We start from the raw sequence: 57,671 nt of genomic DNA, 5'->3' as shown, positions 1-57,671 counted from the left end.
AGGTTCTAATAACAGCGATTATCTTGATTTTATTGTGAGAAAAGGTTATGAAAATCAATTTTATATGAGTTTAGTGAATTTTTTAGAAAGATATATAGATGCTTTTACAGTTTTGGATTTGGAACATATTCCTGAAAAGAGTGAGTTTTTTCCCTATCTAATGGGAAGTGACCTTTATTATGATTATGATGTGCAAGATGTATGTCCCTATGTGGAGTTACCTCAAAGTTGGGAAGAATATTTAAATAATTTAGATGGAAAATTTAGACGAAATCTCAATTATGAAACGAGAAGATTTTTTAAGGAATACGATGGAAGTTTTTCAATTGTGAAGAATATAGAATCAATAGATAGAGCAATGGATAATTTAATAATTCTTCATCAAAGGCAATGGAGGCAAAAGCACATGCCTGGTGTTTTTTATTCTAAGAGGATAAGGGAGTTCCACAAAGATATGGCAAAAGACATGCTATTAAAAGGAGAATTGAGTCTTTTTGAATTAAAAGACGGAGGAAAAACCGTTGCTAGTCTTTTAAGTTATCATGTAGGGGATAAAAGGTATTATTATATAAGCGGTTATGATTTGGATTATAGCAAAAGAAGTGTTGGTACTATAATTTTAGGTCTTGCTATAAAGCAATCCATTGAAGAAGGAGATAGAATATTTGATTTTTTAAGAGGAGATGAAAAGTACAAAAAAAACTGGACTTCTTTAAAAAAGCGAAATATACGATTTGTGGCGGCAAGGCCTACAATGGCAGGTAAATTTTTTTGCTACTACATAATTGCGGAAAACAAAATTATGAAAAAAATTAAAGACAGGTTTAGTGAATAAAACCTGTCTTTAATATATTAAGTAGGTAAGAGGGTTTAAGGAGTCACAGGTTTAGCGTAAAAGAATTTAATAGGGTCACTGTATTTAGGCACTACTATTTTATCAGAAGTTTGTATATCTACTTTGATACCATAAAATCTTAAAGTATCTACTATTCCGCCTTTTAGATTAAGGGCTGCTTGTAATGTGTCAGGGTCTCCTATTGCTTTTATTACGTAAGGAGGAGCGTACCTCGTAGAGTTTATGTTTATTGTGGGACCTACACATCGTATTTCAGATGTTGCAATTATTCTTTGGTCATTTATAGCTATTGCTTCAGCTCCACCCGCTTTCAATTCATTTACAATACTTAATAAATCTTCATCATGGACTAAGTACAAATTAGGGTCTTCACCGTTTCGAGGCTGTAAGTCGCTATCATTTACCGTTACTATAACTCCAGGGCCTATCATATCTGTAAGGCCTGCTAAAATTTTATATTTTTCAACATCCTGCTGTAGATTTTTTAAAGCAGCATCATTTTTTGATGCAGCATCTTCGTACTCTTTAAATCTTTTAGTGAGCTCTTCTAATTGCTGTTCTAGATTATCCTTTTCTTCTTGAGCTTTTTTGAGCTGCTGAGTAAGTTCTTCTGATCTTGCATAATTTGTAGCTGAAATAGAGGTAAGAGGTCTATTACCGCCTTGTACAGTTTTAAATTGCATAGAAATCATGAGCCCCATTGCAATAAATACAAGCATCAAAGATAAAGTTTGCAATGTTTTTCCTTTCAATTTCTCCACATCCTTTCTCTATATAAAAAGACGCATTCATCTTTCTTTTGGTTTCACCTTATATACATTTCTATAAATAACTGTAACACTCTATAAATACTATAACACGGAAAATATTAAAATTTATTAAGAAATTATTAAGTTTTTATTACAAAAAGGTTACAAAAAACTCTGATACTTTTTTATATCAGAGTTTCAGGGGAGTCTTCTTTTATTGCGTTTTCTATGGAGTTTTTAAGAAATAATATTTCCTCTAATTCTTTATTGTATTTATCTATTTTAAACATGGTGCTTTTGTATATGCGTATATCTTCTTCGTTTTTTTGTATACATTTTTTAAGAGAGCTTTTTACGGTTTCAAAAAGCGCATCATAAGTGATGTAATTATGTATTTCAAGGTCGGAGATTGGAACTGCGATTAATTCTTCACTTTCTATTTTATAGTGATAAAAAATGTTGTCGGGCTTTAAAACTATTTTTTCATCTATGCTTTTATCGTAGATTATTATACCTTCTCCTATTTCAAAGGTTTTTCCGCTATAACTTCTAAATTTTATATTTTCGACTCCTATGTATTTTTTTATTGCCAAAAGTATACTCTTTATTTCTGATATAGACTTTTCAAGCACTTCTTGCATTTTTTTGCTTGCTATTTCTTTATCTTTTTCGCTTTTTATGAGTTCTTCCATCAAAGATTTTATTTCTTGTATATCTCCCATAGAATATCACCTCTTTCTTAATATTCCACAGAGAACTTATTTTAAACGTTGAATACATTAAATTATTAGAGGGAAAAATAGACTTGACTATTTTTTGAAATTTGATAAACTTTTATTAACAGATAATTAATATTGAAAAGGAGAAGATATTATGAGCAAAATATCTGTAATAGGCTCTGGATTTGTCGGTGCTACTACTGCGTACACACTGGCTTTGAGTGGGATTGCCAAAACTATTGTATTAATAGATATTAATAAAGACAAAGCGGAAGGTGATGCTCTTGATATAAGCCACGGGGTACCATTTATTAGTCCAGTTGAAGTGTATGCGGGTGATTATGGTGATGCTGCAGGTTCTGACATAATAATTATTACAGCGGGAGCAGCACAAAAGCCTGGAGAAACCAGACTTGACTTAGTGAAGAGAAATACGATGATTTTTAAAGATATAGTGGCAAAACTTATTAAAGTAAATGACACAGCAATATATCTTATAGTTACAAATCCTGTAGATATTCTTACATACGTTACCTATAAAATATCTGGATTGCCATACGGAAGAGTATTGGGGTCTGGCACAGTTCTCGACAGTGCGAGATTTAGATATCTTTTAAGCAAACATTGTAACATAGATCCGAGAAATATACACGGATATATAATTGGGGAACATGGTGATTCTGAGCTTGCAGCTTGGAGCATTACGAACATAGCAGGTATACCAATTGATAATTATTGCAATTTATGTGGAAAAGCATGTGAAAAAAATTTTAGAGAGGAGATTTTTAATAATGTTGTAAGAGCTGCCTATACGATAATAGAAAAAAAGGGTGCGACATATTATGCGGTTGCTCTCGCAGTAAGAAGAATCGTAGAAGCTATTTTCAGAGATGAAAATTCCATTTTAACTGTGTCATCTCCGCTAACCGGCCAATATGGTGTTACAAATGTGGCTTTGAGCCTTCCCACCGTTGTTGGACGAAATGGAATTGTTAATATACTTGAATTACCACTTTCACAGGAAGAAATTACTGCTTTTAGACGATCAGCCGAAATTATCAAAAGTGTAATACAAGAGCTTGATATATAAGAGGGGAAACCCTCTTTTTTTGTATATAAAAAGTTACAGCGTGAAAATATATAATTAAATAATAATTTTTTAGGGTGTGATAGTTGTGCAGAAAATAACTCAGCAGGAAATCATTTTAAGTTCCTTTGTTGAAGCACAAAATTTAGAAAAGATACTGTTGGATAAAGTAAGAGAATATGGGAAACAATCAGTGGACAATCAAAAAAAAGCATTGCTAAAGCAAATTGAAATAATGATAAAAAATCATAAAGAAGACATACAAAAGGCACAAAAGGCTATGCATATTAGTTCTCTTGTCAAAAAAAATATTTCTCAAGAACCTTTAGACATGCTTCAAGATTTATTAAAAAATTTAGTTAATATTCAGGCCTTCTATAATGAAACTGTTGTGAATATTACTAATCCTTACGTTAGGCAGTTGTTTACTCAAATGAGGGATGATGTTATGAGATTTATTTCTATTCTTCAAATGGAAATTGAAAGTCTGGAGTCGAAACCTTCTATTCCAAATAACACAGTTTTAAATACACCGGAGATGAGTTAACATGAAAGTGGCCATTATCGGGGCTGGAGTTTCAGGGCTGACTGCGGCAATTACTTTTCAAAGGTATGGCATCACACCGGATATTTTTGAAAAAAAGTGCAAAATAGGCGAATTATTTAACCATGTTGCCGGATTGTTGAAAGTAATAAATAGGCCTATAAAGGATCCACTTCATCATCTTAAAAATGTTTATGGAATAGAGGTTAAACCAATTAACATAATTGACAAAATAGTTATGAATGGGCCAACTGTAACAGCTTCTGTTACAGGAAGTAATCTTGGGTACATGATTTTAAGAGGGCAGGATGCAGACTCTCTTGAAAATCAATTGTATAATAAATTAGAAATACCAGTTAATTTCAATATAGAAGCTGATTACAAAAAGTTAAAAAATGATTACGATTACATTATTATTGCTACGGGAAATTCGCAAATTCCAAAAGAATTGGGTTGCTGTCAAGAGTTGGTGACAGCTTGGGTGAGGGTAGCAAATGTTTTAGGGAATTTTGACCCGAAAACTCTTATAATGTGGATAAATACTCTTTATACTAAAAGTGGTTATGTATATCTCATGCCTTATAATGAAAAAAGAGCTGTCTTAGCTATGGTATTGCCTTATATTTCAAAAGAAGAGTTGCAGTATTATTGGGATACATTTCTAAAAGTAGAAAAGATGAATGTGGATATTGTAAATATGGTGGATTTAGAGAAAACTTCGGGTAATTGTTTTCCACATCAATATGAAAATCTGTTTTTTGTTGGGAATGCAGGAGGAGCTATAGAGCCTTTTTTAGGTTTTGGGACTTTTAACTCTATTGTAAGTGGAGCTATAGCAGCAAAAAGTATAGCTGAAGGAGTCGATTTTAAAAAAGAAATAAGCTTTTTGTCTGAGGCAAATATAAAGATGTTAGAATTTAGAAAAGCTTTAGACCTTATGGACAATGATAAGTTGGATAAGTTTATAAAAATTCTTACTTTTCCTCCTGTGAAAAAACTTATTTACAATACTAATTTCAATGCTATAAAATATGGCTCTATTTTTATGAAATATACAATAAATAAAATGAACAATAAACCTTATGAACATAGAAAGAAGGTATAAAAATGAAAGTGGCAATAATTGGAGCAGGAGTGGCAGGTCTATGTTGTGCATATACTCTTGAGAAATTAGGTATACCTTGTGATATTTACGAAAGAAAACATACAATTGGAAGCCTGTATTCTTACGGAGAATTGTTATTGCAGATTGTACATAGACCTTATAAGGATCCTCTTAAGTTTATAGCTAAAGAGTTTGGAATTTTAGTTGAGCCTTTGACTGAAGTAAAAAAGATAGTTATCAAATCTCCAAAGAGGGAAGCTTTCATTGAAGGTAAAAAACTTGGATATATTGTAAAAAAAGGGCAAGAACAGGAGAGCATAGAAAACCAATTAGCAAAAAGAATAAATGCAAAGATAAATTTTAATGTTAATGCGGATTATAGGGAATTAGCCAAATCTTATAATTATGTGGTAGTTGCTACAGGAAATAGTATGATAGCAAAACAACTTACAAAAGTTAAAAATGTAGTTTCTTCAAGGATTAAAGGAGGAATTGCTTTAGGAGATTTTGAGCCTCATACTGTGTACTTATGGCTTAACACTCTATATGCAAGGTCAGGTTTTGGCTATCTTGTACCTCTTAGTAAAAATAAAGCCTCAATAATTCTTGTGGCTACTTATACACAAAAAGAAGAGATTGAAAATATGTGGCATACATTTTTGTATCAAGAAAAATTAAATTATGAGATGATAGAAACTTTTGAAACGCAATTGGACATCAGTATAACAGATAAACATCAAATAGACAATATGTATCTAATAGGAAATGCAGGGGGATTTTTAGACCCTTTTTTAGGATTTGGACTTTTAAACGCAGTGGAGAGTGCAGTCTATGCGGGAGAATCAATAAAACATGGTGAAGATTATGAGAAAAAAGTAAAAAAAATAACAGATAGAGTTGATAAACTTGTAGATTTTAGGAAGATGATGGATAGGATAAAAAATGAAGACTATGATAGGGTAGTAAAAGTGATTGGGAATCCTATAGTTAAAAGAGTGATGTACAAAACTAATTTAGATGTCATAAAATATTTATATTTTCTTATGAAAATAACAAACAGGACCCAGTGATTAAACTGGGCCTTAAATATTCCACAATTGAAGTCCTGTTGTTTCATCATAAAATCTTTCCAAATTATTGTCACCGTAATCTGTTATTACGAATTCTGCAGCAAATATTATTGTCCCTTCCATTAAATGACCGCCAAAAGCGTTTCCGTTTTTATCTGCTAATGTTATGTGGACATGAGCAAAGGGTTTGCCATCTTTTACTGAAATATTTCCTGTGGCATTTAGTATTTCCATGTGCTCGTCTTTTGATATGTATATGTAGTTTTTGCTTTGTACATCATAGTAGCCAAATACTGCTTTTGATACAGCACCTATTATGCGTATTTCACCAGAACGTATATTTTCACTGGCGATGACTTTATTAATTTCTTCTAAAAGGTCTTTACCATATGGAAATCTTCCCATGAACCTTCTTTCAATTAATACACTTTTATATCCCATAAAACCACATCCTTTTAATTTTCATTTTTTACACTATAATTATATCACAAAAAACTTGTTTCAACATGGCATTTGCATAGTACAAAATTTTGACCCATGACTGGTTGTTACAAAAAGTTGTAATATGAACTTAAGAATAGTATAATTAATTATTAAGAAGGAAAGATTGGTAAGGTAAGTTAAGGCATAGAAATTAAAACTTGTAAGGAGAAAGATGTATGAGACCTTATGAAAAAGAAATACAAAGCATAAAAAATCAGATAATTCAAAAATATAAGCCAGAGGATATATACCTTTTTGGTTCATGTGCGAGAGGTATAATAACTAAAAGAAGTGACATAGATATATGTGTGATTATTGCTACGGATAATAAAAGAAAACTCATTCAGCAAATGCTCATAGAACTTGATTACACCGTTGACATAGATATAATAGTTTATACTCCGGAAGAATGGAAAAAGTACAAAAATGACCCTTCAACTTTTGCTTATTTGATTAAATCAAAAGGAGTGAGTTTGCTTGGTTGATTCTAAAAAAATTGAAGACTGGTTTAATATGGCTAAGAAAGATTTTAATGGTGCAAAAATTTTGTATGAACATGGTGGCGATTATTATCTTATATGCTTTCACTGTCAACAAACTATAGAAAAATATTTAAAGGGTTATTTAATATCAAAAACGGGTGTAATTAATGAAGGACATAGTTTGGTAAAACTTTGTAAAGAAGCACAAAAATATAATGAGAATTTCAAAAATTTTCTTAAGGATTGTGCATTAGTAAACTCATATTACATTGAAACAAGATATCCTGCTGAAGAACCTCTTTATGTGGAGGAAGAAGAGGTTTTGGAATGCATGAGAATAACAGAAGAAATTATGAATTTTATAGATAAATTAGTACAAGAAAAGAACTAAAAAGGCGGTTTTCCCGCCTTTTTTATCATCTAAATAGAGCCACAAAGACAAGGGTTATTGTGCTTATGAGCTTTATGAGAACGTGCAGTGAAGGACCAGCTGTATCTTTAAATGGATCACCTACAGTGTCTCCTACCACTCCAGCTTTATGAGCTTCAGACTTTTTACCACCGTAATTGCCAAGTTCTATAAATTTCTTTGCATTATCCCAAGCACCGCCGCCGTTGTTTAAGAATAAAGCCAGTATTACACCAGAAATAGTACCTATCATTAAGAAAGCTGCTGCAGCTTCCTTACCAAGGATTACACCTACTAATATCGGTGTTACTACTACGATAAGTCCTGGAATTACCATTTCTTTTAAAGCACCTTTAGTTACAATATCTACTGTTTTAGCATAGTCTGGCTTTGTTGTACCTTCCATGATGCCGGGAATTTCCCTAAACTGTCTCCTAACTTCCAGAATAACATATTGTGCAGCTCTACCAACAGCTCTTATTGCAGTTGAACTAAAGAGATATACAATCATTGCTCCTATAAATGCTCCTATGAAAACTTCGGGTTTTCCTATATCTACAGCAAACCAAGAATCAATAGGTTTACCCAGTATCTTTTTGACTTCGTCCAAATATGCAGAGAAAAGCAAGAAAGTTGCAAGAGCGGCTGAACCTACTGCGTATCCTTTTGTTAAAGCTTTTGTAGTGTTCCCACAAGCGTCTAACCTGTCTGTCACATGTCTTACTGACTCTGGTGCTCCTGACATTTCAGTAATTCCACCAGCATTATCAGTAATAGGTCCAAATGTATCCATTGCAAGTATATAGGCGGTTGTAGACAGCATGCCCATTGTTGCAATAGCTGTGCCGTAAAGTCCAGAAGTCCCTATATGAGGAAGTGCTAATTCACCAAGTTTATAAGCTATAAATATTGCTGCAGATATAAATATAACTGGAAGGGCAGTAGATTCCATACCGACAGAAATACCTGTAATTATGTTTGTAGCAGCTCCCGTTGTTGAAGCTTTAGCAATTTCCTGTACAGGACGTTTATTTACAGAAGTATAATAGTCTGTCAAGAATACAAAGATGTAACTTAGTACAACACCTGTTACTACTGCACCATACAGTAACCAATAATTAACTTCACTGCCATTAGGCAAATGTCCAGAAAGCATTATTTTTACTGCAAAGAAAAGAGCGATTAAATTTACAACGGTAGTGACAAAGTAACCTTTATTTAAAGCTATCATTGGGTCTTTTGATTCATCTTTTGTATTGACGAAAAAAATACCTATGATAGAGGCAATTATACCTATTGCACGGGCTACTAATGGGAATAGTATTCCTTTCCAACCAAAAACGGGATAAAGGCCTACTCCTAATATCATAGCGCCAATATTTTCAGCAGCAGTTGATTCGAAGAGGTCAGCTCCTCTTCCTGCACAGTCTCCTACATTATCTCCCACAAGGTCAGCTATAACTGCGGGATTTCTTGGGTCATCTTCTGGAATTCCCGCTTCTACTTTACCCACAAGGTCGGCCCCTACATCAGCAGCTTTGGTATATATACCACCGCCTAGCTGGGCAAACAATGCTACGAAAGAAGCACCAAAACCAAAACCGACGATTAGAGAGGGAGCTTCTTTTATCAAGTCTTCTTGACCTGACAAACCACCATATGCCAAAAACAAGGTAGCAACCCCAAAGAGGGACAAGGCGGTTACAGCCAAACCTGTCACAGCTCCTCCTTTTAAAGCAATTTGCAGAGCCCTGTTAAGGCCAGATTTTGCACCAGCCGCGGCTCTTACGTTCGAATTTACTGCCATATACATTCCAATGTAACCCGACAGTGCTGAACAAAAGGCACCTGTAATAAAGGCGAGTCCTACATGCCATGCAAAACTTAACGCAGTACTTGTTCCTTCAGATAAATGTCCATAATAATTAGCTACAATAATTATTACAGCTACAATTAATGCTAAAAATGCAATTGTTTTATATTGTCTGTTTAAAAAAGCCATAGCTCCTTCTTTTATAGCGTCTGAAATTTGTTGCATTTTTTCATTGCCTTTATTTTGTGCAAATATAAATTTAACTAAACCAATTATAACGAGGGCTGCAATAATTATAACCCCGTAAATTAAAACAAGATAGGAACCCAATTTGTATCATCCCTTTCTTTGTATTTTTACTACTATTCATTAACTATTTCGACAAACTTTTAAAAATTCCTTCAATTATTTTTGAAATGTTTCTAAATTGAACGATATAACTGAAATTAATTGAAAGTACAAAAATCGCAAATAAATAAAACATGTTATTGAAAAAATATATATAATAATTTAAAATATAAGCATAATTAGTATAACATTATTAATAAAATATATTATACTAATCCAAAAAAAGGAGGAATTAATTTGTCAAAAATAACTTTAACTGTGATTAAAGCAGATGTTGGTGGTTTTGTAGGGCATACAGATGTACATCCCGAGCTTCTTGAGATTGCTAAGAAACATTTAAAAGAAAAAGGAAAAATGCTCATTGACTTTCATGTGACTAGAGTAGGAGATGACATTGAACTTATAATGACCCATAGAGAAGGAGTAGATAACGAGGAAGTTCATAAACTTGCATGGGATGCACTTTGGAGATGCAGTGAGAAAGCTAAAGAACTTAAATTGTACGGTGCAGGACAAGATTTGTTGAAAGATTCATTTTCAGGTAATATAAAGGGGTTAGGACCGGGAATTGCAGAAATGGAATTTGAAGAAAGAAAAAGTGAGCCTGTCATAATTTTTATGGCTGATAAAACAGAGCCAGGAGCATGGAATTTACCCCTTTACAAGATGTTTGCAGATCCTTTTAATACAGTAGGACTTGTGATTGACCCTAATATGCATCAAGGATTTAAATTTGAGGTTTATGATATGATTGGGCACAAAAAAATAATATTTGAAACTCCTCATGAAATTTATGATATGCTGGTCTTTATTGGAGCGACAGGACGATATTGCATACGAAAAGTGTATACAAAAAACAATGAAATTGCAGCAGTGTCTTCTACTCAAAGAATGAATTTTATGGCGGGAAAGTATATAGGAAAGGATGACCCTGTACTTATTGTGAGATGCCAGAATGGTCTTCCAGCAGTAGGTGAAGCGTTGGAACCTTTTGCTAATTCCTATCTTGTTGCTGGTTGGATGAGGGGGTCTCATAATGGCCCTATGATACCTGTTTCATTGGAAGATGCTGTGCCTACCAGATTTGATGGGCCTCCAAGAGTATGCGCACTTGGCTTTCAATTAGCAGAGGGTAAGCTTATTGGCCCACAGGACTTCTTTAAAGATGTTGCTTTTGACAATGCAAGGGAAAAAGCGTTAGAAATGGCCGATTATATAAGAAAGATGGGACCCTTTGAGCCTCACAGGTTGCCTTTAGAGGAGTTGGAATACACTACCCTCCCTCATGTTGTTGAAAAACTTCAAGGGAGATGGGAGGAAGAATGAGGTGCAAATTGCGCCTCATTCTTCCATTTTTTCAAGAAAAGATTTTTGAAAAGTTTATCGAATAAATATAAAAGATTGGACAATTTTTATGTGACAACTATTTAATAATTTTGAATTGATATATACTTGTTAATGTTTTATTATTATTGTAAGGGATATGGAGGGAGGTAGTAGTGATTTTTATGAAAACGTTAAATGAGAAGTTTTTTAAGTTAATGGACAAGGTCATTTTAATTTTGGTCATTTTGATAGCAGCATTAAGCATTTTTTTATATAAGCTTCAAAAGGTAGAAGAGCCCATTTTTGCAAAAACGCCTCAATATCACTTTTATATGGTAGCTCAAAATTCTGTAGATCCTTTTTGGAAAGAAGTAAAAATTGGTGCCATGGATGCTGCAAAACGTTACAATGTTGCAATTGAATTTAATGCTCCTAAATTTAATAACATCCAAGAGGAACTTCAGTATTTGGATATTTCTATACTCTCTAAAGTTGATGGCATAATAACTCATGTTTCAAACAGTAAAGAATTTGTAGACTTGATTGAAGAGGCCTATAAAGAAGGGATACCAGTAGTTACTATAGAAAATGACGCAAAAGATAGCAAAAGACAGGCTTTTATAGGTACTAACAGTTTTCAGCTAGGTGAAGAAGCCGGAAAGCTTATGATTAAAGCCACCAAGGGAAAAGCCAACATTGCTATAATTGTTAGCAATGATTATCAATTGGACACTGTAAATCAAAATTTGAAAATCAATGGTTTTTTAGATGCCATAAAAGATTATCCTCAAATGAAAGTAGTAAAAGTTTACACTTCAAAATTAGGTACTTTAAGTGCAGAAGAAATTACTCAGTCAATTATAAGCAGTAAGCAAAACATAGATGCAATTTATACTACAGATTCTGTGGATACTATTGGTACTGCACAAGTAATAGTTGATTTTAACAAGGTGGGAGACATAGCGATTGTAGGATATGGAGATACAGCGGATATTTTAAGGTATATCGACAAGGGAATAATATACGGTACAGTTATGAGTGACCCTTACAGAATAGGATATGAAAGTGTAAAATCTATGGTGGAAATTAAAGAAAAAAATAATGTTTCTACATTTGTTGATATAGGAGTAAATGTTATTACCAAGGACAATGTCAAAGAATATTTCAAAAGAATACAATCAATAGAATAAGGTGATGGCATGAAAAAAGATATGTGGAGATTTACGGGCATAAGGCGAAAATTGATAGTTTATTACCTCATAATTACTATTTTAATGGGTATCACAAGTTTTTATTCGTATTATAATGCAAAGTCAGTTATAAATCGTTTAAAATCAATTTTTGTGGATTATATATACCTTAACAATTTAAATACAGATGTAAACATGTTGGAAACAGAAGTGGAGAAGTACTTATCTACCAAATCGTCAGACGCCCTTTTAAATTATTATACCCTCTATAACAAACTTCAAGAGCAAGCCTCCGCTATTTTAAATGAAAAAAACTATGACCAGGATGGTTTAATGTTAAAGGATATAGGGAATATGATTGAAAGCCTTTTGAATGAAACTGACGCAGCAATAAATGCTAAAAGAGGCAGGATAAGCAGCGAGTACATTGCACATTTTACGAGGTCCAATAAAATAAGTGAATATATAAAACTTTACATTAATAATCTTCTTAACAGTAAATTGCAAGAGGGTTCTTTAAAATATGCATCTATAACAAAAAACATGGAGTTTATAAGTTATTTGAATATGTTTTTGATAATAGGTTCTATTCTTTTTAACATATTTTTTGCAATATTTTTTACCTATCGAATTACAAAACCTCTTATAGACCTTTCCCATTTGGCAGTGAGAGTTTCAAAAGGAGATTTTGATGTAAGACCGCTTTCTATAAAGACAAACGATGAGATAAATATACTTGCAGAAGCTTTTAATAAGATGGTAGTAAGCATAAAAAATTATATAGGAGAAATCAAAAATCAGGCAGAAGTAGAGAAAAAATTAAAAGAACAAGAGATGCAAAATCTCAAAATGAGAAATATTTTAAAAGAGGCAGAACTTAAGGCTTTGCAGTCCCAAATAAATCCACATTTTCTCTTTAATACCCTAAATGCAGCTGCACAATTAGCGATGATGGAAGGGGCAGATAAATCTTCGGAGTTTATAGAAAACGTTGCAAACCTATTTAGATATAATCTAAAAAAATTGGATACTACAGTTACTTTGCAGGACGAGATAAACAATGTAAAGACATATATGTACATTTTGAAAACGAGATTTGGCGACAGAGTAGATTTTAAAGTAGATGTAGACGAAGGGGTTTTAGATGTAGAAATGCCTTGTACAATAATTCAGCCTGTAGTTGAAAATGCATTTATTCACGGATTAGAAGATATAGAAAAAAGAGGTTTTATTAAACTTACGGTAAAGAAGGATAATGATAAAGTTTTAATAGAGGTTATTGACAATGGGATAGGAATGAGTGAAGAAAAAGTAAGGGCAATATTATCAGCAGACAATGAGGATTTATCTAAAAGGCATGTTACGGGAATTGGCATGCACAATATCATAAACAGACTAAGACTTTTTTATAACACTTCTGCTATAGAAGATGTAATTGAGATAGATAGCAAAATAGGAGAAGGAACAAAAGTTACTTTAAAAATTCCTTTAATGAAGGGTGATAAAGAAAATGATTAAATTGTTTATTGCGGATGATGAGCAAATAGTTATAGATTCAATTAAATTTATCATAGAAAAGAATGATGTAAAAGCTGATATAATTGGTTTTGCCAAATCTGGAAGAGAAGCCATTGAAAAAGTGGAAATTTTAAAGCCTGATGTAGTTTTTATGGATATAAAGATGCCAGGAATAGATGGAATTGAAGCCATAAAGCAAATTAAAGAAAGGCATAAGGATATAATTTTTGTTATTATTACCGCTTATGAGTATTTTAATTATGCGAAAGAGGCAATAGACCTTGGAGTGTTAGATTATCTTTTAAAGCCTCTTAATAGAAATAAAGTCGTAGAAACTATAAAGAAAGCTATTGAGGTGATTGAAAAAAGAAGAGAGGCAATGTTAAAAGAGTTAGAGTTAAAGGAAAAACTCAATAAGATTATTCCTTATTTGGAAGGGCAATTTTTGTATACTACTCTTTTTAGTGGTATAACCTATGATGACTTACCCCTTTATGAAGATATATTTGGAATAGAATTAAAGCGTGGTTATGCGATGATAGTGACAGTGGAGGATTTTGGTAAAAATATCAAAGATCAAAGTCTAAAATTGAGCATAGAAAAACAAAATTTTTATGATTATTTTAAACCAATTGTAAAGAATATTAAAAAATGTTTGGTAGGGCCATACTTTATTGACAAATTGTTTGTGTATTTTCCTGTGGAGGGGGGAAATTCATTTGAGATTAAAAATAATTCTATAGAAACAGCGCAGAAAATAATAGAGGCTATAAACCAAAAAGTGAAAATTCCTTACAGAATTGGAATAGGTAGAGTTTACAGTTTCGATAATATTTTAAAGTCTTATTATGAAGCAGAAATGGCATTAAAAATGGCAAAAAATGAACTGATTGTACATTTTGATGATATTGCAATGCCACAAAATAAATTTAAGCCTTATCCTATTAATAAAGAAAGACTTTTTATTGATAGACTTATGACTGGAGACCTTCAAGGTTCTTTTAGCATATTTAATGAAATTTACGAGTGGATGGTTTTAGAATACCAAGAGGATGTAGATAAAATAAAGTCAAAACTTATAGAAATAATCGGTGTTATTAAAAGAAATCTTTCTTATTATTCTGAGGAGGAAAACTTTATTGAAAACCGAGAGTTGGAAGAAATTTTGAAAATAAACGATGTTGACAAAATAAAGTTTATATTTATCAATACTCTGAAAAATCTATTCGACAGCATAAAAACTATCAACAAAGAAAAAATGGATACCTTTATGGCCAAAATAATTAGATTTATAGAGGACAATTTCAATAAAGACATTACACTGGATGATGTTGCAAAAGAAGTAAATATGAGTTACCACTATTTTAGTAAATTTTTCAAAGATCAAACTGGAAAAAATTTTATCGATTACTTGACAAATTTGAGAGTAACTAAAGCTAAAGAACTATTAGAGGATGAAACTGTAAGCATAAAAGAAGTGTGCTATAAGGTTGGCTACAGCGATCCAAATTATTTTAGCAAGATATTTAAAAAAGCTACAGGGATGACGCCTACAGAGTACAGATTGGCTATTTACAAAAAAGGGGGTGTGATTGGTGGAGAGTAAAAATGTAATCAAAGTGATAGTAGCAATTGTCCTTATGATTATTTTAGGTGTTTTAGTTTTTTTGACTGTTAAGCATGTAGTAGCATATAGAGAGGTAAAGAATCTACACTCTAACCTAGATAAAAAAGAACATAAAATTAAAATTGGTTTTTCTCTTGGTACCTTAAAAGAAGAAAGATGGATTAAAGATCGAGATATAGTAATGGCAAAGTTGCGGGAATTGGGGGCAGAGGTTTTAGTGCAAAACGCTAATAATGATGACCAAGACCAATTAAAACAGGTGAGATACCTTTTGGACCAAAAAATTGACGTACTTATCATTGTTCCAAATGACCTTGAAAAAGCCTCTTATGCGGTATCATTGGCACAAAAAGAAGGAGTAAAAGTGATATCCTATGACAGGCTTGTTACAAAATCAAATGTAGACCTTTATATATCCTTTGACAACGTAAAAGTTGGGAAACTGATGGCGGAATATTTAGTGAAAAAAGTGCCAAGAGGGAATTATCTTATAATAAACGGTGCTACGACGGATAACAACACAAAAATGATAAAAGAAGGATATGACAGTGTTCTAAAGCCCAGAATTGAAAGTGGAGACATAAAAATTGTAAAAGAAGACTGGGCACCTAATTGGATGACGGAATATGCTTTTAATTCTACTGATGAACTGCTGCAAAAGGGTGTGAAAATTGATGCCGTAATAGCAGGGGATGATGCTTTAGCGGGAGGAATTATAGAGGCTTTATCAGAGCACAGATTAGCGGGAAAAGTATTGGTTGCAGCTCAGGATGCTGACCTTGCTGCATGTCAAAGGATAGTGGAAGGAACTCAGGCTATGACAGTGTACAAACCAATTGATAAATTGGCAGAAGCCACCGCAAAAATGGCTATGAAACTTGCAAAGGGAGAAAAATTAAACGTGAAAAATACCATATATGACGGGAAATATTACGTTCCTTATTATGTTCTTGAACCAATTGCTGTTGATAAAACTAATATAGATGATACTGTAATAAAAGACGGTTTTCACAATCGCGATGAAGTATACAGAAATGTATCTAAATGATTATTCAGGCTTTAAGCCTGTATTTTTTTGTCTTAAAAAAATACAGATTGATAAGTTAAAAAATTTAAATCGCCAAAAAAGTAAAGGATAACAAAAAAAGTTCCAGAGGCATTTTGGGTGTGAAGGTAGAATTAATATTATTGTTAAAAAATAAATTGCTAAAATAAAATTTTAGAAAGGAGAGATAATGTACAATGAGTAACAAACGCAGACTTGTAGTGGTAGTAATAGCATTACTGTTGTTAGTATCTGCTTTTCTTGGTGGTTGTGGTTCTTCAAAGCAAACTTCTAATTCGTCTTCTTCACCTTCCTCAAAGCAGACTTCTGAAAAAAAATTAGCTGTTGGTATTGTGTTACCAACAAAAGATGAGCCAAGATGGATTCAGGACGAGACTCGTTTTCAGGATGCATTAAAAAATACTCCTTATTCTGCTGAAATTCTTTTCAGCCAAGGCGATCCTGCTAAGGAGAAGGCCAATGTAGAAACTTTGATAAGTAAAGGTATAAAGGTACTTATCCTATGTCCTCAAGATGCAAATGCAGCAGCAGCTTCTGCAGAGGAGGCTAAAAAAGCAGGTGTAAAGGTTATATCTTATGACAGATTAATACTTAACACAGATGCAGTAGATTATTATGTCACTTTTGATAGTGTACAGGTAGGTAAAGAACAAGGACAATATTTAGTTGATCATGCAACAGGTAAAGGCAATCCTTTATATCTCTATGCTGGTGCTTTATCTGATAACAACTCTTTCTTATTCTTCCAAGGAGCATGGGAAGTTTTACAGCCAAAGATCGCTGATGGCACTTTTGTAATTGCAAATTCTGACAAAGCAGTTGCATTAAAAGATAAAAAAGATTTAACTCGTGATGAAATGGCAAGTATTATAGGACAAATTACTACAAATTGGGATTTCAATACTGCTAAAAACCTTGCTCAAGCAAACCTTGCTAAGGCGCCAAAAAATTTAAAGGGTAATGTATTTATACTTGCTCCTAATGACGGTACCGCAAGGTCAATAGCAGATACTTTTAAAGCAGATCCGGAAATTAAAAGTTATGTAATTACTGGACAAGATGCTGAAAAACCATCTATTCAATACATTATTGATGGCAAACAATCTATGACTGTCTTCAAAGATGTTAGGATTCTTGTCAAGGATGCAATAAATGCTGCTTTGACATATTTAGACGGGAAAACACCAGAATCTACAAAAACTTATAATAATGGTGTAAAAGAGGTTCCTTCTAAACCATCTCCTGTACAAGTAGTAGATAAGAATAATGTAAAACAAGCCTTAATAGATTCTGGATATTACAAAGAAAGCGATTTTACTTGGCCTAAATAATTGTTGGAGGTGTAAAGAATGGGTACCCCGCTTATAGAGCTTGTAAACGTGAGTAAAAGTTTTTCAGGTGTACAGGTATTATTTGGTGTAAATTTTAAAGTTCAACCAGGGGAGATACATTGTTTAGTTGGAGAAAATGGAGCCGGCAAAAGCACTTTAATGAAAATCTTAAGCGGGGTATACCCTTATGGTGAATACGAAGGAGAGATAAGACTTGAGGGATACCCTGTAAGATTTTTTAGCATAAAAGACAGTGAAAAAGCCGGAATTTCCATTATCCATCAAGAACTTTCTTTAGTTCCAGAGATGACAGTATATGAGAATATCTTTTTAGGAAATGAAATTAAAAAGGGAAGTATAGTAGATACTTTTGAGGAAATAGAAAGAGCACGACAACTTTTATTAAAAGTCAAAGGTGAAAATATTAATCCTACTGCAAAGGCTAAGGACCTTAGTGTAAGTATGCAGCAGCTTGTTGAAATAGCAAAAGCGCTTTCAAAAAATCCCAAAATGTTAATTCTGGATGAGCCAACTTCTGCTTTAAGCGAAACTGAAAGTGAAAATCTCCTTATTCTTTTGAAAGAACTTAAAGAACAAGGAGTTACAATTATTCTTATAAGTCATAGATTAAAAGAAGTTTTGAAAGTGGCGGATTCTATAACTGTTTTACGAGATGGGCAAACAGTAGCTTATTTTAATTGCAAAACTGAAGAAGTAGATGAAAAAAAGATAATAAAGCATATGGTTGGAAGAGAGATTACAAATCTTTATCCAATGCCTATAGCCAAACCTCTAGATGAACCTATAATGGAAATTAAAAAATGGAATGTAGTTGAACCCAGTACAGGCCGCTATTTAGTAAAAGATGCAAACATTGTATTAAAAAAAGGAGAAATAGTAGGGTTATTTGGATTAGTTGGTGCTGGACGTACAGAATTTGGACTTAGCCTTTTTGGGAATCCATATGGCTACATTGTTTCTGGAGATATAATATTAAAAGGCAGAAAAGTAAAATTTAAAACTCCGGAAGACGCAATTAAGCAGGGAGTGCTTTATTTAACGGAGGATCGAAAAGAAAAAGGGCTGATTTTGATAAACAGCATAAAGGAAAATATAAGTTTGGCGAATTTAAAAGCTTTGAAAAAAGGAATTACAGTTGATGAATCAAAAGAGATAGAAATAGCCCAAGGTTTTCAGAAAAGACTTAATATAAAAGCTCGTAATGTTGAAGTTAATGTTTCTACTTTGAGCGGAGGGACTCAGCAAAAAGTTTTGGTAGCTAAAGGCCTTTTTGCTGAACCAGATGTCATTATTTTGGATGAACCTACAAGAGGTATAGATGTTGGCGCAAAATATGAAATATACACCTTAATAAGAGAATTAGCAAGTGAAGGCAAAGCCATTCTCCTTATATCCTCTGAATTACCGGAAATATTGGGAATGAGTGATAGAATATATATAATGAGCAAAGGTAAAATTACAGGGGAACTGAAATCAGAAGAAGCCAATCAAGAAATCGTAATGGCTTATGCCGTGAGCTAAAGGAGGGTTTAAGATTGAAGGAATTTATTCGCCATTTAAAGGAATTTTTGAGAGAGCATGTAAGAGACTATGCTATGTTTATAGCACTTCTTGCAATAATGGCTGTTTTTGCGGCCCTCTCTGGCGGCGATTTTTTATCACCTGTAAATATTAGTAATCTTGTGGACCAGACGGGATATATAGCTGTTCTTGCAATTGGAGAAACTTTAATTATTGTTATACGACATATTGACCTTTCTGTAGGATTTTTGTCTGGATTTTTAGGAGCAATTGCAGCTATATTGATGCAATTTTATCACTTTTCTGCTTTATCAGCTATTATAATAGTGTTAGTATTGGGAACATTGGCTGGATTACTAAACGGTTCACTAGTTGCTTACTTAAGGATCCCAGCTTTTGTTGCTACTTTAGCAGGTTGGCTAGTATATCGTGGTGCTCTTTTGCTGGCTACAAAATCGTCTGGAACCATTATAATTACCAATAAAACTTTTAATGCTATAGGCAACGGTTTTATTCCAGACTTGCCTTTTATAAATAATATTTTACCTAATTATCATAAACTTACCTTGCTAGTGGGTATTGTAACAGCAGTGCTAATTGTTTATTTTTCTCTTAAGAATAGAGCACAACAAATTAAAAGAGGATTCGATGTACTTCCAATCGATATTTTTCTTATCGAATTGCTTTTTATTGATGCTTTATTGTTATATATAACTTTTACTTTAGCAGCTCATCACAGAGGAATTTCATGGACCTTTGTAATTATGATAATTACCACAATTATTTATAGTTTTATTACTAATAGAACCGTTTTGGGAAGACATATTTATGCGGTAGGTGGTAATCCAGAAGCGGCTGCTTTAAGTGGAATTAATGTAAAAAAAATTACGCTTATTGTCTTTGCTTCGATGGGTTTTCTTTCAGGTTTATCAGGAATATTGTTTGCTTCCAGACTTCAATCAGCTACAACTACTGCTGGTACTCTTTTTGAACTTTATGCTATTGCTGGAGCTTTCATAGGTGGAGTATCTGCGGGAGGCGGAGTGGGGAAAGTAATCAACTCATTGATTGGAGCATTTGTTATGTCAACTTTGACTAATGGAATGAATCTTCTAGGAGTGGATATTTCGCTTCAGTATATAATTCTTGGAATAGTTTTGGCTGGCGCTGTCATATTTGATGTGGCAACTCGCAGCAAGGGAAGATAAAAAAGACGGGTAAAACCCGTCTTTTTTATCCCCCGTTTTTTCAATGGTTCCCCTCTATTTGCTCCACTTTAAAACAGGATTTCTTGCAGCTAGTACCTCATCAACCCTTCTTACAGGCGTGTTGTGTGGAGCTTCTTTTAAAAGTTGTGGATTTTCTTTTGCTTCCTCTGATATTTTAATCATCGCTTCAATAAAAGCGTCTAATGTTTCTTTACTTTCTGTTTCAGTAGGCTCTATCATTATAGCTTCATCAACAATTAATGGGAAATATATTGTAGGCGGATGGAAACCGTAGTCTATAAGTCTTTTAGCTACATCTAATGTTCTGATATCATTGACTTTTTCTAAGAGACCAGCTAAAACAAATTCATGCATGCATACTTTGTCAACAGCTACTTTATAGTGATTTTTAAGTTTTTCTTTAAGATAATTAGCATTTAAGACGGCCATTTCGCTGGCTCTCTTAAGTCCTTCAGCTCCCATGGTCAAAATATAGGAATAAGCCTTTATAAGCACGTTGAAATTACCATAAAAGCTTCTCACTTTTCCAATAGAAAGCGGCCTATCATAGTTTAAGCTATATATGCCTTCCTTAAACTCTATTACGGGCACTGGCAAAAAGTCGGCAAGCTCTTTTTTGACACCTACAGGTCCTGCGCCAGGTCCTCCACCACCATGAGGTGTAGAAAATGTTTTATGAAGATTTAAATGCACAACGTCAAATCCCATGTCTCCAGGACGTGTAATTCCCATTATAGCATTTAGATTTGCACCGTCGTAATATAGAAGTCCTCCTGCTTCATGTACTAGTCTTGCGATTTCTACTATATTTTCTTCAAAAAGCCCCAAAGTACTAGGGTTTGTCAGCATAAGTCCTGCTACTTCATCATTTAAAACAGCCTTTAAGGCTTCTAAATCTATAGCCCCTTCTTTGTTGGATTTAATTTCAATAACGTCAAAACCTGCAACTGTTGCACTGGCGGGGTTAGTACCATGAGCAGAGTCTGGCACGATTATTTTTTTACGTTTTTTGTCATTTCTGTGCTCGTGATAGGCCTTAATTATCATGAGTCCCGTCAATTCTCCGTGGGCACCTGCAGCAGGCTGTAATGAAAATTTGTCCATTCCAGTTATTTCAGAGAGCATATTTTCTAATTCATACATGAGTTTCAAAGCGCCCTGTACAGTTTCTACTGGTTGATAGGGATGTAGAGCTGTAAAACTGACAAGGGATGCCATGTCTTCATTTATTTTAGGATTGTACTTCATAGTACAAGAACCTAATGGATAAAAACCCGTATCGACGCCGTAGTTTTTATTTGATAAAAGGGTATAATGCCTTATTATGTCTACTTCACTTACTTCGGGAAGCTCTATTTCTTCTTTTCTCATCATTTGTTGCGGAAGTATGTCTTCTAAAGGTTTTTCTTCTACATCCAACTTGGGGAGGGTGTAGGCTTTTCTTCCTTTATTTGACAATTCAAATATCAATTTATTGTACTCTTTCATTCTATCACCTCCAGCAGAGCTTTTAACTCATCAATTTCTTCTTTCGTCCTTTTTTCTGTAAAGGCTAGTAACATTGTATTTTTGTATTTGTCGTAATCTCTGTGGAGGTTGTATCCGCCTAATATGCCCTTTTCTAAAAGTTTTTTGTTAATTAAGTCTACATCTACATCAGTCTTTAATGCAAATTCCATAAAGAAGGGCTTGTTAAAAGCAGGTTTATATTTTCCTGATGCGGTAAGCACTGAAAAAGCATAATGAGCTTTTTGAGTACATTGATAAGCCACTTCTTTTATACCTTTTTTGCCCATAGTTGCTAGATATACTGCAGCAGTCAAAGCATTTAATGAGTGATTGGAGCAAATATTTGAAGTTGCCTTTTCTCTTCTTATGTGTTGTTCTCTTGCTTGCAAAGTAAGCACAAAAGCACGTCTACCATCTACATCTTTTGTCTGGCCTACTATTCTTCCTGGCATTTTCCGCACAAGCTTTTGCGTTGTAGCTAAAAAACCAAGATAAGGACCACCAAAATTTAATCCATTGCCAAGAGACTGACCGTCTCCTACAGCTATATCTGCGCTAATTTCTCCTGGCGATTTAAGTATGCCGAGAGGTATTGGATGTACGTAAGTAATGAGCATTGCTTTATTTTCATGTGTTATTTTCTCAATTTCTTGCAGATCTTCGATGATTCCCATGAAATTAGGATACTGTACAATTACTGCCGCGGTGTTAGTCCCAATTTCCGCTTTTAATTTTTCTAAATCTGTTACTCCTTCATTATCGTCTATTTCAATTACTTGTATATCTCTAAAATGCATATAAGTTTTTAAAACTTTTCGCGTTTCTGGATTTACAGTTTTTGAAACTAATATGGTTTTTCTTTTTGTATTTTCACATGCCATAATTGCAGCTTCTGCACAGGCAGTTGCACCATCATACATTGAAGCATTTGTGACTCCCATTCCTGTGAGGTTTGTAATCATTGTCTGGTACTCAAATATAGCCTGTAAAGTTCCTTGACTTATTTCTGGCTGGTAAGGAGTATATGCCGTGTAAAATTCAGAACGGGATATTATATGCTTTACAACAGAAGGAATATAATGGTCATATACTCCAGCGCCTAAAAAACTTGTCAGCTCTTCAAGGCTTTTATTTTCTTTGGCGTATTTCTTTATGTGAGCTGTAAGTTCTATTTCTGACATTGGAGTTCCAAGATTTAAAGGCTTTTTTAAGAGAACTTCTTGAGGTATGTTTTCAAATAGCTCTTCTATAGAATTTTTTCCTATTGTTTTAAGCATTTCTTTTTCGTCATTGGAGGAGGTGGGAAGGTAGGGAAACATATTCTCACTCCTCATCTAAAAATTTTTTATATTCTTCGGCTGTCATCAAATTATCAAGCTGTGACTTGTCTTTGAGTTCTACTAATGCCATCCAACTGCCATAGGGGTCATTGTTTACTAAAGAGGGGTCATCAACAATAGCATTGTTTACTTCAAGCACTTTTCCATCTACAGGTGTGTAAACATCGGAAGCAGCTTTTACAGATTCTACAACTCCAAGTACATCGCCAGCAGAGAGTTCTGCGCCTACTTCTGGAAGCTCAACGTATACTATGTTTCCTAAGGAATGCTGTGCATAGTCAGTTATTCCTATGTATGCTTTATCTCCTTCTACTTTGACCCATTCATGGTCTTTTGAATAATACAAGCCTTCTAAAACTTCCATACCAAATACCTCCTATTTTTTATAATTTTTCTTGTAAAAGTTTTTGCTTATGATTAAAGCCTTAAGTGGCTTATTTCTTATCACAATTTCAATTTGATTCCCTAATTGTGCATGTTTAGAATCAATCAATGCAAGGCCTATATTTTTCTTTAGTGTAGGAGAGAAATACCCTGTTGTTACATAACCTATTTTTTGATTGTCAGCGCGAACTTCATAGCCGTGTCTTGGGATTCCATTGTCTATCATTTCAAATCCCACGATTTTACGCTTAAGCCCTTCTTCTTTTTGCTTTAATAGAGCATCTTTTCCGATAAAGTTGCCCTTGTCAAATTTGACGAAAAACTCAAAACCTGCTTCTAAAGGAGTTATTTCTTCTGAAAGTTCATTTCCGTATAGAGGCAAACCTGCTTCAAATCTCAAAGTATCTCTTGCACCTAATCCTGCCGGTTTAAGTCCATATTCTTTTCCAACTTCAATTATTTTTTCCCACAATTCTACTGCGTATTTATTAGGCATGTAAATTTCAAAGCCATCTTCACCGGTATATCCTGTTCTTGATACTAGGCATTCAATCCCAGCTATTTTTACATTGTCTTTAAAGTAGAAAAATTTAATTTCTGAAAGATCAGTATCTGTAAGTTTTTGAAGTATTTCTTCTGCTTTTGGACCTTGTATTGCAAGCTCCGAAATTTCATCTGAAATGTTATTTATCTCTACCTCATATACTCCTTTGTTATCCTTCATCCATTTATAATCCTTTTCTATATTAGCCGCATTTACAACCAAGTAGAAGTGTTCATCAGAATATTTGTAGACTAATAAGTCATCTACAACGCCACCATTGTAATTGCACATAAAAGTATAAAGGACTTGATTGTCTTTTAGTTTTGACAGATCATTTGTTATGAGATTTTGCAAAAAGTTAAAAGCTTCTCTTCCTTTTACAGTAATTTCTCCCATGTGAGAAACATCAAAGAGCCCTGCCGCATTTCTCACTGCTTCGTGTTCAGAGATTATACTTTCAAATTGAACAGGGAGAGCCCATCCTGCAAAGTCAATGATTTTTCCATTATATTTTTTGTAAAGGTCAAAAAGAGGTGTTTTTTTGAGGTTATCCAAACATACCACACCCTTTCATAAAATTTAAAAGAGGAGTTATGATGAGCACAATTAAAACACAACAAGAGAATATGCCATGCCATCACAACTCCTCTGTTTTTTAACCTGAGAGCTTCTACTTAAAGTATTGCTCCTTCGGTGCTCTTCCGAGCTTTCCAGAGGTCTATCCGATAGCGATACTTTTGCCTGAGAGCTTCTATAAAGGCTTGGCGGGCCTTTATATTTCCCCTTCGGCTATCTTTTTACAAAGATATCTCTCGCTATCATCATCTAGAACAGTATTAAATTTTTTTAAAATATGCTATACTTTTATTATATTATATTCCATTAAATAGTCAATAATCAAAACGAGGAGAGGTGGTTATGTTATATATTTACAATAAGAACACAAATCCCTATTTTAATTTAGCAGCTGAAGAATACGTTTTAAAAGAATTTCAAGAAGAATGTTTCATGCTGTGGAGGAATGAACCTAGCATTATAGTAGGAAAAAATCAAAATACATTAGCGGAAATAAATTTAGATTATGTGAGACAACATAAAATTCCGGTTGTCAGAAGATTATCAGGAGGAGGAGCGGTTTTTCACGACCTCGGCAATTTAAATTTTACTTTTATAGTAAATGAGGATGTCAGTAGTTTCAGCGATTTTAAAAGATTTACACAGCCAATTATAGATGTGCTTAGAAAACTTTCTGTTAATGCTGAGTTTTCAGGGAGAAATGACATAACAATTGACGGCAAAAAAATTTCAGGAAATGCGCAATATTATTACAAAACTAGAATATTACACCATGGAACACTTTTGTTTTCTTCCAGCATTACAGATTTGTCAGCGGCACTGAAAGTACGACCTGTAAAATTTGAAGATAAAGGTGTAAAATCTGTGTCTAAAAGAGTCACAAACATAAGTGAGCATTTGAAAGAGCCTTTTACGATAGAACAATTTATAGACCTCATTATGAATCACATTAGAGAACAAACCGCTGAAAGTGAAATGTATGAATTTACATCGGAAGACATACAAAAAATAGAGAAATTGGTCAGGGAAAAATATAGCACATGGGAATGGAATTTTGGAACATCGCCAGATTACAGTTTTAAAAATGAGAAAAAATTTACTGGTGGCACTGTAGAGGTAAATTTAAATGTAGAAAAAGGAATAATAAAAGATATAAAAATTTACGGAGACTTTTTTGGGAAATACGATGTTTCAGAGGTAGAAAACCTTTTAAAAGGAGTAAAGCATTCAGAAGAGGAAATAAAAAAAGTACTTTCAAATATTGATATAAACGATTATTTTGCCAACATAACTGTTGACAATTTAATAGAAGTGATGTTTTGATAAAAAATACTTTTAAATTGTTGAATTTTTAACTAAAAAGTGATAAGATATATGTAAAAGAAATTGTTAAATAATTATCGTTTTTATTTTATCAAAATTACCCCTTCCCTAATGGGGAGGCTCATACAGAAAATATGATTTATAAATGATTGATGAAATAGAAAGAATTGGAGGCATATTTAGATGGATATAGAAATAAAAGTACCTGCTTTCTCAGATACGATGAAAAGTGGGCGAATTACAAAATGGTACGTAGAAGAAGGACAATACGTGGAGAAAGACTCTTGTCTATGTGATATAGCAGTAAATAAAGTAAATTTTGAAGTGTACAGTAATTATGAAGGCATTATTTCAAAAATTGTTTGTCCTGCTGGAACTACAGTTGAACCAGGAGATGTCATTGCAATTATTGCACACTCTGAAGAAGTAAAGCCTTCTTCTACACAAAAAGAAATTAAACAGGAATACGGATACAAAGAATATGATTTAGCTGTCATAGGGGCAGGTCCTGGAGGATATGTTGCTGCTATTAAAGCTGCTAAAAAAGGTGCAAAAGTAGCCTTATTTGAAAAAGATAAATTAGGTGGTACCTGTTTAAATAGAGGCTGTATACCAACAAAAGCCTATGCAAGAATTGCCGAAGTGTATGACATTTTAAACAGAGCTTTTGAATTTGGATTTGACATAAAAATAAACTCTTTTGATTACACTCAAGTTGTAAAGAGAAAAGATGGTATTGTAGGAGAGCTTGTTGAAGGCATTAATGCTTTGCTTAAAGCTAATGGAGTAGATGTTTTTAATGCTGAAGCAAAAGTTGACAAAGAAAAGAATGTACTATTTGGAGAAAACAAAATCAAAGCGAAAAACATTATTATTGCAACTGGGTCATCACCGGCTGAACTTCCTATTGAAGGCATTAATTCTAAAAATGTCATGAATAGTGATACTATTCTTGAAATGACCTCTTTGCCACAAAGTTTATGCATTATAGGCGGCGGAGTAATAGGCATGGAATTTGCCTTTATAATGAATCAATTTGGAGTGAAAGTGTCAGTTGTTGAAATGATGCCTAATATACTTCCTACACTTGATAAAAAGATAAGCTCATCTATAAAATTCGCTGCACAAAAAAGAGGAATCAAGATATATACTTCTTCAACGGTTGAGAGAATAGACGAAGAAGAAGGCGGCGGAAGTATAGTAACAATAAAGAGTGGAGAGAATATAAAACGCATATACGCAGACAAAGTATTTGTGTCAATAGGAAGAAAATTAAACACAGATATTGGACCGATTGCAGAACTATTAGAATTTGAAGGAAAAGCTATTAAAATTGATGAGCACATGAAGACAAATATAGAAGGAGTTTATGCAGTAGGTGATGTCACAGGCAAGATGATGTTAGCCCATGTGGCTTCTGCACAAGGGGAAGTAGCAGTTGACAACATTTTTGGCGAATCAAACACATTAGATTATATGAAAATACCTGCTGCAGTATTTACAGAGCCAGAGATTGGATATTTTGGATACACAGAAGACCAAGCAAAAGAAAAATTTAAAGAAATAAAGGTAGGAAGATTTGATTTTAAGTTTAATGGAAGAGCAAAAACTTATGGAGAAACGGATGGATTTGCAAAGATAATCTCAAATGAAAATGACGAAGTAGTTGGCGCATGGGTAATAGGCAGTGGAGCTTCTGAACTTATACACATACTTTCGACTGCTTGTCAGGCGGGAGCAAAAGTAGAAGACCTGAAAAAAGCAGTTTATGCTCATCCCACTAAAAGTGAAACCATTATGGAAGCTGTGAAGGACATCTTTGGTGAGTCTGTACACAAAGTGTAATTTTAACGTCATTTATCTATATGCTTTTGAAGCTCTTATAGAGCTTTCGAAATACATAAAATTTGAAAAATAAAAGGAGGAGTTTAAAATGGCAGTTGAAACTTTTAAAGCGGTTTCAAGAAAATTACCAGAAGGTTTAGCAGTTGAAAGCGAGGTAAGAGGCTTTAAAATAATCTTAGATGAACCTAAAGAGCTAGGTGGCACGAATAAAGGGATGAATCCTGTAGAGGCTTTACTTTGCGCTTTAGGTTCTTGCCAGACAATTGTGGCATCAGCTTTTGCAAAAGCGAAAGGTATAGACCTACAAGGCTTTTGGGTAGAATTAGAAGGAGACCTTGATACAGACGGATTTATGGGAAAAGCTGATGTAAGGCCGGGTTTCCAAGAAATAAGATTTAAAATGCATATAAAGACAGATGCTCCAAAAGAAAAAGTAGAAGAATTTGCAAAGTTTATAGAAAATACCTGCCCAGTAGGAGATTCTTTAGCAAATCCAGTAAAATTAGTTTTGTCAGATGTGATTGTTGAATAATAATAAAAAACACTCCACCTTTTTGCGGTGGAGTGTTTTTTATATAGAGGATTTTTAAGATTTTTGTAGAACTATAATAATAAAACTATTGTTTTAGGGGGATTAGAGATGAACTTTGAAGACAGAGTGGCAAAAAGAGCGAAGTCCATAGAAATATCTACCATAAGATATTTCTTTAACATGGCACGAGAGGTGCCGGGAGCAATATCCCTTGCTATTGGAGAACCAGATTTTGTAACGCCATTCCACATAAGAGAGGCAGCAAAAAAAGCCCTCGATGAAGGCAAAACAGGATATACTGTAAATCCTGGACTTATTGAATTGAGGCAAGAAATTTCGAATTATCTTAAGAGGAGGTATAACCTTTCTTACAATCCGGAAACTGAAATTTTAGTTACAATTGGGGCTACAGAAGCTATATACGTCGCTTTAAATACTTTGGTAGAAGAAGGAGACGAAGTATTAATTCCAGAACCTTCATTTGTGGCATACCATCCTTGTACAATTCTTGCAGGTGCTAAATCTGTTTTTGTGCCAACATATGAAGAGGATGATTTTGTATTAAGGGCAGATGTTTTAGAAAAGTACATTACGGACAAATCAAAAGTGTTAATTCTTCCTTATCCTAATAATCCAACTGGCGCGGTAATGCCAAAAGAAGCGATGGAAAAGATAGCTGAAGTGGTTAAAAAATATGACCTTATTGTGGTTACTGATGAAATTTATGCTGAGCTAATATATAGTGGTTTTGAACACGTAAGCTTTGCTTCTTTAAAAGACATGTGGGAAAGAACAGTTACTATAAATGGTTTCTCGAAGTCATATGCGATGACAGGATGGCGTCTCGGATATATAGCTGCACCGGAATATTTTGTGAAACACATGACCAAAATACACCAATACGGCGTGACAGCAGCAGCTACAATGTGCCAGTATGCCGGAGTTGAGGCTATAAAAAATGGGGATGAAGATATTTTAAGAATGAGAGAAGAGTATGACAGGAGAAGAAAGTATTTACTTCAAAGTGTGAGAGAAATGGGACTTTCCTGTTTTGAACCTAAAGGTGCTTTTTATATATTCCCATCAATAAAAAAGACAGGTCTTACGTCGACAGAATTTGCTAGAAGACTCCTTTACGAAGCAAAAGTTGCGGTTGTTCCGGGAAATGCTTTTGGAGAAAATGGTGAAGGATATGTTCGTATGGCTTATGCAACCTCTATGGAAAACCTAGAAGAAGCAGTAAAAAGAATGAAAGAATTTATGTCAAAGTTTTAAAAATAAACTGCGGAAGATGAATAACTTACCTTCCGCAGTTTATTTTTTTGTTATTTTATTAGTTTATTTTTGCCACATTTACATTGCAAAATGTTAAGCTTTTCATTATCATATAAATAGAATATAATTTAAATTGAAAGAGGTGATAATTATCACACTCAATGAAAGAAGTAAACAAATTCTTATGAAACTTATTAATTCTAATGAGCCTATTAAAATTTCTGACCTCGCAAAAATATTCAATGTAAGCAGCAGAACTATAAGATATGACCTTGATACAATTGATGAATTTTTAAAATACAACAGTTTGCCACAATTGATACGCAAACCAAATGTAGGTGTGAAATTTTCTGAACTATTGGAATACAAAAACAAGGTTTTATCTCTCTTTGATAATCTTACACCCTATTACTACAACTTATCGCAACAAGAAAGGGTAAATATTATCTTAAGTGAACTTATACAGCAAAGAGATTATATAACTATAAATAACCTGGCGGATAAACTAATGGTTTCAAGAAGTACCGTTATAAATGACCTAAAAAACGTAAGAAAGTGGCTTATAGAACATGGACTTCAGTTGAAGTCTGCACCGAAATATGGAATCAAAGTTGTGGGGGATGAAAAACAATTACGACGAGCTGCTATAGAACTTCTGACAGAGGCAATTGACATTGATAAGGCGCTGGATATTGTAAAATCTCCAATTTATATCCGTTCTAGTGTGGGAATTGACAAACAAATTACTAAGCTATTTGAAGATATAGACATACCTTATATCGAGAATTGCATACAAATAGCAGAGAAGGAACTGGAAACGGTTTTTTCTGATGCTGCATTTTCTGGCCTTGTAATCCACATAGCAATAGCAATTAAAAGGATACAACTTGGGAAAGACATAATTATGCCAAAAGAAGAATTAAAAGCTTTGGAAATTACAAAGGAATTTGCTGTGGCATCAAATATTGCAAAAATGTTGGAAGACCATTTTAAAGTTTCTATTCCTCTTGATGAAATCGGGTATATTACTGTTCATCTTCTTGGAAGTAATGTTTCAAAAACACGTCCTTATCCTAATGAAAACTGGGTTGAGTACCAGTTATTGACTGAAAAAATTATTATAAATGTCACCAACAAAATACACCAAGATTTGTCAGAAGATAGGCAGCTTTTTGAAGGGCTTTTAGACCATTTAAGGCCTACAGTATACCGGTTAAAACACGGACTTAAATTAAAAAATCCTATTTTAGATGAGATTAAAGCAAATTATAAAGAATTGTTTGAGATAGTCAAGGAAAGTTTAAAACCTTTAGAAGATTATACAGGCAAAGCATTAAACGACGAAGAAATAGGTTATTTTACAATACATTTTGGTGCTGCAATTGAAAGATTAAAAGTAACATCAGCCACTAAGCCTAATATCCTCGTGGTATGTGGTACAGGAATAGGTACAGCGAAACTTCTTTCTTCTAGATTACAATCAGTTTTTGATGTAAATATAGTAGATACTGTTGCATACCATCAGGTAAAAGAAATTTTAAGAGAAAAAGATGTAGATTTAATAGTGTCTACTGTTCCAATCCAATATGAAGGAATTAAAACTATTGAAGTGAATCCCCTTCTTACAGAAAAAGACATAGAATTATTAAAAGACCTTGTTATTAAACCTAAGGTGCAAGGGACAGTTATTGATGATTTAATAAAAATAATAGAAAAACATTGTGTGATAGAAAGTCGTGAAAAATTAATAGAAGATTTATCAAAATTTTTAAATGTAGCATCATATGAAAATACGAGAGGAGTTGCAAAACCCGTGTTAAAAGACCTTTTGACTAAGGATACTATAAAACTAAATGTTGAGGCAAAAGATTGGGAGGAAGCAGTGAAGATAGGAGGTGAGTTGCTAGTTAAAAATGGTTTTGTTGAGCCTCAATACGTTGAGGCAATGATAAAAACTGTAAAAGAAATGGGACCTTACATTGTAATTGCACCAGGTATAGCAATGCCCCATGCAAGACCTGAAGCAGGAGCAAGAAAAATAGGTATGAGTTTAATCACACTAAAAAATCCTGTTAACTTTGGGAACAAAGAAAATGATCCAGTAAAAATTGTAGTTTCTCTCTGTGCAATTGATCATTCTTCACACCTTAAAGCATTATCCGAACTGGTAGAACTTTTGGGGGATGAGGAATTTGTGTCTATCTTAACAAAAGCCCAGAGAAAGGAGGAGGTTTTGGGATATATTGAGGAATATAGAAAAGGAGGAGAGAAAATTGTTTGATGCAAGAGAGGCTATAAAAAAGAGAATAAAAGTCTTAAATTATATGGACGATGAAATGATAGCTAAGATACATTTAATTAGCTCGGAAATAGTAGAATGTATTAAAAATGGAAACAAAGTTTTAACATGTGGCAATGGCGGAAGTGCTGCTAATGCACAACATATTATAGGAGACATAGTTGGTAGATTTAAGAGAGAGAGGAGGGGATTTGCGGGGATAGCTTTAACTGTAGATACAAGTACTTTAACAGCAATAGGGAATGATTATGATTATAGTGTAGTTTTTGAAAGACAAGTAGAAGGAATAGGTAAAGGAGGAGATATACTTATTGCGCTTAGTTCAAGTGGAAATTCACTAAATGTTATAAAAGCGGTCGAGAAAGCAAAAAAAATTGGTATTAAAACGATAGGTCTGCTAGGAAATAATGGAGGGAAAGTAGGGAAATTAGTAGATATAAGTATTACAATACCTGAGAAAGAGTCTGATCTCTGTGAAGAATTTGCTATGACTCTTAGTCATATAATATTGGAAGAAGCTGAGGCAAAATTGTGTGAGCTGATTGATAAAGGAGTGATGGTATGAATATTGTAACGGTTTGTGGCATGGGATTTGGTACTAGTTTAATTCTTAAGATGGCGGTTGATGAAATTTTAAAGAAAAATGGAATTACTGCTAATGTAGAAGCATGTGACCTGGGTTCTGTAAAAGGAAAAATAGCAGATTTAGTTGTTTCCACTTCTGAATTAGAACCAGAGTTAAAGAAGTTAAATTTTAATGTAGTATTTGTAAAAAATGCAATTGATAAAAAAGACATTGAAGAAAAAGTGTTGGAAGCAATAAAAAAATTAAAATAAAGGAGGATAAATATGGAATTTATAGTTAGCTTATTTAGTCAGCCATCCATAATGGTTGGTATAATGGCTCTAATAGGTTTAATTGCTCTAAAAAAATCTGTGCAAGAAATTATTAATGGCACTCTAAAAACAATAATTGGTTTTATTATTTTACAAATTGGTGCTGGAGCAATTGTTAGTTCACTTAATGTATTAGGGCCATTGTTCCAGAATGCTTTCCATTTACAAGGAGTTATTCCGACAAACGAAGCGGTAATTGGACTAGCGCAAAAAATGTTTGGAACAGAAATGGCTTTAATGATGGCATTTGGTTTTTTGGTAAATCTAATTATAGCACGACTTACACCTCTTAAGTATGTATTTTTAACAGGACATCATATATTATTTATGTCTGGTCTTTTGGCTGCAGTATTGAGCACAGCTGGTTTTAGAGGAACTGAATTGGTCATAGTTGGTTCACTAATCTTAGGTTCTACAATGGTTCTTACACCAGCAGTTGTACAACCATATTATAGAAAAGTTACGGGAAACGATAGCGTTGCAATGGGTCATTATAATGCTTTAACATATTTTCTTTCTGCATATATTAGTGGATTAGTAGGAGATAAGAAGAGATCAACAGAAGATATTAAAGTACCACAAGGATTAAGTTTTTTCAAAGATAACACTATTTCAACAGCTATAATTATGATGATAATTTTCTTAGTAACACTATACTCCGCAGATAGGAAACTAGTTTTAGAAACATCTGGTGGACAAAATATTTTTATATTCGCTATTACTCAAGCATTAACATTTACAGCAGGTTTTGTAGTTGTTCTTCAAGGTGTTAGAATGATGCTTGCCGAAATTGTGCCTGCCTTTAAAGGTATTGCAGAAAAGATAGTTCCAGATGCAATACCAGCCCTTGACTGCCCAGTAATTTTCCCATTTGCTCCTAACGCAGTAATTGTTGGTTTCTTATCATCTCTTGTAGGTGGAATAGTAATGTTCCTTATATTACCTTATATGGGATTACCGGTTATTATTCCTGGTTTGATACCGTTGTTTTTTGTAGGTGCAGCTGCTGGAGTACTGTCTAATGCCGCAGGAGGTTTAAGAGGTACGATTATAGGAGGTTTTGTAAATGGCTTAATTCTGACTTTTCTTCCTGCAATTTTACTACCAGTAATGGGACAGCTTGGATTTGCAAATACAACTTTTGGAGATGCTGATTTTGCGGTAACAGGAATTGTTGTAGGATATGCAGCAAAGTTCTTTAATAAAACTGGTGTATATATTTTGATTGGCTTGTTGTTATTACTCTTTATTATAGTTTCCCTTGTTGCTAAACCTAAAAAAGTAGAAAAAGCGGAGTAAAGATTAAAAGAAAAAACAATTTAATGAAATTGACCAAGGAAGTATTCCTTGGTCAATTTTCAATAAAGGAGGGAAGTGTTTTTGTGAGTAAAAATGAAAATTTAAAAAAAATAGCAAAAGAAATACGACTAAACATAATTAATATGGTTTCAGAAGCAACTCATGGACATCCGGGGGGATCTTTATCTTGCGTAGATATTTTGACAATATTGTATTTTAGTAAAATGAATATAAAGCCTGAAGATCCTGAGTGGGAAGACAGAGATAGATTTGTACTTTCAAAAGGTCACGCAGCTCCTGCCCTTTATGCTACTCTTGCTAAAAAGGGTTATTTTTCAGAAAATCTCTTATCTACTTTAGATAAGCTTGGCTCAATACTTCAGGGGCATCCCGATATGAAATCCACACCGGGACTTGATATGACCACAGGGTCATTAGGGCAAGGACTTTCTGCTGCAAATGGAATGGCATTAGCAGGTAAATTAGATAAAAAAGGCTATAGAGTCTATGTAATATTAGGAGATGGAGAATTACAAGAAGGGCAAATATGGGAAGCAGCTATGACAGCAGCACATTACAAACTCGACAACTTGACTGCAATACTTGACTTTAACGGCTTACAAATAGATGGCCCAAACAGAGAAGTAAAAAACATAGAACCAGTTGCAGATAAATTCAAAGCTTTTGGATGGCACGTAATAGAAATAGACGGCCACGACTTTGACCAAATAGACAGGGCCATAGAAGAAGCAAAAGCTACAAAAGGAAGACCTACATTGATAATAGCTCATACGATAAAAGGGAAAGGTGTATCCTTTATGGAGAATCAAGTAGGATGGCATGCAGGTATTATTAATGAAGAACTAAGAAAAAGAGCCATTGAAGAGCTTACAGTGGGTTAAATGTGATGATAGTAAAAAATTAAAAAAAATTAATGGCTTAAAAAATATAAAAGATTATAAAATGAAAAAAGGGGGCTATGGTTTTGAATGATTTACTTATAGCAGCGAAAAAGAATAAGTATGCTATTGGAGGCTTTAATTTTAATTTTTATGATGATGCATTAGGCATAGTTTTAGGAGCATATGAATTGAGTTCTCCTGTATTTTTGATGGCTAGTGAGGGAACAGTTAAATTTTTAGGATTTAAAAAAATAGTTAATTATCTAAAACAGCTAAAAGAAGATTTTAATATTCCTATTGTTTTACATCTTGATCATGGTAAAAATATAGAAATAATAAAAGAGTGTATAAAAAATGGATTTGATTCTATAATGTACGATGGCTCACTGCTTGATTTTGAAAATAATATTAAAAATACCAGAATGATAGCTGAATTATGTCATGACAGAGGAATACCATTAGAAGGTGAATTGGGCAGAATATTAGGAATAGAAGAGAATGTTGAAAATATTGATGATGCATTAACCGATCCGGATAGTGTAATGGAATTCATAGAAAGGAGTAAAGTAGACTCTTTGGCAATAGCTATTGGGAATGCACATGGATTATATAAAGGTAAACCTAAGTTAGATTTTGAGAGACTCTCAAAGATTAATGATATTTCTTCAGTGCCTTTAGTTTTACATGGAGGGACGGGTATACCTTTAGAAGATATAAAAAAAGCTATAAAATTAGGTATAAGTAAAATAAATATCGGAACTGAAATAAAGATAACATATTTTAAAACTATAAAAACATATATTGAAACTATTAATAAAAATGATGTAAGACGTTTAATTTCTACTATTCAGAATGATGTCGAAGAACTTGTAAAACAATATATTGAGATATTTGGTAGTTCTAATAGGGTATGATTATCAATATCTCCGAGGCGAATTTCATGAAAATAGGTGTACTAATTACAAAACAAGCCGTTGAATAATTAAAAAATGATTATGGGGAAATGGTTTACTATGCATTGGGTAAAATTGAGGATTGTGCTTTATAATTATTACCAAAAAGTTTCCTTGTTTTTCACATTCCATTTCATTATTTTCTCCCTTTGTGTTATAATTTTCTAAAGGACATTTTTATTAATGTGTTTTGACATAAGATAACTTCACATATGGAAACACGATAAAAGACTTTTGGGGGAGTGATTTTATGGAAAACTTTGTTTTTTCAAGCCCTACAAAGATTATTTTTGGTAAGGGAACAGAACATCAAGTGGGTGAAGAGGTAAAAAAGTATAGCAGCAAAGTATTATTTTGCTATGGTGGAGGAAGCATAAAAAAATCTGGCTTATATGATAAAGTTATAAATTCTTTAAAAGAAGCTGGAGTTGAGTTTATAGAGCTATCAGGTGTAAAGCCTAATCCAAGGCTCAGCCTTGTGCAGGAAGGAATAAAATTATGCCGAGAAAATAATATCGATTTTATTTTAGCTGTTGGCGGAGGAAGCGTTATTGACACTGCAAAGGCTATTGCAATGGGAGTACCTTATGATGGCAATGTGTGGGACTTTTTTGTAGGAAAAGCAAAGCTTAAAAGGGCCTTACCTGTAGGTGTCATTTTAACTATTCCTGCAACAGGAAGTGAAGCAAGCGATGCTACAGTTATTACAAATGAAGACGGATGGTATAAAATGGGATTTCATCATGAGATGCTTAGACCTAAATTTGCAATTATGGACCCAGAGCTTACATATACTCTTCCTGCTTATCAAACAGCCTGTGGTGTTGCGGATATTATGGCCCACGTAATGGAAAGATATTTTACAAATGTGAAAAATGTTGATTTGACTGATAGGCTATGTGAGGCTACTTTAAAAACGGTTATAAACAATGTTCGTATCGTGCTAAGAGACCCAACAAATTACAATGCAAGAGCAGAAATTATGTGGGCAGGTACGATCGCACACAATGATTTACTAAGTACAGGAAGGATAGGAGATTGGGCTTCCCATAAAATTGAACATGAATTAAGTGCTATTTACGATATTGTCCATGGAGCAGGACTTGCAATTATTTTCCCGGCATGGATGAAGTACGTATACAAGCATGATATAAATCGCTTTGTACAATTTGCTTTAAGAGTATGGGATGTGGACATACCTTATGAAAACCTCGAAGAGGTAGCATTGGAAGGTATAAGACGAATGACAGAATTTTTTAAAGAGATTGGTCTTCCTGTTACGCTCAAAGAAGCAGGTATTTCTGAAGACAGATTTGAGGAGATGGCTAATAAATGTACAGACAATGGTAATAAAAAAATTGGCAATTTTGTAGAACTAGGGAAGGAAGATGTTATCAATATATATAACTTAGCAAAGTAAGATTTCTGAAGGTCAGTCATTCTTGACTGACTTTTTTAATGGGATTTTATATTTTATAATTAGTTAATAATTTGTTACAAATTGGACATAAAAAATTGATATGATTTGTGATATAATCAATATGACACAGTAGAAACTAGTAATTTTAATATGGGGGATCAATATGGATAATAACGCAAATTTAAAGCGCAGTGAAAGAAAAAGGCATAAAGAAAAAGGGAAAAATAAAAGTACAGCAAGAAGTATTTTGAAATTTATAATATATGCCGTTATAATCTTAGTGTTTGCAGGGATGGGGGTAATTGGCGGAAAAGTTTTAGCTATAATTAAAAATACTCCTCCGATTTCGCAAGAGGCTTTGACAGCGCAAAGCCAATCCTCCATTGTATATGCAAAGGACAGCAATGGTCAGTGGCAAAGAGTAGCAATACTTCATGGTGCTGATAATAGGCTATGGGTTCCTATAGAGAAAATACCTAAAGATTTGCAAAATGCTTTTGTGGCTATAGAAGATCAAAGGTTTTATAAAAATAATTTAGGGATTGACCCCATAAGAATTATTGGAGCACTCATTGCCGATATTAAAGCAGGGGGTAAGCCTGTTGAAGGCGCAAGTACTATAACGCAACAGCTTGTAAAGAATACTATGCTTTCTAGTGAAAAGACGCTTACCAGAAAAATACAAGAGGCTGTACTTGCGTGGAGATTAGAGCAAAAGTATACAAAAGATCAAATACTTGAAGCATACCTTAATACAATATATCTTGGAGGACCTAATGTAAATGCTTATGGGGTTCAGGCGGCAGCTTTGGCTTACTTTGGCAAAGATGTAAGCCAGTTAGACTTAGCAGAATGTGCTATGATTGCCGGTATTACGAATAATCCTTCTTTATATTCACCTTATGCCAATTTAGAAGCTGCTACAGAAAGGCAGCACCTTGTTTTAAAAGAAATGCTTAAACAGGGATATATTACTAAAGAACAATACGATAAAGCAATAACAGAAAAATTGGTGTTCAAAAAGACAAATTTTACCACATATGACCATAAATATTTTATAGACCAAGTCATAAATGATGTAGCTGATGAATTGTCTAAAAAACTCAATATCTCTCATGACGAAGCAATAAACAAAATATATAATGGCGGACTCAGAATTTATTCGACAATGGATTTGAGAATACAAAATTATATTGAAGAGGCTTTTAAAAACCCAGAACTTTTTCCTATGAATTCAAAGATTAAAGACGAAGTTCAGGGTGCAATGGTTGTAATGGATTGGAGAACAGGAGAAGTTAAGGGACTTGTTGGGGGACGTGATACTTCTAATATAGTTAGAGGATTCAATAGGGCAACTCAAGCTTATAGACAACCGGGCTCTTCAATAAAACCTCTTACGGTTTATGGACCGGCTTTGGAAACTGGGCTGACAGCAGCGACAGTTGTTGATGATGTTCCCACAACTTTTGGCAATTGGACTCCTCATAATTACGAAAGTTCTACTTATAGGGGACTTGTAACGTTGAGAGAAGCTTTGACTTATTCATTAAACATCCCTGCTGTCAAAGTCGTTGATAGGGTAGGTATAGCTACTTCTGCAAACTATGGTAAAAAATTTGGACTTGATATAACCAAGAACGATATGTATTTGCCCGCTCTTGCTCTTGGGGGCCTTTACAAGGGAGTTACGCCTCTTCAAGAAGCTGCTGCTTATGGTGCAATTGCAAATGGAGGAGTTTATACAACACCCATTACTTTTACTAAAGTTACAGATTCTGAGGGGAATTTGATTTTGGAAAATAAACCGTTAAGACATGTAGTTTTAAGTGAGCAAAATGCCTATATATTAACGAGCATGATGGAAGACGTTGTAAAATACGGTACAGGTACTCGTGCGAGACTTCCTAATATGCCTGTTGCTGGTAAAACTGGTACTACTGACAATTACAGTAATGCATGGTTTTCAGGTTTTACTCCTTATTATGTTGCTACTGTGTGGATGGGCTATGATAATAATTCTATATCATTATACGATAGCAGAACGGGTACTAGGGTAGTAGGTGGTAGTTACCCTGCTCAGTTGTGGAAGATGGTGATGCTTCAAATACACAAAGATTTACCTTATAAAGATTTTGTAAGACCACCGAGAATTATTTCTGTCACAGTATGCAAGGATTCAGGGGAACTTCCTACAGATTTGTGCCATTTGGATCCTAGAGGTGATAGAACCTATACTGAAATTTTTGCACAGGGTACACAGCCTACCACTTATTGTACTGTTCATGTTACAGCAAAAATAAATTCTCGAAATGGGAAACTTGCAACTGCTTTAACGCCTCCTGACCTTGTAAAAGATGCTGTATTTATAGATCCACCTGGAAGAACACCAGAACAAAATGCAGTAGCAGCTGATGGCAAGTATGTAGTACCGACGCAATATGATGATACTACTTCAATATTGCCAGGAAATAATGAACCAAACAATGCTCCTAATACTCCATCGGATGTGGTGCCACCGCCTTCCAACAATGGCACTACTCAACTCCCTCCTGCGGGAGAACCGACTACACCTACAAACAATAATGGCTCTACGCCGCAAAATCCAAATAACGGAGTGCAAAGTCTGACCAATCCGATACCTCCAACAAACGGCAATAAAAACCCGTAATTTTAAAAAGCATACTCGAAAGGCTAGCTTTCGAGTATGCTTTTTTTATAAAATGTGCTATTATTAAGGTAATGGATGGTTGGAGGGGTCAATTTGAAAAAAATTATTTTTTTAATAATCATTTTAGTGATAATTTTATCAGGATGTAGTGATTTAAAAACGCCAGGGGAAGCTATAAAGCCTCCTAAAAATAATATGGCAACTGTCATTTCACAGAATGGAAATTTGCCCCTTTGGATAATTCGAAGCAATGGAGAGAGGTTTTTTGATACGGGTTTTATATCCAATGACAAAATTGTTACTTTGGTTTACAAAGATGGTGGCATATATTTAAGAACATATAAAAAAAGTGAAATAATTAAAGAAAAGTTTTTAGGTACAAAAGCAGATTACAGAATATTAGATAGGGCTCTAGATAGATTTGTTGTTAAAAAAGGAGAGACGGAAATAACACTTTATGACGATAAACTAAATACAATTTTAAATTTAGAGGTAGACGTTCAAAAAGATGCCTATCAAAAAAATGTATTAGATGCTATATTGTCTCCTGATGGGAATGTTCTTGTTATTTCAAATGTACATTATAAAGGCAATTATCCGGTTAATGGGGAATTTATTTTATTTAACAAGGGGAAGATTGTTAAAAAGATAGATAAGGTAATACCACAACTTGCAAATTTTAGTGATGATAGTAGTAAGTTTTTGTTTGTTGACTTAAATAGTGAAAATAAAGCCAATAATACTTTTTTATATAATCGAGAAGGGAATCTGATAAAAGGGATGAAAATGCCCATTTATTCTTCAACAATGAGGGAAAATTTAAATATAGCAAAAGTTTCGGCCGCATTATCTGGCGATGGAAATGCAACTTTGTTTTCTAATTATTATGGTGATGGGCTATATATAGAAAAATTAAATGAGAATAAGATAAAAATTCCGATGGCAACAGAACGATTTTACACTAATAAAAATGCGACCAAATTTGTCATAGGCAATTATGGAGTTTCTAAGATTTATGATGGTTATGGAAAACTTTTAGATTATATTGTAGTGAACTATGGGCTTATAAATGATGTACATTTTGAAGGTAACAATACTTTCTTTGCGGTAAATGGAACGACAGTTCCTAATTCAAAGAGTAAAGATTACATAGGTGTTATGGATGAAAGCGGAAATATGGTGTGGGCTGCAAAAGTTTATGATACTGTGGCTATGCTTAGATTTTCTCCAGATGGTAAAAGAATTATGGCACAGTCATCAAGATTTATATCAGTGTATGACTATCACAATGGTAAAGTAGATGTCATACCTCGTCCTATAAATGGCAAATACCCCGAATCTATTTGGAAAAAACTATTAAATGAAGATATTGATGTAGAAAATGCCTTTATTTTTACAGATGAACTGGGAAATATTTATGCTGCAAAAAATAGAACTTTGACAAAAGCAACAAAGAATGGTAATAAGTTTTGGGTTGTAGATACAAGCAAGCCGATTAAATTTTTCGCTTTGTCTCAAAATGGGGAAATGATCGCTTTAGCTGTAGAAGATGACAAAGGTAGTGAAATTATAGTTTACAATAAGTCTGGAATGGTGATATCTCACAAATATATAAGAAATGGGCATCAAATCACTTCAATTGCAGTATCCCCTGATGGAAAATATTTTTCTTATGCTGTATCCACTCCTGAATATGAGGAATATGGGTCATTTATAGACTTATTTAATGATAAAGGGTACATGATATGGGAACAAAAAATTAAATCAATACATGTTTATAATTTGGATATAAATAATAATGTGGTTACTGCATGTTTTAATGACGGTAAATTTACAGGATATTTAGCTTTAGATTTTAATGGCAAAATGCTTTATAATAAAGATATGAAAAACAATATGCCTTTTATAAAAAGTTCGAGAGATGGCCAAATATTTTTTATAAGGAGCTTAGATGATGAATTTGCGTTTTATAATAGAGAAGGTACGCCCGTAAGTGAGAGTTATACCAACAAGGGTATTATACAAGATGTATTAATGTCTGAGGATGGTAAAATTGCAGTATTGATATCTTACAGTGAAGATTATAAAAAGTACGATATTACTTTTTTCAATAATTTTAAAGCCATAAAAAATATAACTTCAGATTGGGGTATTACAAAAGCAGTCATGACACCTGATGGAAAGTACGTTGTAATTCTATCGCGGGAATACAGTAATATAATGAATAATGCTAATAAATTGACCATGTATGACAGTGAAGGGAATATGTTATATACCTATTATCATAAGAGTGGTATTTATGATATTTCGATTACAGATGACGGTACGAATTTGTACTTATATTGTGCAGACGGTTATGTATACAGATATCGCAATAAATAGTATTTTGTTGAAAGGGGGCTTTTAATTTGAAAAGCATTGATTATTTAAAAGAATTAACTAAGTTTGAGCACAGGGGCTCTGCGACAAAAAATGAAAGGCAAGCCGCAGAATATATTTTACAACAATTAAAGAGGATGGGGTATAAAGTTGAGAAGCAGACTTTTAAAACTACAAGAGACAATCTATATATGCTTCCTTTACAAGTGGGTATTTTGCTATTTATTTGCGGTTTTTTCTCATTGAAGTACGGCGGACCTTTAGAAATAGCAGTACTTTTACTCAGTTTATTTGCGATAAGCCTTTTGTTATTAGAAGTAAGTGGTAAGCCAGTTGAAACAAGTATAATGCCAAGGTTTTTATCTCAAAATGTTTTTACAAGTTTTGATGAAAGCCGCAGCAAAAGAATAATTGTATCAGCTCATTATGATACGCAAAGAGGCAGTATAATGTTTCATCCCAAGGTTGTAGATAATCTCAATTTAATTTACAATATTTCATATGTGGGTTTTGGGCTTATACCAATTGGAATTTTGTTTAATATTTTCAATTTAAAAGTTATAGCTTCTGCAATATTGTATATTGGACTTGTTATTGTTTTTACTGATATAGTTTTTATGGCTATATGTGAAGTAACAGGCAGGTACACACAAGGGGCAAATGATAATGGCACAGGGGTAGCTTTAACTTTAGCATTGGCAGAGTATTATATAAACCATAAAGACAAATTTCCAGATAATGTTGATGTGATATTTTTATTTACTGGCAGTGAAGAAACAGGAGAAAGAGGGATGAAAAATTTTATAAGAGAATACCGTAAAAAACTTTCTAAAGAGACCAAATTCATCATACTTGATAATCTTGGAACTGGTAAAGTTACATACCTTGAGGGAGAAGGAATGATACTTTATAAAGAAGCTGGGAAAATGTTACTTGATATAGCAGAGAAGATGGCAAAAGTTCATGCTGGAAAAGTTCAAAAAATGAAAAATTTGCTCCTCCCTACAGATGCTCTTCCAGCAATGGCCGCTGGATTTGATGCAATATCGTTTCTTGGAAAAGATGAAAATGGAAGACTAGGTAACTACCATTGGCATACAGATACAATAGAAAATGTTGACACACAACTATTAAGTTATGAAGAAGAGTTTTTTAAAGAGTATTTAGTTAAAGTAGCAGAAATATTAAATTGACAAAAATTTAACTTGACTATATTTGAAAAATCGAATATAATTTATATGAAAGGGTGAAAAGAAGTGGAAGCTGACGTATATAATAAAGCTGCCGAATACTTTAAAGCATTATCACATCCTACAAGAATAAAAATAATAGAGCTTTTAAGCAAAAAAGAAATGTGCGTATGTCAGATGATGGCAGCACTAAATTTAGACCAATCCCATGTATCAAGGCATTTAATGGTATTAAGAGCAAATAAAATGGTAAAAACGAGAAGAGAAGGTACTATAATTTTTTATTCTTTAACAGATGAAAATATCATAAACATTATCGAGAAAGTGAAAAATATCTTTCTTGTCACAAAATAAATTTTTTTACTTGCTATATTCGAATATTCGAATATAAAAATATATGAGGGGGGTTAATATAAATGATAATTGCTTTTGCATCAAAAAACCATCTTGGCTTAAATAGCGATATAGGAAGTAATATTGTTTCATCAGAGTATTTTACTGTTGCAGAAATTGAAAATGGAAAATTAAAGAAAGTCAAAAACGTAGAAAATCCCTTTTTTAAAGAAGAGGAAATAAATGCACAAAAATTTGTTGATTTTATCAAAAATACCAATGCACAAAAAATCGTAATTTCAGTTGTAGATAATGCTGACATAGAAAATGAGCTCTTATTAAATGATATAGAAGTTATAAAGAATGTAAATGGAAGGATAGCTGATATATTGAAAGAGCTTTAAACGCTGGAGAGGAGGTGAAATATGTGGCAAAGAATTGGTATCCTATAATAGATAAAGATAAATGCATTCAGTGTTATCAATGTGTGAACTTTTGTCCACACGACGTTTATACCATTGGTGACGATGGGTATCCGGCTGTTGTAAATCCAGACAACTGCGTGGAATTTTGCCGTGGATGTTCAAAAATTTGTGATAATGAAGCTATAACATATTTTGGAGATAGGAGGTAATTTTTATGAGTAAAAAAGGATTACTTTTATGTGTCTGCCAAGGCACATGTCCATCATTTCAAGAGATGGATACATTTGAAGTTTTGAACACTCTAAGAAGAGAGGGTATTTTTGAATGGGTAGGATTACATCCTCAACTTTGTGCAGATGATGGAGATAGGTATTTAAGGGAATTATTAAGAGGAGCTCAAATAGATGAACTTTATGTTGCTGCCTGTGATCCTACAATGCAGAGAAAAATGTACAGAGATGCTTTTGATGACGTAGGATTTCCTAGAGATAAGCATATTGGAATCGAGATAAGAAACATGAATACACAGCAGGTTATTGAGGAAATAAAGAAAGCTGTTGCTCAAAGAGAACAATCTCAAAGTAAATAGTTTGTCTAAAAAGGCTTCGATTGTTGCTAATGCTGTAAAAAAAATATTTAGCAACAATCGAAGTCATACTTTTTAGGGAAAGTTATAAAGTATTTATCTACTTAGTTGTTGACATATGTTAATTATGCTGATATAATATATTCGTTAATTCGAATATATTAATGGAGGAGCGATCAATGGAACACAGAATATGCTTTAACTGCATTATAAGACACTTTTCACCGGCATGGTATGCATCCGTTATGGGTACTGGTGGATTTGCTAATGTTCTCTATTTGTTAAGTGCAGAAATGCCTTTTTTAAAACCAGTAGCTGTAGCACTTTTCTTTTTAAATATATTTTTGTTTTTAATATTTATAATTCCGTGGGTAGGAAGATGGTTTTTACATTTTGATAAATTAATAGAGGATTTAAAGCATCCTGTTATGTCTAACTTTTTTGTTACTATGCCTGTAGGAGGTTTAATTCTTGGAACAAACTTTTTTATGATAGGCAAGGAATATTTTAGCATGGCATTTATTGTAACATTGAGCACAATTTTGTGGATATATGGTGTAGCTCTTGCCTTAATTTTTGGAGTTTTTGTAACATACAATATGATGATAACAGAGGGTATAGGTCCTGAGCTTACAAATTACTCATGGTATATAACTCCTGTTGCAAGTATTGTAGTGCCTTTATTAGGGAATCTTTTAGTTAAGGCTTATGCTGCTAAAAATATGGAATTGGCAAAATTAATAAATATTACAGATATAGTTTTTTATGGAATTGGATTAATGCTCTTTGTTATACTTAGTAGTATTATTTTGAATAGATTTATAAATCATGCAATGCCGCATGCCATGGCAACGCCAACTTTCTGGATTATACTTGGTCCTATTGGTGTAGGAACTGTAAGTTTGATGGGTATTGCTGACGCTTCGAAGGAAATAGGGTTAATTTTGGTGGCAGATTCTTTAAAGATGCTTTCACTAATTTTATGGGGTTTTGGACTTTGGGCATTTGTGCTTACTGTTATAATAACAATTAAATATCTTATGGAAGGTGGAATACCTTTTTCACTTTCGTGGTGGGCATTTATATTTCCACTGTCAGCATATACTTTGTCAGCTTTTAGTGTATTTATGTATACAAAAATACAGCTTATATATTGGTATACAGTATTATTAGCAATTTTACTTGCTATATTGTGGATAAGCACTTTTATAAAGTCTTTGATTGGAACGCTTAATGGTACCCTATTGGTTCCACCAGAAAGTAATAAAAAATAGTTGGATATTTTGGCCAGTAGGCCAAAATATTTTAACTTAAATATTTGATAAATCGAATATTTAAAAGTTCTTTTTAAGCTAAAAGGAGTGTAAGAAATGGTTAATCTTAAAAAATTGCAAAGCCATCTCAATAATTGGATGCTTGTTTATACATTGATATTAATGATTGCTGGTGTATGGGTAGGCTATGGGCATAGCGCTACTTTATGGGTAAAAGCAAATCAGCAGTTTTTAACTCTTTTAAATACTATTGCAGTTTTCTTTATCATCTATCCTATGATGGTAAATGTTAAACTTGAATTGCTTTTAAAGTCAATGAAAAATTGGAAGGCATTGTTATTAAGTTTGATATATAACTTTGCTTGGGCGCCGATTTTTGGATATTTTATTGCAACATATATGATTAAAGATCCTGCTTTGTCAATTGGATTTTTATTGGTTATGGTGGTTCCTTGTTCAAGTATGAGCATTACTTATACAGGCCTTGCTGAAGAAGATGTTGAATTAAGCACTATGATTGTGGCTTTAAGTTTTATTGCGGCAATTTTTGCAGTTCCATTTTGGATGAGGATTTTTGCTTCTCATACGAATGTTCCTGTACCGACAGGTCAACTACTTATGTCTATATTAGAAGTTCTTATTTTGCCAATGGTGTTAGGTTATTTAACAAGGACTTTGGTAGTGAGAGCTTTTGGAGAAGAGAAATTTAAAAATATACAACCAATTTTTCCATCTATATCTATAATTTCAATGTACATTTTAATTTTCTTGATATTCTTTAGTAAAGCTGGTATGGTTGTTGATAAAATAGGATTAATATTGTTTTTGCTTGTTCCAAATGCTATCTTTATTGCAGTTACACTGATATTTGTTACATGGCTTAATAAAGTATTGCACTTTTCGTATAAAGAACATATGGCAATTGTATTTGCTAGTACAGGGAAAAATAATGGGACTGCTGTTGCACTAGCTACTGCCGCTTTTTCTCCTATGGTTGCTATACCAGCAGCTACTATGCCTATCTTTCAGATTATTTTACTGATTTTATATCTTAAATTAGGGCCTTGGATAAAGAAGTATTATGAACCCGTAAATAAAAGAATCTCAGAAGAATAATCAATTATTACTTATAACATGGATATGCTAAATTATTCTAGATATTTAAGATATAAACTTGCATAATATTAAAATATATAAAAAACATACAAAAGAAAGGAAGGATAATTATGAGAGAGTTAAAGTATGATGTGGTAGTGATAGGTGGTGGCCCTGGTGGTACACCAGGAGCGAATATGTTAGCTAAAAAAGGACTAAAGGTGGCACTTGTAGAAAAAGGAGTAGGCCTTGGTGGAACATGTTTGTTTGAAGGGTGTATTCCTTCAAAAATTTATATTGAAACTGCCACAAGATATTCAGAAATAAAAAATTCAAGCAAATTTGGAATAACATTATCTTATGATAATATCAGTGTGGATTTTGGTGCTCTGAAAGAGAGGAAAGAAGCGATATTGAAAGCGAGAGTCGAAAGAGCAGAAAAAATTGCTAAAATGAATAAACTTGATATCTACTATGGGGTGGCACAGATTACGGATAAAAATTCTGTAGAAGTTGATACGAGAGACGGAAAAGTAAAATTATTATTTGACAAACTTATTATAGCAACTGGCTCTGAGACAGTTAAACCTCCTATTTCAGGAATTAATTTGCCTGGTGTTATTTTTAGCGAAGATATATTTAAACTGGAAGCTAAGCCTGATTCAATTGCTATTATAGGGGGAGGATATATAGGGGTTGAGATAGCTTCCATGTTTGCAAGATTAGATACAAAGGTAATCATTATTGAAGCATTACCAAGGATTCTTGCAACTGAGGATGTTTCAATAAGCGAGGCGGTTACAGAAGGATTGAAAAATGTTAATGTAGATATGTATACAGATGCGAAAGTTTCTGTTATTGAAAAAGAAGGAGGACTGCTGAAAGTAAATTATAAACAAAATGGTGAAGATAAAACTGTTCAGGCTGAAAAAGTTCTTGTTGCTGTTGGAAGAAGACCACGTACAAAAGAATTAAATCTCGATGTGCTAAATATTAAGTTGGGAAATCATGGAGAGATTCCGGTAAATGAATACATGCAAACGGAAAATATAAACGTATATGCTACAGGGGATGTAAATGGCAGAATAATGCTTGCACATGCAGCAACGAGAGAGTCTATTATTGCGGCAAAAGCGATACTGGGAGAAAAAGTGCCCATGACATATAATGCAATTCCACATGCGATATTTTCTGAACCAGAAGCTGCAAGTGTTGGTATTGATACAACAAAGGCTCATGAACTTGGTTATAAAGTTGTGCGATATTCTTATGCTGAAGATGCTAGAGCTCTTATTGTAGGAGATAAAAAAGGATTTGTTCAAATAATTGCCGATCCCAAGACACATAAATTATATGGAATGCAGATAGTTGGCAAAGGGGCAGGAGAGTTGATTGCAGAAGCAACGCAAGTTATCAGAATGAACGGAAAAGTTGAAGATATTACGGCAACCATACACACACATCCAACATTAAGCGAAATAATAGCAGAAGCAGCAGAAAAAGCGTTAAGTAGCTTTTAATGTTTTTCTAGTAAATATTATTTCTATAAAAGAATGCCGTCAAACAAGTTGAAAAATTGGTATAAAATGTTAAAATACACGAAAAGGGTGAGGAGATGAATATTTTATATATTTCCGGAAGTCCACGGAAAAAGAGCAACACTGACATTCTTTTAAAATTGACCATGTCAATTACGGGAGGAGAATTTATAAAACTTATAGAGTATAATATAAAGCCATGTCTGGCTTGTTGGGCCTGCCAAAAGGATGGGGAGTGCCCTATAGAAGATGAGATGACAGAAAAACTTATACCAATGCTTTTAAAAAGTGATGCAATTGTAATAGGAAGTCCAGTTTTTTTTAACAACATTTCTGCTCAACTTAAGGCTTTTATAGATAGAACTTGGTGTATAAAAGGACAGTTAAGAAACAAAATTGGCGGTGCTATTGTAGTGGGTAGAAAATATGGGGAAGAAAGTGCTATAACGGCTATAAATGCGTTTTTCCTTAAGCATGATATGATTCCTGCTAATAGAGGCGTTTGTGGCATTGCTTATAGAGAAAGAGAAATTTTAAATGATATGGAAGCAATAGAGGCGACGAAAAGATTGGGAAAGCGTATATTAGAACTTGGAGAAATATTAGGAATTAAATAGCAAGGTATATTTTGTTTTTTGCTTAAATATGTTATAATATGTATGCAAGCAATTACTTGCATACATATTGTGAGGTGTTTTAATGGGCGATTCGGTGAAGGAAAAGATAGTTATGTCTACTTTAAAACTAATTTCTGAAAAAGGATATAAGTCTACAACTACAAGGAATATTGCAGAAGAAGCTGGTGTAAATGAAGTTACAATTTTCAGATGTTTTGGAAGCAAAAAAGATATAGTGCTTTATGCATTAAAAGAGCTGGAATTATTAAAGCCTGTAGATGAAAGAATATTAGACAATTGTACTGGTAATTTAAAAGAAGACCTACTCATGTTGGCTCATGAATATCATAAAAATTTTACAGAAGAAAAAGCGAAAATCATGATAGGTTTGAGAAGTCCAGAAATTTTCGAAGAGGTAAAAGAATATATGATCAGGATTCCAAAAGGCTTTAAAGAAGTTTTGATGAAGTATTTTGAAAAAATGTATGAGAAGGGATTATTAAATACTGATGATTTTGAACTTTTGGCCTTTGCTTTTATATCATTGAATTTTGGTTTTGTTTTAATGAATGCCTCCTATGGTAACAAGCTAATTGGCTTTAGCGATAGAGAATTTGTTAAAAAAAGCATAGAAATTTTTGTAAAAGCAATAGAAAAAAAGTGATTGAAGTAGTGTAAAATATAATATATGATGTACTTGGAGGAGAGGAGAGCAAATAATGAAAATAGGTATTCCAAAAGCTTTAATGTATTATTTTTATTATCCATTCTGGAAAACTCTTTTCGAAAGCCTTGGTTTTGAAGTGGTCACCTCTGACGATACTTCAAAAAGTATTTTAGACATAGGGGTAAAAGAAGCAGTTGCGGAAATATGTGTACCTATGAAGGTATATACAGGGCATGTTTTAAATTTGCTGGATAAGAGTGTTGATTACATATATATTCCTAGGTTTGTAAGCTTAAGGAAAGGTATATTTATGTGCCCTAAATTTATGGGGTTGCCTGACATGATAAAGGGTCTTTTTGATGGCATTGAGAATAAAATTTTGACTCATAACATAGTGTCAAAAAGTACTGACATATCAGAGTTTCACAATTACACAGTTTTTATCGATAAATTGGGTGTGAGTAGAAAAGATTTAAAAAATGCTTTAAAGAAAGCACGAGATAAATGGCTTGAGTTTAGAACTTTGAATAGGCAAGGATATGATATAAATGAGCTTTTGACGAGTGATGAACCAAAAAAATATGATGGTGATATTACAATAGGTCTAATTGGTTATGTATATAATGTTTATGATAGATTTGTCAATATGGACTTGCTTAATGTTTTTCGCAAGCTCAATATAAAAGTTGTGACCTTTGATATGATGGAAGAAAAGATAATACAACGTCAATTGAAAAAATTTAAAAAAAATATGTTTTGGGAGTTTAGCAATATGCTCTTAGGTACGGCTTATGAGTTTATGGAAAGAGATGACATTGATGGCATTATTCATATTACTGCCTTTGGATGCGGTCCTGACTCAATTCTTGAGCCTTTTTTAACTATAGATTCTGAAAAGTACAAAAAACCTTTTATGACTTTAAGAATTGATGAACAAACTGGTGAAAGCCACGTAATTACACGAGTTGAGGCATTTACGGACCTTATAAGGATTAAAAAATATAAAGCTGAAAAATCGGTGGAAGGCGTGATTTAAGTGAGGATAACATTCCCTTATATGGGTTCTCCTTATATGTATGAAAAACTTTTTACATTATTAGGGCATGAAGTGATAACTCCCCCGAAGCCTTCACAAAAAACTGTAGATTATGGCGTAAAATATAGCCCTGAATTTGCTTGTTTTCCTTTAAAGGTTATTTTAGGGACTTATCTTGAGGCTTTAGAATTAGGAGCGGATACTATAGTGACTTCTGGTGGGAATGGTCCCTGTAGGGCTGGTTACTATGGAGAGGCTCAGAAAAAAATACTTCAAAACATGGGTTATGATGTAGAATTTATAATATTTGATGAGCCGAAAAGAGATTTGAAAACTTTTTTGGGAAATGTAAAAAAGATAAAAGGAAATAATTCATGGCAGCAGGTTATTAAAACTGTAAAAACTGTATATGACATGGCAAAATCGATGGATAAAGTAGAGAAAATCGTAGAGACCAAGAGAGCTTATGAGTGTAATAAGGGAGAGTTTACTAAGGCATGGCATGAGATTACAGAAGAATATAGGAAAATAGAATCTTCTGAAGATGTAAAGAGGGTAGAAAAAAAGGCGATCGAGAGGTTAAATAGTATAAAGATTTGTGAAGTACCGGAAGAAGAAAAAATAAGGATTGGAATAGTAGGAGAAATATATGTTGTAATGGAGCCTTCAATAAATGGTAATATAGAAGAAGTTTTAAATGCTTATGGTGCAGAAGTGGAAAGGTCTCATTACATTTCCGAATGGATTGACTTTAATTTAATACCTTTGCCTTCTTACAAAGAGAAAGAACATCAAATATTGAAAAAAGGTGATAAATACATAGAGATAATAATTGGTGGGCATGCCAAACAGTCTGTGGGTGCAATAATTGATTTTATGGAAAGAGGATTTGATGGAGTTGTTCATTTAAAACCCTTTGGATGTTTACCAGAACTTGTTTCTCAAAGTGTGATAGATAAAATAATGAGAGAATATGACTATCCAATTTTGTCACTTTCTGTAGATGAACAAATGGCTATTGCCAATGTATTAACGAGAATAGAAGCTTTTTTAGATGTTATAAAACTAAAAAAACACAGAAAAAGGATAGCGAGGTAGACAAAAGTGGAGAAAATATATATTGGTGTTGATGTAGGATCAGTAAGTATAAAGGTTGTAGCCATTGATGAAAATAATGAGGTATTATTCAATTCGTACGTAAGAAATGTTGGGCAACCAATTGATACTGTAAAGGATGAACTAGCCAAATTACACAATGAATTGGCAACTAAAGAAATAGGTGGGGTTGGCGTAACGGGAAGTGGCAGACAGCTTCTTGGATACGTTCTTGGTGCAGATGTAATAAAAAATGAGATTACGGCCCATGCTACTGCTACATTACACTTTCATCCAGATGCTAGTACTATTTTTGAAATTGGCGGACAGGACTCAAAACTTATTATTATAAATGATGGTACGATAGCTGACTTTGCTATGAATACGGTTTGTGCTGCTGGTACAGGGTCATTTCTTGACCATCAGGCACAAAGACTGGGTATAAAGATTGAAGAATTTGGTGAAATTGCATTGACTGCAAAGCGAGATGTGAGAATTGCAGGTAGATGCACAGTCTTTGCAGAATCTGATATGATATCGAAACAGCAATACGGGTTTAGTAAAGCTGAAATATTAAAAGGTCTTTCTAAGGCCTTAGTGAGAAATTATATGAACAATCTTGTAAGAGGAAGAAAATTAAAACCGGTTTTTGTATTCCAAGGCGGTGTGGCGGCAAATATTGCGATAAAAAAGGCATTTGAAGAAGAAGTAGGACATGAGGTAATTGTGCCAAAGTATTATGACATCATGGGAGCAATAGGAATAGCGATGTTGGCAAAAGATGAAATGAAACGGACAGGCAATTCTACTAAATTTAAAGGGTTTGAGGTTTCAGAGGAGAAGTTTGAAACGACGAGCTTTATTTGCAAAGCTTGTCCTAACGAATGTGAAATAATACAAATTAAAGCAAACGGCAAAGTAATAGCGATGACAGGAGATAGATGTGGAAGGTATTCAAATTCTGTCATATAAGCATAAGGAGGCTTAGATATGGCCCATCATCATGATCATGGTGAGATAAGCAAAAAGAACTTAGTTATTGCGATGATACTAAATTTTGTGATAACAATAGGCGAAATAATAGGAGGTATATTGTCAGGCAGTTTATCTCTTATATCAGATGCACTTCACAATTTTAGTGATGGAATCTCAATAATTGTAAGTTACATTGCAATAAAAATATCTAAAAAAGAGAACAATGAAAAAATGACATTTGGCTATAAAAGGGCAGAGATACTTGCAGCGCTATTTAATTCGGTGGTTTTGGTAGTTATATCTTTATATCTTTTTAAAGAAGCATATATAAAATTTTTTAAACCGGAACCGATTGATGGTGTTTTAATGATAGTAGTTGCTATTATAGGACTTGCGGCAAATACGTTATCAGTGTTTTTACTGAAGGAAAATGCTCAAAAAAATTTAAATATAAAATCGACATATATACATCTGCTTTCTGATGCTTTGTCATCGCTTGGGGTAGTTATTGGAGGTATATTTATCTATGCATACAATGCTTACTGGATTGATCCGCTGCTAACAGTTTTAATAGGAGCTTATATAATAAAAGAAAGCTTTGAAATAATAGATGAAACAATAGGAATATTGATGCAAAAAACACCCGAAAATATAAATCTTGACATCATAAAAAAGGAAATTGAGAAACTTCCAGACGTAAAAAATATACACCATGTACACGTGTGGCAAACTAATGATAAAGATATACATTTTGAGTGTCATGTCAACACAAAAGATGATATTAAATTAAGCCAAGCGAAAATATTAATGGATCAGATTGAAACTATTCTTGATGAAACTTTTGGTATACACCATGTTACTTTGCAGATGGAATATGAATGTTGTGAGAATGTTGGGCTTATAAATAAAAAGGGTTAGTAATATAAAAAGCCTCCGAATTAGTTTACCAAACAAGGGGAGAATAAAACCTTCTCCCCTTGTTAGACTGTAGACAAACTTTCGAAAATAGGATATTTTGCATAAGGAACGACTTGTGACAAAGCGGCAACAAAACTTAGCAAGACCAAGGGTGGAGGCAGGGCCGAAGCCACGGATGGCGGAGGCGGGCACTAAGACAAGGATGTCGAATGTGCCCGGTACCCTGCCGGAACCTGAAGGTCGAGCTTTAGTTTTGTCGCTTTGGAACATCGGAGTGACGATGCAAAATATCCTATTTAAAAATTTTTGACTTTGTCAACAAACTGACAATGGGAGAAGAAAACCGTCTTCCCTTGTTTTTATTATTGCTCTTTCGCTTTTTTGAAGTAATTTTCAAGTAATGCAATTACTATAATTCCTAGCGTACCTCCTATTAAAGCTGTTATAAGCTGTGGAGTTGTAAAAGCCTGTACAATTTTCAGAGGAACTTTTACATTAAAAAGCTGCATTATATATTTTACTGATAAAGCAAGCCATATAAACTTAACTACAGCACCTACTATCATTCCTATTACTTTGTTTTTCTGTGTGGAAAAAAGTATCACATATAATCCGTTACCTATCATTATGAAAGGAATCATTAAAGGAAATCCCATTATGCCTACTAAAAATGCAATTACCGGTGTTAAAAGTCCTATTGTCACTCCTGACCACATTCCTACAGTTCCAGCTGCGATTAAAAGCATTGCATTAATGATAGAACCTGTTATAAGTTGGGGCATTTTTAAAAACTGAAATATTAGAGTGATGGCGAGTAAAATAGCAGTTCTTGTGATGAATTTTGTATCCATAGAATCGCCTCCTTTCCTCTTATTGTCAATTATATTTTATTACTTTAGCAAAAGAATGTCAAATAAATATCAAAGCTGGAAAGAAATTTTTAGTTTTGTTGACTTTCGCACAAAGAAAGGATACAATTTAAATATAAATGTAACAGTTGTTACAATAGAGGTGATTTATGTGAATGAAATAGAATTTAAAGAGGTAAGTTACAGTAGTTTTGGAAAAGAGATATTAAAAAACATTTCTGTAAAGTTTGAAGGTGGAGCAATACATACTATTGTCGGCCCTTCTGGAGCTGGAAAATCGACTTTGATTAAACTGATAAACCGATTGATAGAACCAACCCATGGCAGTATTTTAATAGACGACGTGGATATTAAAACAATAGATGTGATAGACTTAAGAAGGAGAATTGGAATGGTTTTTCAGCAACCTCATCTTTTTGAAGGAACAGTTAAAGAGAATATTGAGTATGGACCAATGCTTAAAGGCGAAAAAAATATCCATGTGGAGTATTATTTGAGCATTGTAGGATTGAATAGTGAGTATGCTACAAGGGATGTGAAAAATTTATCAGGAGGGGAACAGCAAAGAGTTTCTATAGCTAGAACTCTTGCAAATAATCCTGAAACTCTTTTACTTGATGAACCCACTTCAGCCCTTGACCCTACTTCAACAGAAATAGTAGAGAAATTGATATTTTACCTAAAAGAAAAAATGAACTTGACGATTATTTGGATAACTCACAACATGGAACAGGCTAAGCGCATTGGAGATTACACAGCACTGCTTAACAAAGGGCAATTAATAGAATATGCTAAAACTTATGATTTTTTTACAAATCCCCAAAATGAAATTACAAAATTGTTTATACAAGGCAAGTTAAAGGAGGAAGTTAAATGAGTGTATTGTCTTTGACATTGGCGTCAAGTCTTGTGCTAATATCAATTTTTGTTTCTTATTACCAAAAGCTGGGGATTGAAAAGGAAATAGTCATAGGTACTATAAGAGCGGTTGTGCAGCTTACAATAGTGGGATACATTTTACACTATATATTTGCTGCAAACAGTGCTTTATTTACCTTGGCTATGGTGACTTTAATGATAGTAGTTGCTGGAAATAATGCTTCAAAAAGAGGAAAGGGAATACCGAATGTTTTTTATTTTATCACTTTTTCAATTGCTTTAAGTGCCGCGATTACAATTTCTTTACTTATTTTGTTTGGAAATATTCATTTTAGGCCACAGGAAGTTATACCTGTATCAGGAATGATAATAGGAAATTCAATGGTAGCCTCAGGACTTGCTGTTTCAAGGCTAAAAGACGAGATAAAAAATAGGTCAGAGGAGATAGAAGCGTATTTGTCACTTGGTGCAACTTCAAGACAAGCGGCTCAAAAGGTGATAAAGACAGCGATAAAGACTGGGATGATTCCAACAGTTGACAGCATGAAAACTCTAGGCATCGTGCAACTTCCGGGGATGATGACAGGTCTCATATTGGGAGGAGTGGACCCTATTGAGGCAGTTAAGTACCAGATAATGGTTACTTTTATGTTGGCATCAACAGTAGCGATTTCATGTTTTGCGGTGACTTTTTTAACATACAGGGCATTTTTTACAAAACAACATCAGTTAAGGCAGGCTTTTTAGCCTGCCTTAAAATTATGGTATTAAAACCTCATCTTTATAAGGGTCATATACGTAGTACAAAAACCCTTCTTTTAGTGAAATTTGAAATATAAGTTTATCTTGCTGCCAGAATTGAGGCGATATTTCCTCTATTTTTGTATTTTCAAATCTTAACCTCAAATCTTCTCTTTTCCCTGTCTTGAGATTGTACACGTAAGCATTTGACTGTTGTGAGGTATTGTTGTAAGCGAGTACTGCAAGATATTTTCCACTGGAATCTACTTTAATATCTGGTATAATTGTATTTTCAAGAGAATCTATTAGTTTAAATTCTTTTTTTGATATATCATAGCTTATTATCCGGGTTTGAGACCTATCATCGGTTTGCATTGTGAAAAATATAGTATTAGTTTTTGGGCTGTAAGTCAAAGTAGCAGCATTGAAATTGTCTGGCAAAATTTCTTTGGGGATTTCTCCTTTGTCAAATAGCTTTGTCTCAACATTGTTTTCTATTTTATAAAAGGTTCCTTTTTTTTCAATAAACTCTATAGTTCCTAAATCTTTTATGCTGTCGATTATATAGCCATTGCTGTCAGGAGACAGATAGTAACGGGATTTATTTAAAGAGCAATATCCATTCATAATATATCCATAGGTTAAAGAAGCATCTACATAAGGTGTACTGCCTTCTGTGCCTGAACCTAATATTTCATAGGCTACAGGGTGGGGGTTTGATACAGTCATTATCTGAGGAGGATTTTTCATCAGCACCCTTGCAAAATCTTCATCCCTTACTATTATAGCTTGCA

Annotated in this window: 54 protein-coding genes and 1 riboswitch (2 of these 55 cut by a window edge); of the genes, 44 read left to right on the top strand and 10 right to left on the bottom strand. The window is 33.5% G+C overall.

Annotated elements, in window-relative coordinates:
* Window positions 1–835 carry the 3' portion of a GNAT family N-acetyltransferase gene (locus tag THYS13_RS08685; protein WP_042834170.1) on the top strand. It extends 275 nt beyond the left edge of the window, so the window shows 835 of its 1,110 coding nt (coding positions 276–1,110); its start codon lies off the left edge, out of view; it ends in the stop codon at window positions 833–835.
* Window positions 836–870: 35 nt separating this feature from the next.
* On the opposite strand, the gene THYS13_RS08680 is transcribed toward THYS13_RS08685, so the two are convergent.
* Together THYS13_RS08680 and THYS13_RS08675 are read right to left on the bottom strand one after the other, a co-directional pair.
* The gene (locus tag THYS13_RS08680) at window positions 871–1,617 is read right to left on the bottom strand and encodes a DUF881 domain-containing protein (protein WP_201035676.1); all 747 of its coding nucleotides are present in this window, start codon (window positions 1,615–1,617) and stop codon (window positions 871–873) included.
* A gap of 173 nt (window positions 1,618–1,790) precedes the next feature.
* Window positions 1,791–2,327: a hypothetical protein gene (locus THYS13_RS08675; RefSeq protein WP_042834168.1), complete on the bottom strand. Its 537-nt coding sequence runs from the start codon at window positions 2,325–2,327 to the stop codon at window positions 1,791–1,793.
* Between the two features lie 151 nt (window positions 2,328–2,478).
* Between THYS13_RS08675 and THYS13_RS08670 the strand changes: the two genes are divergently transcribed.
* From THYS13_RS08670 to THYS13_RS08655, 4 genes are all read left to right on the top strand, one after another.
* Window positions 2,479–3,414, top strand: coding sequence for an L-lactate dehydrogenase (locus THYS13_RS08670; protein WP_042834167.1), 936 nt, complete (start codon window positions 2,479–2,481; stop codon window positions 3,412–3,414).
* Window positions 3,415–3,499: 85 nt separating this feature from the next.
* Window positions 3,500–3,958 carry a hypothetical protein gene (locus THYS13_RS08665; RefSeq protein ID WP_042834166.1) on the top strand — a complete coding sequence of 153 codons (459 nt, stop codon included), beginning with the start codon at window positions 3,500–3,502 and terminating at the stop codon, window positions 3,956–3,958.
* A 1-nt stretch (window position 3,959) separates the two neighbouring features.
* Entirely contained in the window at window positions 3,960–5,060 is a 1,101-nt protein-coding gene (locus THYS13_RS08660; RefSeq protein WP_042834165.1) for an NAD(P)/FAD-dependent oxidoreductase, read from the top strand.
* Between the two features lie 2 nt (window positions 5,061–5,062).
* A complete protein-coding gene (locus tag THYS13_RS08655) occupies window positions 5,063–6,130 on the top strand; it encodes an NAD(P)/FAD-dependent oxidoreductase (RefSeq protein WP_042834164.1) in 1,068 nt (355 codons plus the stop codon).
* Between the two features lie 12 nt (window positions 6,131–6,142).
* Here THYS13_RS08655 and THYS13_RS08650 read toward each other — a convergent pair whose 3' ends face one another.
* Window positions 6,143–6,571, bottom strand: a complete 429-nt coding sequence (locus THYS13_RS08650; RefSeq protein ID WP_042834163.1) for a PPC domain-containing DNA-binding protein — start codon at window positions 6,569–6,571, stop codon at window positions 6,143–6,145.
* A gap of 218 nt (window positions 6,572–6,789) precedes the next feature.
* On the opposite strand from THYS13_RS08650, the gene THYS13_RS08645 reads away from it, so the two are divergent.
* Entirely contained in the window at window positions 6,790–7,098 is a 309-nt protein-coding gene (locus THYS13_RS08645; RefSeq protein ID WP_006569288.1) for a nucleotidyltransferase domain-containing protein, read from the top strand.
* On the top strand, window positions 7,091–7,486 hold the full coding sequence (locus tag THYS13_RS08640) for a HEPN domain-containing protein (RefSeq protein ID WP_042834162.1): 396 nt from the start codon (window positions 7,091–7,093) through the stop codon (window positions 7,484–7,486). The genes THYS13_RS08645 and THYS13_RS08640 overlap by 8 nt, the downstream gene beginning before the upstream one ends.
* A gap of 25 nt (window positions 7,487–7,511) precedes the next feature.
* Here THYS13_RS08640 and THYS13_RS08635 read toward each other — a convergent pair whose 3' ends face one another.
* On the bottom strand, window positions 7,512–9,647 hold the full coding sequence (locus tag THYS13_RS08635; RefSeq protein WP_042834161.1) for a sodium-translocating pyrophosphatase: 2,136 nt from the start codon (window positions 9,645–9,647) through the stop codon (window positions 7,512–7,514).
* A 255-nt stretch (window positions 9,648–9,902) separates the two neighbouring features.
* Between THYS13_RS08635 and fbp the strand changes: the two genes are divergently transcribed.
* The 8 genes from fbp (at window position 9,903) to THYS13_RS08595 (ending at window position 20,473) form a co-directional block, all read left to right on the top strand.
* Window positions 9,903–10,991: a fructose-1,6-bisphosphate aldolase/phosphatase gene (fbp, locus tag THYS13_RS08630; RefSeq protein ID WP_042834160.1), complete on the top strand. Its 1,089-nt coding sequence runs from the start codon at window positions 9,903–9,905 to the stop codon at window positions 10,989–10,991.
* Window positions 10,992–11,173: 182 nt separating this feature from the next.
* Window positions 11,174–12,181 (top strand): sugar-binding protein, encoded by a 1,008-nt coding sequence (locus THYS13_RS08625; protein ID WP_042834758.1) that lies wholly within the window; start codon window positions 11,174–11,176, stop codon window positions 12,179–12,181.
* Window positions 12,182–12,190: 9 nt separating this feature from the next.
* Window positions 12,191–13,699 carry a sensor histidine kinase gene (locus THYS13_RS08620; protein WP_042834159.1) on the top strand — a complete coding sequence of 503 codons (1,509 nt, stop codon included), beginning with the start codon at window positions 12,191–12,193 and terminating at the stop codon, window positions 13,697–13,699.
* Complete coding sequence (locus THYS13_RS08615; RefSeq protein WP_042834158.1) at window positions 13,692–15,305, top strand: response regulator; 1,614 nt, start codon at window positions 13,692–13,694, stop codon at window positions 15,303–15,305. The genes THYS13_RS08620 and THYS13_RS08615 overlap by 8 nt, the downstream gene beginning before the upstream one ends.
* Entirely contained in the window at window positions 15,295–16,374 is a 1,080-nt protein-coding gene (locus tag THYS13_RS08610) for a sugar ABC transporter substrate-binding protein (RefSeq protein ID WP_042834157.1), read from the top strand. The genes THYS13_RS08615 and THYS13_RS08610 overlap by 11 nt, the downstream gene beginning before the upstream one ends.
* A gap of 194 nt (window positions 16,375–16,568) precedes the next feature.
* On the top strand, window positions 16,569–17,723 hold the full coding sequence (locus THYS13_RS08605; protein WP_042834156.1) for a sugar ABC transporter substrate-binding protein: 1,155 nt from the start codon (window positions 16,569–16,571) through the stop codon (window positions 17,721–17,723).
* A gap of 18 nt (window positions 17,724–17,741) precedes the next feature.
* A complete protein-coding gene (locus THYS13_RS08600) occupies window positions 17,742–19,265 on the top strand; it encodes a sugar ABC transporter ATP-binding protein (RefSeq protein ID WP_042834155.1) in 1,524 nt (507 codons plus the stop codon).
* 14 nt (window positions 19,266–19,279) lie between these two features.
* A complete protein-coding gene (locus THYS13_RS08595; RefSeq protein ID WP_042834154.1) occupies window positions 19,280–20,473 on the top strand; it encodes a sugar ABC transporter permease in 1,194 nt (397 codons plus the stop codon).
* Between the two features lie 54 nt (window positions 20,474–20,527).
* Here THYS13_RS08595 and gcvPB read toward each other — a convergent pair whose 3' ends face one another.
* The 4 genes from gcvPB to gcvT are packed head-to-tail and all read right to left on the bottom strand — an operon-like array spanning window position 20,528 to window position 24,826.
* Window positions 20,528–21,982, bottom strand: a complete 1,455-nt coding sequence (gcvPB, locus tag THYS13_RS08590) for an aminomethyl-transferring glycine dehydrogenase subunit GcvPB (RefSeq protein ID WP_042834153.1) — start codon at window positions 21,980–21,982, stop codon at window positions 20,528–20,530.
* On the bottom strand, window positions 21,979–23,322 hold the full coding sequence (gene gcvPA, locus THYS13_RS08585; protein ID WP_042834152.1) for an aminomethyl-transferring glycine dehydrogenase subunit GcvPA: 1,344 nt from the start codon (window positions 23,320–23,322) through the stop codon (window positions 21,979–21,981). Before gcvPA ends, gcvPB begins: the two co-directional genes overlap by 4 nt.
* A 4-nt stretch (window positions 23,323–23,326) precedes the next feature.
* Window positions 23,327–23,707, bottom strand: a complete 381-nt coding sequence (gcvH, locus tag THYS13_RS08580; RefSeq protein WP_029688416.1) for a glycine cleavage system protein GcvH — start codon at window positions 23,705–23,707, stop codon at window positions 23,327–23,329.
* Between the two features lie 12 nt (window positions 23,708–23,719).
* Window positions 23,720–24,826, bottom strand: a complete 1,107-nt coding sequence (gene gcvT / locus THYS13_RS08575) for a glycine cleavage system aminomethyltransferase GcvT (RefSeq protein ID WP_042834151.1) — start codon at window positions 24,824–24,826, stop codon at window positions 23,720–23,722.
* Between the two features lie 164 nt (window positions 24,827–24,990).
* A riboswitch (glycine riboswitch) is annotated at window positions 24,991–25,096 on the bottom strand.
* Window positions 25,097–25,189: 93 nt separating this feature from the next.
* Here gcvT and THYS13_RS08570 point away from each other — a divergent pair.
* The 27 genes from THYS13_RS08570 (at window position 25,190) to THYS13_RS08440 (ending at window position 54,388) form a co-directional block, all read left to right on the top strand.
* Window positions 25,190–26,170: a lipoate--protein ligase gene (locus tag THYS13_RS08570; protein ID WP_042834150.1), complete on the top strand. Its 981-nt coding sequence runs from the start codon at window positions 25,190–25,192 to the stop codon at window positions 26,168–26,170.
* Between the two features lie 183 nt (window positions 26,171–26,353).
* Window positions 26,354–28,015, top strand: coding sequence for a dihydrolipoyl dehydrogenase (gene lpdA, locus THYS13_RS08565; protein WP_042834149.1), 1,662 nt, complete (start codon window positions 26,354–26,356; stop codon window positions 28,013–28,015).
* Window positions 28,016–28,103: 88 nt separating this feature from the next.
* Window positions 28,104–28,547 (top strand): OsmC family protein, encoded by a 444-nt coding sequence (locus THYS13_RS08560; RefSeq protein ID WP_042834148.1) that lies wholly within the window; start codon window positions 28,104–28,106, stop codon window positions 28,545–28,547.
* Window positions 28,548–28,655: 108 nt separating this feature from the next.
* The gene (locus tag THYS13_RS08555) at window positions 28,656–29,822 is read left to right on the top strand and encodes a pyridoxal phosphate-dependent aminotransferase (RefSeq protein ID WP_042834147.1); all 1,167 of its coding nucleotides are present in this window, start codon (window positions 28,656–28,658) and stop codon (window positions 29,820–29,822) included.
* Window positions 29,823–29,955: 133 nt separating this feature from the next.
* Window positions 29,956–32,103 (top strand): BglG family transcription antiterminator, encoded by a 2,148-nt coding sequence (locus tag THYS13_RS08550; protein ID WP_042834146.1) that lies wholly within the window; start codon window positions 29,956–29,958, stop codon window positions 32,101–32,103.
* On the top strand, window positions 32,096–32,686 hold the full coding sequence (locus THYS13_RS08545; RefSeq protein WP_042834757.1) for an SIS domain-containing protein: 591 nt from the start codon (window positions 32,096–32,098) through the stop codon (window positions 32,684–32,686). Before THYS13_RS08550 ends, THYS13_RS08545 begins: the two co-directional genes overlap by 8 nt.
* Window positions 32,683–32,958 carry a PTS sugar transporter subunit IIB gene (locus THYS13_RS08540; protein WP_042834145.1) on the top strand — a complete coding sequence of 92 codons (276 nt, stop codon included), beginning with the start codon at window positions 32,683–32,685 and terminating at the stop codon, window positions 32,956–32,958. Before THYS13_RS08545 ends, THYS13_RS08540 begins: the two co-directional genes overlap by 4 nt.
* A gap of 12 nt (window positions 32,959–32,970) precedes the next feature.
* Window positions 32,971–34,317, top strand: a complete 1,347-nt coding sequence (locus tag THYS13_RS08535) for a PTS ascorbate transporter subunit IIC (RefSeq protein ID WP_042834144.1) — start codon at window positions 32,971–32,973, stop codon at window positions 34,315–34,317.
* An 83-nt stretch (window positions 34,318–34,400) separates the two neighbouring features.
* Entirely contained in the window at window positions 34,401–35,219 is an 819-nt protein-coding gene (locus THYS13_RS08530) for a transketolase (RefSeq protein WP_042834143.1), read from the top strand.
* A gap of 83 nt (window positions 35,220–35,302) precedes the next feature.
* Window positions 35,303–36,133: a class II fructose-bisphosphate aldolase gene (locus THYS13_RS08525; RefSeq protein ID WP_042834141.1), complete on the top strand. Its 831-nt coding sequence runs from the start codon at window positions 35,303–35,305 to the stop codon at window positions 36,131–36,133.
* 289 nt (window positions 36,134–36,422) lie between these two features.
* Window positions 36,423–37,592 (top strand): iron-containing alcohol dehydrogenase, encoded by a 1,170-nt coding sequence (locus THYS13_RS08520; protein ID WP_042834140.1) that lies wholly within the window; start codon window positions 36,423–36,425, stop codon window positions 37,590–37,592.
* 163 nt (window positions 37,593–37,755) lie between these two features.
* The gene (locus THYS13_RS08515; protein ID WP_042834139.1) at window positions 37,756–40,260 is read left to right on the top strand and encodes a transglycosylase domain-containing protein; all 2,505 of its coding nucleotides are present in this window, start codon (window positions 37,756–37,758) and stop codon (window positions 40,258–40,260) included.
* A gap of 93 nt (window positions 40,261–40,353) precedes the next feature.
* Window positions 40,354–42,642 (top strand): WD40 repeat domain-containing protein, encoded by a 2,289-nt coding sequence (locus THYS13_RS08510; protein ID WP_042834138.1) that lies wholly within the window; start codon window positions 40,354–40,356, stop codon window positions 42,640–42,642.
* A gap of 26 nt (window positions 42,643–42,668) precedes the next feature.
* The gene (locus THYS13_RS08505; RefSeq protein ID WP_042834137.1) at window positions 42,669–43,832 is read left to right on the top strand and encodes a M28 family peptidase; all 1,164 of its coding nucleotides are present in this window, start codon (window positions 42,669–42,671) and stop codon (window positions 43,830–43,832) included.
* 63 nt (window positions 43,833–43,895) lie between these two features.
* Window positions 43,896–44,183, top strand: a complete 288-nt coding sequence (locus THYS13_RS08500; RefSeq protein ID WP_006569261.1) for a metalloregulator ArsR/SmtB family transcription factor — start codon at window positions 43,896–43,898, stop codon at window positions 44,181–44,183.
* Between the two features lie 62 nt (window positions 44,184–44,245).
* The gene (locus THYS13_RS08495) at window positions 44,246–44,566 is read left to right on the top strand and encodes a NifB/NifX family molybdenum-iron cluster-binding protein (RefSeq protein WP_003870224.1); all 321 of its coding nucleotides are present in this window, start codon (window positions 44,246–44,248) and stop codon (window positions 44,564–44,566) included.
* Window positions 44,567–44,589: 23 nt separating this feature from the next.
* Entirely contained in the window at window positions 44,590–44,796 is a 207-nt protein-coding gene (locus tag THYS13_RS08490) for a ferredoxin family protein (RefSeq protein ID WP_003870223.1), read from the top strand.
* Window positions 44,797–44,801: 5 nt separating this feature from the next.
* Entirely contained in the window at window positions 44,802–45,176 is a 375-nt protein-coding gene (locus THYS13_RS08485) for a hypothetical protein (RefSeq protein ID WP_042834136.1), read from the top strand.
* 176 nt (window positions 45,177–45,352) lie between these two features.
* Entirely contained in the window at window positions 45,353–46,447 is a 1,095-nt protein-coding gene (locus tag THYS13_RS08480) for a C4-dicarboxylate ABC transporter (RefSeq protein ID WP_042834135.1), read from the top strand.
* Between the two features lie 96 nt (window positions 46,448–46,543).
* On the top strand, window positions 46,544–47,563 hold the full coding sequence (locus THYS13_RS08475) for an arsenic resistance protein (protein WP_042834134.1): 1,020 nt from the start codon (window positions 46,544–46,546) through the stop codon (window positions 47,561–47,563).
* Window positions 47,564–47,673: 110 nt separating this feature from the next.
* The gene (lpdA, locus tag THYS13_RS08470; protein WP_042834132.1) at window positions 47,674–49,062 is read left to right on the top strand and encodes a dihydrolipoyl dehydrogenase; all 1,389 of its coding nucleotides are present in this window, start codon (window positions 47,674–47,676) and stop codon (window positions 49,060–49,062) included.
* A 95-nt stretch (window positions 49,063–49,157) separates the two neighbouring features.
* Window positions 49,158–49,697, top strand: coding sequence for a flavodoxin family protein (locus THYS13_RS08465; protein ID WP_042834131.1), 540 nt, complete (start codon window positions 49,158–49,160; stop codon window positions 49,695–49,697).
* Window positions 49,698–49,779: 82 nt separating this feature from the next.
* Window positions 49,780–50,361, top strand: a complete 582-nt coding sequence (locus THYS13_RS08460; RefSeq protein WP_042834130.1) for a TetR/AcrR family transcriptional regulator — start codon at window positions 49,780–49,782, stop codon at window positions 50,359–50,361.
* Window positions 50,362–50,416: 55 nt separating this feature from the next.
* Window positions 50,417–51,400 (top strand): acyl-CoA dehydratase activase-related protein, encoded by a 984-nt coding sequence (locus THYS13_RS08455; RefSeq protein WP_042834128.1) that lies wholly within the window; start codon window positions 50,417–50,419, stop codon window positions 51,398–51,400.
* A complete protein-coding gene (locus THYS13_RS08450; RefSeq protein WP_042834127.1) occupies window positions 51,401–52,498 on the top strand; it encodes a 2-hydroxyacyl-CoA dehydratase in 1,098 nt (365 codons plus the stop codon).
* 6 nt (window positions 52,499–52,504) lie between these two features.
* Window positions 52,505–53,467 (top strand): acyl-CoA dehydratase activase, encoded by a 963-nt coding sequence (locus THYS13_RS08445; protein ID WP_042834126.1) that lies wholly within the window; start codon window positions 52,505–52,507, stop codon window positions 53,465–53,467.
* 18 nt (window positions 53,468–53,485) lie between these two features.
* Window positions 53,486–54,388, top strand: coding sequence for a cation diffusion facilitator family transporter (locus THYS13_RS08440; protein WP_042834125.1), 903 nt, complete (start codon window positions 53,486–53,488; stop codon window positions 54,386–54,388).
* A gap of 362 nt (window positions 54,389–54,750) precedes the next feature.
* Here THYS13_RS08440 and THYS13_RS08430 read toward each other — a convergent pair whose 3' ends face one another.
* Window positions 54,751–55,239 (bottom strand): ECF transporter S component, encoded by a 489-nt coding sequence (locus THYS13_RS08430; RefSeq protein ID WP_042834123.1) that lies wholly within the window; start codon window positions 55,237–55,239, stop codon window positions 54,751–54,753.
* 169 nt (window positions 55,240–55,408) lie between these two features.
* Here THYS13_RS08430 and THYS13_RS08425 point away from each other — a divergent pair, with 169 nt between their 5' ends.
* Together THYS13_RS08425 and fetB are read left to right on the top strand one after the other, a co-directional pair.
* On the top strand, window positions 55,409–56,134 hold the full coding sequence (locus tag THYS13_RS08425; protein WP_042834756.1) for a phosphate ABC transporter ATP-binding protein: 726 nt from the start codon (window positions 55,409–55,411) through the stop codon (window positions 56,132–56,134).
* Window positions 56,131–56,883: an iron export ABC transporter permease subunit FetB gene (fetB, locus tag THYS13_RS08420; protein WP_042834122.1), complete on the top strand. Its 753-nt coding sequence runs from the start codon at window positions 56,131–56,133 to the stop codon at window positions 56,881–56,883. The genes THYS13_RS08425 and fetB overlap by 4 nt, the downstream gene beginning before the upstream one ends.
* Before the next feature lie 12 nt (window positions 56,884–56,895).
* Here fetB and THYS13_RS08415 read toward each other — a convergent pair whose 3' ends face one another.
* A protein-coding gene (locus THYS13_RS08415) for a PD40 domain-containing protein (RefSeq protein ID WP_042834121.1) crosses the window boundary here: on the bottom strand, window positions 56,896–57,671 show its 3' portion. Its footprint extends 1,156 nt past the window's final position; only the last 776 of its 1,932 coding nucleotides appear in the window; its start codon lies beyond the right edge, outside the window; it ends in the stop codon at window positions 56,896–56,898.

It is taken from the genome of Thermoanaerobacter sp. YS13 (assembly GCF_000806225.2).
GTDB lineage: Bacteria > Bacillota > Thermoanaerobacteria > Thermoanaerobacterales > Thermoanaerobacteraceae > Thermoanaerobacter > Thermoanaerobacter uzonensis.
This window is presented reverse-complemented; position numbering and strand designations above follow the sequence as displayed.

Bases quoted from the DNA above. Each gene is read 5' to 3' on its own strand.
- THYS13_RS08440 (WP_042834125.1), top strand. From the start codon at position 53,486: ATGGCCCATCATCATGATCATGGTGAGATAAGCAAAAAGAACTTAGTT.
- THYS13_RS08655 (WP_042834164.1), top strand. From the start codon at position 5,063: ATGAAAGTGGCAATAATTGGAGCAGGAGTGGCAGGTCTATGTTGTGCA.
- THYS13_RS08475 (WP_042834134.1), top strand. From the start codon at position 46,544: ATGGTTAATCTTAAAAAATTGCAAAGCCATCTCAATAATTGGATGCTT.
- THYS13_RS08480 (WP_042834135.1), top strand. From the start codon at position 45,353: ATGGAACACAGAATATGCTTTAACTGCATTATAAGACACTTTTCACCG.
- gcvPA (WP_042834152.1), bottom strand. From the start codon at position 23,322: ATGTTTCCCTACCTTCCCACCTCCTCCAATGACGAAAAAGAAATGCTT.
- THYS13_RS08560 (WP_042834148.1), top strand. From the start codon at position 28,104: ATGGCAGTTGAAACTTTTAAAGCGGTTTCAAGAAAATTACCAGAAGGT.
- THYS13_RS08645 (WP_006569288.1), top strand. From the start codon at position 6,790: ATGAGACCTTATGAAAAAGAAATACAAAGCATAAAAAATCAGATAATT.
- THYS13_RS08455 (WP_042834128.1), top strand. From the start codon at position 50,417: ATGAAAATAGGTATTCCAAAAGCTTTAATGTATTATTTTTATTATCCA.
- THYS13_RS08460 (WP_042834130.1), top strand. From the start codon at position 49,780: ATGGGCGATTCGGTGAAGGAAAAGATAGTTATGTCTACTTTAAAACTA.
- THYS13_RS08540 (WP_042834145.1), top strand. From the start codon at position 32,683: ATGAATATTGTAACGGTTTGTGGCATGGGATTTGGTACTAGTTTAATT.
- THYS13_RS08675 (WP_042834168.1), bottom strand. From the start codon at position 2,327: ATGGGAGATATACAAGAAATAAAATCTTTGATGGAAGAACTCATAAAA.
- THYS13_RS08430 (WP_042834123.1), bottom strand. From the start codon at position 55,239: ATGGATACAAAATTCATCACAAGAACTGCTATTTTACTCGCCATCACT.
- THYS13_RS08660 (WP_042834165.1), top strand. From the start codon at position 3,960: ATGAAAGTGGCCATTATCGGGGCTGGAGTTTCAGGGCTGACTGCGGCA.
- lpdA (WP_042834149.1), top strand. From the start codon at position 26,354: ATGGATATAGAAATAAAAGTACCTGCTTTCTCAGATACGATGAAAAGT.
- THYS13_RS08570 (WP_042834150.1), top strand. From the start codon at position 25,190: ATGTTATATATTTACAATAAGAACACAAATCCCTATTTTAATTTAGCA.
- THYS13_RS08495 (WP_003870224.1), top strand. From the start codon at position 44,246: ATGATAATTGCTTTTGCATCAAAAAACCATCTTGGCTTAAATAGCGAT.
- THYS13_RS08485 (WP_042834136.1), top strand. From the start codon at position 44,802: ATGAGTAAAAAAGGATTACTTTTATGTGTCTGCCAAGGCACATGTCCA.
- THYS13_RS08535 (WP_042834144.1), top strand. From the start codon at position 32,971: ATGGAATTTATAGTTAGCTTATTTAGTCAGCCATCCATAATGGTTGGT.
- THYS13_RS08670 (WP_042834167.1), top strand. From the start codon at position 2,479: ATGAGCAAAATATCTGTAATAGGCTCTGGATTTGTCGGTGCTACTACT.
- THYS13_RS08650 (WP_042834163.1), bottom strand. From the start codon at position 6,571: ATGGGATATAAAAGTGTATTAATTGAAAGAAGGTTCATGGGAAGATTT.
- THYS13_RS08465 (WP_042834131.1), top strand. From the start codon at position 49,158: ATGAATATTTTATATATTTCCGGAAGTCCACGGAAAAAGAGCAACACT.
- THYS13_RS08600 (WP_042834155.1), top strand. From the start codon at position 17,742: ATGGGTACCCCGCTTATAGAGCTTGTAAACGTGAGTAAAAGTTTTTCA.
- lpdA (WP_042834132.1), top strand. From the start codon at position 47,674: ATGAGAGAGTTAAAGTATGATGTGGTAGTGATAGGTGGTGGCCCTGGT.
- THYS13_RS08520 (WP_042834140.1), top strand. From the start codon at position 36,423: ATGGAAAACTTTGTTTTTTCAAGCCCTACAAAGATTATTTTTGGTAAG.
- THYS13_RS08625 (WP_042834758.1), top strand. From the start codon at position 11,174: ATGAAAACGTTAAATGAGAAGTTTTTTAAGTTAATGGACAAGGTCATT.
- THYS13_RS08555 (WP_042834147.1), top strand. From the start codon at position 28,656: ATGAACTTTGAAGACAGAGTGGCAAAAAGAGCGAAGTCCATAGAAATA.
- fetB (WP_042834122.1), top strand. From the start codon at position 56,131: ATGAGTGTATTGTCTTTGACATTGGCGTCAAGTCTTGTGCTAATATCA.
- THYS13_RS08620 (WP_042834159.1), top strand. From the start codon at position 12,191: ATGAAAAAAGATATGTGGAGATTTACGGGCATAAGGCGAAAATTGATA.
- THYS13_RS08605 (WP_042834156.1), top strand. From the start codon at position 16,569: ATGAGTAACAAACGCAGACTTGTAGTGGTAGTAATAGCATTACTGTTG.
- gcvPB (WP_042834153.1), bottom strand. From the start codon at position 21,982: ATGAAAGAGTACAATAAATTGATATTTGAATTGTCAAATAAAGGAAGA.
- gcvH (WP_029688416.1), bottom strand. From the start codon at position 23,707: ATGGAAGTTTTAGAAGGCTTGTATTATTCAAAAGACCATGAATGGGTC.
- THYS13_RS08515 (WP_042834139.1), top strand. From the start codon at position 37,756: ATGGATAATAACGCAAATTTAAAGCGCAGTGAAAGAAAAAGGCATAAA.
- THYS13_RS08615 (WP_042834158.1), top strand. From the start codon at position 13,692: ATGATTAAATTGTTTATTGCGGATGATGAGCAAATAGTTATAGATTCA.